The sequence below is a fragment of the Alteromonas lipotrueae genome (assembly GCF_019249215.1).
GTDB classification, from domain to species: Bacteria; Pseudomonadota; Gammaproteobacteria; order Enterobacterales; family Alteromonadaceae; genus Alteromonas; species Alteromonas lipotrueae.
The window spans coordinates 1-56364 of the sequence record NZ_JAESDI010000022.1; the positions used below are offsets into that span (position 1 = coordinate 1).

The following is a 56364-nucleotide window of genomic DNA, read 5'->3' on the forward strand; positions in this document are numbered from 1 at the left end:
GTACTATAAGAGTGCAACCTTGATAAATTTATTTACCAAACGGTAAATATAATTTCTCTCTGATTTTGTACTGATTGTTCACTCATTATTATGTATCGCTACTATTGCTGAGACGCCTAAAGCAAAGGGCGTGATTATTCTTTTGTCTAATGCGCTGTTCTTTTTTTATGCGCTTAGTTAATGCCGATAACACGATAAAAATTGACCGAATGGTAAATTCTTATATTTTGGACTTTCAACATTTATGCCAGAGGCCGTTGCACCGGTTTTTAATGGCCAACGAAGTTCGCTGATTTGCGAACTTCATCGGTTTAAACGCTAGCTTTATGATTAATTGCTTGGGAAAGAAAATTGACTGCCTTCACGCAAATTAGTTGAAGGCCAGCGTTGTGTAATGGCTTTTCTACGCGTGTAGAAACGCACAGAGTCCGGCCCGTAGGCATGTAAATCGCCAAACAATGAGCGCTTCCAACCACCAAAGCTGTGGTAAGACACAGGCACGGGTAACGGTACGTTCACACCCACCATGCCCACTTGAACCTGATCGATAAAGAAACGCGCGGCTTCACCATCACGGGTGAATATACAGGTACCATTGCCGTATTCGTGCTCGTTAATTAGCTCAAGTGCGGTTTGCATATCAGGTACACGTAGCATCACAAGTACAGGGCCAAAAATCTCTTTTTGGTAAATTTCCATGTGAGGTTTTACCTTGTCGAACAAGGTAGCTCCTAAGAAATAGCCTTCTTCAAAACCTTCTACACTAAGCTTTCTACCATCGCTGACTAAATCCGCTTCTTGGCTAACACCGGAGTCGATGAATCCACTTACAGTATCGAAATGTTGAGCACTGATTAACGGCCCCATGTCATTGCTGTTGTCGTTACCCGCCCCCACTTTTAAGGTTTCGATTTGTGCTGATAGCCTATCACGCAGGGTATCGCCCATTTCATCACCTACTGCCAGCACTACCGATAACGCCATACAGCGTTCGCCGCATGAGCCAAACGCAGCGCCCATTAGCGCATTAACAACGTTATCTACTTCCGCATCTGGCATAACAATGGCGTGGTTTTTCGCGCCACCTAAGGCTTGGCAACGCTTACCGTTAGCACTGGCTTTTTGATAAATAGCTTCGGCAACAGGTGTTGAACCTACAAAACTTACCGCTTGAATCGTTGGGTCTTCAAGCAGTTGATCTACAGCAGCTTTGTCGCCGTTTACAACGTTTAGCACACCCGGCGGCAAGCCTGCTTCAGCCGCAAGCGCTGCAATGTATAAAGCGCTAGATGGGTCTTTTTCAGATGGCTTTAACACAAAGGTGTTGCCACACATGATAGCGCTGGGCCACATCCATAAAGGCACCATGGCCGGAAAGTTAAATGGCGTAATACCTGTCACTAAACCTAGGGGCTGGAATTCACTCCACGCGTCAATGCCTGGGCCCACGTCTTTGCTGTGCTCACCTTTCAGCAATTGAGGCATGCCACAAGCAAACTCAACGTTTTCAATACCGCGCTGCAACTCACCTTTCGCATCGTGTAGCACTTTGCCGTGCTCTTCACTAATCAGTTCACAAATTTTGTCGCTGTGCTGCTCTAGCAATACTTTTAAGCGAAACATAACCTGTGCACGCTTTGCTGGTGGCGTGGCACGCCATGCTGGATAAGCCGCTTTTGCTGAATCTATCGCCTTTTGTACTAATGCCGATGAAGCCATTTCTACTTGGCCGCACACCGCGCCAGTAGAAGGATTGTGAATATCAATCAAATTTCCATCTTGCGGCGCTACGTGTTCGCCATGAATGAAGTGTCCTACCAATGAAGTCATATCTGTATCTCTTTTTTGCGTAAGTGGACCAAGACGGTAAAGGCTTACTTGCCCATTAAGGTGTCTTGCATCGCGTTAATTAAGGTGTCGATTTCCGCTTTTTCGGTGGTAAACGGAAGGCCTAACTGAATAGTGTCGCCGCCGTAGCGTACGTAAAACCCTTTCTTCCACATGGCGTCAGCGATTTCATACGGGCGCCTTGCCGGTTCGCTTGGGTAGCTTTCAATGCTAAACCCTGCAGCAAATCCGAAGTTTCGAATATCACTCACGAATGGCATGCCTTTTAAGCTATGCACGGCCTCTTCAAAATACGGACTAAGTTCGGCAACCCGGCTAACAAGCTTTTCTTGTTCTAGAATATCAAGAGCAGCCATGGCTGCAGCGCAAGCAACAGGGTGGCCTGAATAGGTGTAACCGTGTGGTAATTCAATGTTGTAGTCGGCACCGCCTGCGTTAATCACAGTGTCGTAGATAAATTCGCGAGCCAATACCGCGCCCATAGGAACTGCGCCATTGGTGATCTGCTTGGCCACGTTAATCATATCGGGTACTACATCAAACGCATCGGCGCCAAATAAGCTACCTGTGCGGCCAAAGCCGGTAATCACTTCATCGAAAATAAGTAAAATATCGTGCTGGTTACACAGTTCGCGTAAGCGGCGTAAGTAGGCTTTTGGTGGAACGATAACCCCAGCAGAACCACTCATTGGCTCAACAATTACTGCCGCAATGTTCGACGCATCGTGTAATGCCACCATTTCGATAAGCTCATCAGCAAGCTCTTCACCATAGTTCGGTGCGCCTTTGCAGAATTGATTATTCGGCAGCAAGGTATGTGAAAGGTGATCAGACTCCATCGCTGGCCCCCACATTTTTCGGTTTGCACCAATGCCGCCAAAGCTAATGCCGCCCCAACTTGCACCGTGATAGCCTTTCGCGCGACCAATAATACGGGTTTTGGTAGGCTGACCTTGCTGGCGCCAATAGGCACGAGCAATCTTGGTTGATGTATCAGCCGCTTCAGAACCAGAATTGGTGAAAAAGACTTTATTGATGTCGGCCGGCGCCATGTTGGCTAGTCTGTCAGCGAGTTCAAATGCCAAATTGTGGCCGTACTGAAAGGCGGGCGCGTAATCTAGCGTTGTTAGCTGTTTCGCGACTGCTTCGGCAATTTCAGGGCGGTTATGCCCTGCGCCGCATGTCCATAACCCAGATAATCCATCAAAGATTTTGCGACCATTGTCATCAATGAGGTAATTGCCTTGTGCACCGGTAATCATTTTAGGCGATGCTTTAAACTGGCGATTTGCAGTGTAAGGCATCCACAACGCATCCATTTGCGATTGTGATAGCTTGGAGGCCCACTGGGTCATAATTGTTTTCCTATGATATTTGTTCACTTGGTCTACTTTACCCAGCCTCATAAGTTCGATAAATTATAAATATTCAAATCTTACTTTCATAAACATGAAACTATGCGCGCAATTCTTGGAAACCTATCAGACACAGACATTCGCTTATTGAGAGTATTCATAGTGGTGGCGCAGGCTGGCGGCCTTTCTGCTGCCGAGCTAGAACTCAATATTGGGCGTTCTACCATTAGCCGACATTTAAAAGATTTAGAAACTCGGTTGGGTATGGTGCTTTGTCATCGAGGCCGCGGGGGCTTTTCGCTTACCGAAGAAGGAAAGCGAATTTATGAATCGACTCAACGCTTACTGCTGTCCCTACAAGACTTTAGAAATGAAGTTAACGACATGCACCGACATTTGCAGGGCAATGTGGTAGTAGCCATGTTCGATAAAACCGTGTCGAACGATGCGTGCAAGGTGAATGAAGCCATTTACACTTATCAGCAACAGGCGCCTAATGTGAATGTAGAAATTCATGTGGTGCCGGTTAATACCATTGAGCAAGGCATATTGGATGGGCGCTATCATATTGGCATTATTCCTACCCATCGTTCCTCTTCAAGCCTAAATTACCTACCCTTGTTTGGTGAGCAAATGCATCTGTACTGCGGAAGAAAACACCCTTTCTACATTGAGCTTGGCAACATTCCTCGAGAAGAAATATGTGAAGCTAAGTATGCGGGACTAAGCTTTCACAGCCCAAATATGGATAAAAGTATGTCCCTAGGGCTCAACAAAATGGCGGTAGCGAACGATCAGGAGGGCATTGCCACACTGATTTCTTCGGGCTGTTATTTAGGCTTCTTGCCTGATCATTATGCGGAATCTTTCGTAAAAAAAGGCCAGATGCGCGCTATCGAACCTAATAATTTCGCCTATCATTGTGAATTCGCGGCCATCTATCGTAAGTCACCTAAGCCCACCCGTTTGGTTGAGTTATTTTTAGAAGCCCTTGCTAAGGAACATGGGAAGGAAGAACCAATTGCTATTTAGCATAGCGATTACACTGACTTTATGACATTCAAGCGTTGTGCTTTCAATGCTTAGGTAAGCAGTAAAGAGAACGAACAATAAGAACAAGTGGCAAATTTATACTACGTCACATGGAAGCGGTAACAGGAAATAAAAATGACAAAACCTACAAAGACGCAGGCCAATCGTGCAAAAACAGAGGCCGGAATTCTACGCGCCGCAGAAGAGGTATTTGCACAAAAAGGGTTTGCTGGCTCTTCAATGGATGCAGTGGCGCAACAAGCCGGTATCTCTAAACAGCTCATTTTGTATTACTTTCCAGGCAAAGATAAGTTGTACCAAGCCGTACTAGAAAACATGATTGATTTATGGCTTGAGAAAATGCAGTTCAACGACGACCCAGAGGCTTCACCAGCCAGCACCATTCGTCAGTACATTCAGCAGAAAATCGAGTTATCTCGTGATTATCCCAATGGGTCAAAAGTATTCGCCCATGAAATCATTAACGGCGCACCGGTACTGAAAACCTATTTGATAGAAAATTTAAAGCCTGCGTTTGAACGAGACGTAAAAATTATTGAGCGCTGGATAGCCGCTGGCCATATTCGCCCCGTCGATCCTAAGCATCTGTTTTTTACCATATGGGCTGCCACGCAAACCTATGCCGACTTCTCAACGCAAATTCAATTACTGTTAGGCAAGCCGTCTTTAGAACAAGATGATTTTAACGAGGCCACTGAATTTTTATGCAATTTCGTTTTAAGTGCCCTAGATGCACAACACTAGTGCATAAAAATTAATTTATCCCTATTTTTCTGGCGCGCTTCATCTAAAAGGCGCGCCTTTCACTTTCTACTCCCCTTATTTTACCACCAGTAATAAATCAAATTAAACCATTGTTATATATAATCTTTAGTAAAATTAAGCCGAGCAATAAAACCTACCCAACACCCTACTAGCGCACCCAACTTGCTCTATTTTGAGACACACTTCGCACCAAAAAAACCTGTAAATATTTTCTTTACCATTTGGTAAAAACCATGATAAAGATTAAAAAAGCAACAGCCTAAATTGAATATTTAGTCCATTAACCTTACTTGCAGGAGACGCCCATTATGCTATCGCGCCAACACGCCATTGCCCTTGAACATGCTACAGGTGCACAGCTAGATGCACTTTGCGAACAAGCTGCAGGCGTTCGCGATACGCACTGGCCTAATACCCTCACGTACTCACGAAAGATATTTATTCCACTTACAAACATGTGTAGGGATACCTGTGGTTATTGCACGTTTGTAAAACATCCAGATTCGGGGCAAGCCAATATCTTAAACCCAAGTCAGGTGTTAGCTTCCGTGCTAAAAGGTCAGGCGCAAGGGTGTAAAGAAGCCTTGTTTAGCTTGGGTGAAAAACCTGAAAAGCGTTATCGCTACGCGAAAGATTGGTTGGCAACATTGGGCCATACCAGCATGGTGGATTACCTTACCGAAGTATGTGAAATGGTGCTGGATAAAAGCTTGATGATCCCCCATGTGAATGCGGGAACGTTAACCTTTAACGAGCTAAAACAGTTGAAAAACGTAAGCGGCAGCATGGGTATGATGCTCGAATGCACCAGCGACCGTTTGATGAAAAAGGGCCAAGCTCATTATGCCTGTCCAGACAAAATACCGGGTATTAGGCTAAAGACTTTGGAAGACGCAGGAAAGCTAGATATTCCCTTCACCACCGGCATTCTTATTGGCATTGGTGAAACGTGGGAAGAACGTGTTGATAGCTTAATAGCGATAAACACCCTGTTCCAAAAATACGGCCATATTCAAGAAGTCATTATTCAGAATTTTCGCGCGAAAGCCGGTACAGCCATGGCAAATGCGCCAGAGCCTACCCTAGATGATATGTGCCGCACATTGGCCATGGCACGGTTAATTTTGGACCCGGCTATTTCACTGCAAGCGCCGCCTAACCTCGCCCAAGAATACCCTTATTACATAGCCGCAGGCATTAACGATTGGGGCGGTATTTCACCGTTAACGAAAGATTTTATTAACCCTGAACGTAGCTGGCCGCAAATTACAGAATTAGCCACTGCATGCGAGCAACAAGGCTATGCATTGCAAGAGCGTTTAACGGTATATCCAAAGTACCTACAAGCTGGCGAACGTTACGTTACCAAAGCGTTGCATCAAGCTATGCCAGCTTGGCGCAGCGACGGCCTTGCCGTAGAGCAATGTATTGATAACACCACTTTTCAAGGAGTTGCTCATGGGTAACATACTGCAAAATATCACCTCGGTTTCACCTTGCGAACTAACCCCAGCGAGCGACTTCGCCTTACCGTACAGCGATACGCCTATTCAAAATAAGCTAAGCCAACTTCGCCCTGCTATTGCGCATATTTTACAACGGGCTTTAGAAGGCAAAATGCTTAATCACGAAGAAGCAGAAGCCTTGTTTTACTGCCAAGGAACGGAAACAGATGCCTTGTTGCATACCGCTGACATTGTGCGTGAACTGCGCACCGGCAATGATGCATCTTTTGTGATAACTCGTAATATTAACTTTACCAACGTGTGCCATATGGGCTGTCAGTTTTGTAATTTTGGGGTGAATAAAAACGCTGGCGATGCAGAGTTTTTAGCCCCTCATCAAGTGGCAGCAAGAGCCAAAGAGGCCCACGCTCGTGGCGCAACAGAAATTTGTGTTCAAGGTGGTTTGCACCCTGACTTACCTGCCAGTTTTTACGGTGATTTACTTGATACGGTGTCATCTACCGTACCCGATATTCATATTCATGCCTATTCGCCCTTTGAAATTTGGTATGGCGCTATGAAAGGCCGCAAAAGCTATACAGAATTATTAACCGACTTAAAACAGCGGGGCTTGGCTTCTATGCCAGGTACGGCTGCTGAAATTCTAGACACCGAAGTAAGACGCAAGCTAACTAAAAATAAACTCAGCACCGAAAACTGGCTTAAAATCATCGAAACTGCGCATAACGTTGGCTTACCAACCACATCCACCATTATGTATGGTCATATAGACGGGCCATCGCACTGGGCCGCTCATCTTATTTTATTACGTGACATGCAAGCGCGTACTGGCGGCTTTACCGAATTTGTTCCCTTAGGTTTTATTCATAATGACAGCCCCCTTTATAAAAATAACCCTAGCGAAGTAAGAACCGGCCCTACTGCCGATGAGCATTTCAAAATGCACGCCATTGCTCGGTTAGTGTTACAAGGCTATATCGATAACATTCAAGCCTCTTGGGTAAAAATGGGCCCAGATATGGCGTCAAAAGTGCTACGCGCAGGCGCTAACGACTTAGGCGGTACGCTAATGAATGAGAGCATTTCTCGTGCAGCAGGCGCTAGCCATGGCCAGGAAATTGTCCCTAGGGATATGGTGAACTTTATTCAGCGTGCGGGGCTAAACGCCCATCAGCGCAATACCTTGTACCACGTAGTTACCCCCTACGGCCGAGACAAAAAACCAGCTCACCAAGAGGCGCTTGTGGGTTCAGAAGTTGCCAATCCAGTATCTAAAACTGCCAAGCCAGCCATTAGTCCATTTAACGCAGCATCTCACATTCCGGTGAAGGTAAGCGCATGAAGAACATAGTGTTATTCGCAGGCGGCGTAGGCGGTGCAAAAGCCGCAAAGGGCCTGTATCAATCAGACTACAAAAATAACCTAACCATTATTGGCAATGTGGGTGATGACGACGAGTTTCATAATTTATGGGTGTCGCCTGACCTAGACACGCTCACCTACACGTTGGCGAATGAAGTGAATCCGGTAACGGGCTGGGGGCTTAAAAACGACAGCTGCCGCATATTGTCGCGACTTGCTCAGTTTGGATCTAGCACGTGGATGCATTTGGGCGACATGGATATTGCCACCCATATTTTCAGAAGTGCTAAGCGGGCTGAAGGCACTAGCATGACGGCAATTACGCGCCAAATCACTACCCGATTAGGTATTACCGTACCTTTGCTACCTGCTACAGACGACAACCTGCAAACCCGACTCAAGACCGAAAACGGCTGGGTAGACTTTCAAACTTACTTTGTACATCAACGCTGCGAAGCTGATGTAACTGATATAGCGTACAAAGGTGCAGAATTCGCCTCTGCCACACCGGAAGTATTAGCCGCCATAGAAGCTGCAGACATCATTGTTTTTGCCCCTAGCAACCCGTTGCTCAGTATTGCACCTATGCTTGCTATACCACAAATTCGCGATGCACTAGCAGCAAGTGAAGCCACGAAAATTGCGGTATCGCCGCTTATAGCTGGGAAAGCAATTAAGGGCCCAGCGGAAAAACTATTACAGCAAATGAGCTATACGCCTGGCAACAAAGGCATTGCAGAATTTTATCAAAGCTTATGCGATGTATTAGTTATTGATAATCAAGATGATGGCGACATAGACACCATCGAAAGCTTCGGCTTACACGCACATTGCACTTCAACCCTAATGAAATCAGACCAAGACAAAGTCACCCTGATGGAAGAGGTAATTTCGGCGGCCACCGCTTATCAACTGGAGGTGCCTTGTGCATAAACTATGCGTTGTTATTCCAATGAAAGACCCCGCGTTTAGTAAGCAGCGATTGTCACCGCATTTACCTGCTAGTGTGCGTAAAGCCCTAGCAATCAAACTGTTTAAGAAAACCGTTATGTCGTTAAACGGCTCATTTCCACAGTGGCAGAAACTGGTAGTAACGCCGTCACTTTATATCGCCGATTTAGCCACCAGCTTGGGTTGTAAGGTCATATTCGAGCAAAAAGGCAGTAATTTAAATACTGCGCTTGCCCAAGCCACTGAGTGGAGTATGTCTCACGGCTTTACCCACCAGCTTATTTTGCCTGCTGATATCGCTCGGTTGGATGCAACCGAACTAACGTCAATTACCTCACTAGCCTATGGCGATACTTCTGTGGTTATAGGCAATGCCTATGATGGCGGCACGAATGCACTATGCACTACTCCGCCTAACGCTATTGATTTTGCTTTCGGTAAATCATCGTCTTATGAACATCATCAGGCGGCCATGGAAAAAGGCCTAAAGTGCGTGACGGTTCAGCCTAAATACTTGAGTCAAGACATCGACCATCCAGACGACCTTCGGCACGTGAATGACGTTGTCGACTCTTTGATTGCTTGAGGTAGAAAGTATGCAAGCACTTACCATCAACACTATTGAAGGCTTACCGGATATCCGCGAAGGCGACAATCTTGTGGGCTTGATAATTGAGAAGCTTACCGCACAGCGACAGGTTTTATGTGAAGGCGATGTATTGGTTATTGCCCAGAAAATCATATCGAAGGCCGAAGGCGCGGTTTGCCATGTTGACGATATTACCCCAACGCAAGAGGCCATAGACGTGGCTGAAAAGGTGAATAAAGACCCTCGCAAAGTTACGGTTATTTTATCTGAATCTACCCGCTTGGTAAAAGTGCATAAACACCCTGGCGCTAACGAAGGCATTATTCTTACCGAACATCGTTTAGGTCATATTAGTGCTAACGCAGCGGTTGATGAGTCGAACACCGATAACCCAGGCGAGTTAATTTTACTCCCCAAAGATCCCGACGCTAGTGCGCGAGAAATTGCTGAAAGTCTATGCAAATACTATGGCGCACCAGCCCACAGTATTGGCGTGGTGATAAGTGATACCTTTGGCCGCCCTTGGCGATTAGGCCAAACCAATGTGGCCATTGGCGTAGCGAATGTGCCCGCATTAAACCCACTTTATGGTGAATGTGATGCTTGGGGTCGCCCCCTAAAGGTTACAGCGCCTGCCCTTGCCGATGAACTTGCCGCAGCCTCTGGCTTGCTGATGAGCAAACAAGGTAAGTGCCCCGTTATTTTATTCAAAGGGCTTGAATGGGAAAGTAACCCAGACAGTAAAGCCTCAGACCTGTTAAGACCAACCCAAGAGGATTTATTTGCATGAAGATTGCTATTTTAGGCGGCACTGGCCCGCAAGGTTCGGGGCTAGCGAAACGCTTCGCCCTAGCGGGAATAGACGTCGTTATTGGTTCACGAGATGGTGAACGGGCGGCAGAAAAAGCCCAAGCATTACAAGAATCTATTGCAGCGGCAAGTACAGCCACTACGGGTACCATCAGTGGCACAGATACTATTGCAGCCACATCGGCAGCGGATGAATTCGTTATTATTTCAGTTCCTTGGGCTGCGCATCACGCGACCTTAGATGCAATCCGTCCATTGCTTCGCGACAAAATCGTTATCGATATTGTTGTACCGCTGGCAGAGAACAACCCCAAAGCGGTTGCCATGCCGCCAGAAGGCTCTGCCACAGAATCTGCCCAAGCATTGTTAGGCGATGACTATGCCGTGGTAGGCGCGCTACATAATGTATCTGCTGTCACCCTCAATAACCTTGAGCAAAGCATTAACTGCGACATTTTGGTATGCGGTAATCAGCTTGAAGCCAAAAATAAAGTCATAGCATTGCTAGATAACTTAGGTGTTCAAAGTTACAACGCTGGCCTAGCAGAAAGTGCCCGCTGTATTGAAGCCATCACCCCCATTTTGATTCGCTTAAACATATCCAAAGCAGTGCCATTTAGCCATGCAGGTATTCGTATCTGCCCACCCGATCATTAAAACGGCTACGTAAAAACAAGGTAAGCAGCTAGTGATTAGCTGCCAAATAAATTAAGCAAAGAAAATTAAGTAAAGACACGCATTAAACAAAATAGAAAAAGCAGAGGAAGAACACATGGAATTTGGTATTACGTTTAAAGGTTTTGTTAGCCCAGATCGTGCCCGTAAATTAGTAAAAATGGCCGAAGAAGCCGGTTTCGATTATTGCTGGTTTTACGATTCACACATTCTTTGGCGCGAGTCATTCGTAGCAATGGCTATGTGTATGGAGCACACCACCAAAATGCGCTTTGGCCCGTGTGTGACTAACCCTAACGTACGTGACTGGTCGGTAGCGGCAAGCTTGTATGCCAGCTTGGCGTTGCAAAGTAATGGTCGTTTCGACATTGGTTTAGGCCGTGGCGATTCTTCCATGCGCGTAATGGGTAAAAAGCCTGCTAACCTGGCCCGCTTAACCGAATTTACTCACAAAGTGAAAGCTATGGTGCGCGGTGAAGAGGTGATGTACGGCGAATGCGAAAAGCCGGTTAAATTCCCTTGGGCTACAGGCTATGAACTGCCAGTTTGGGTGGGCGCTTATGGCCCGAAAGCCCTAGCTGTAGCTGGCGAGCATGGCGATGGTGTTATTCTTCAAATCGGCGACCCAGATTTAGTGCAATGGTTTGGCCAACAGTGCCAAGATGCAGGCAACAAAGTAGAACGCGATATGAGCGACTTCAAAGTTCAAGCTGCTGCACCTGCTTACTTTGGTGACATGGAAACCTGTATTGAAAAAACCAAATGGTTCCCTGCCATGGTAGGTAATCACGTGGCTGATATTGTAGAAAAATACGGTACAGATTCAGGCTTAGTACCAAAAAGCTTAACCGATTATATAGAACAACGTCGTGGCTACGATTATTCAAAACATGGTCAAAGCGATAACCCTTACCTAGACTTTATTACCGACGACATCGTAAAAAGCTTCTGTGTATTAGGTGAAGCTGAAGATCACATTACTAAAATTCAGGCGCTTAAAAATGCCGGAACCACGCAATTTAATATCTATTTAGACAACGGTGATGAAGAAAATATTATCACCCGTTACGGCAAAGAAGTTATCCCTGCCTTCCGCTAAATTTGATGACTAGCCAAGGGCGAGTTTCACGTAAATTATTGTCATTTAATTTGCGCGCAACTCTGCCCTACGCTATCGCGTTTCCTTATACCCATATCAATAAACCCTTTACCCTAAATCAGTTTCAACTCCCCAAAAATCAAGTTTTACCTATATATATTAGAAACTTAACCACTAACCAGCCAATTTCACCAACATCATCACATTGTTAATATACTGTAAACTTAGGAAAGTAAGTGCCACTTAGTTTCATAAACATGAAACATGACTTCGACACATGAATATTTACCCCTTGGTAAAACCCCTTTAGTTTCGTTAGAACAAAAGTTAATCAAATAAAAAACAAAAAAATACTTCTATGTAGTTTGTAGATGTAACAACAACAAGAAGGGAACACATCATGAAATCGAAACAAACGCTGTGCGCTTTAGCAATAGGATTAGCACTTCAATCTTCATACACTGCAGCAGCAGATTCGGTGGTACTTGAAAAAATTACGGTTACTTCGCAAAAGCGTGAGCAATACATAAACGACGTAAGTATTGCGGTAACGGCATTTAGTGGCGAGCAGATGGAGTCACTAGGTTTTGAAAGCAGCACTGATCTTATTGCATTTACGCCGGGTGTATCCCTAGCCGGTGATATTGGTGGTCAACGTGCCATCTTTAACATTCGTGGTGTTGTACAAAACGATTACGCCGATATTGCTGAAGCTCCTGTTGCGGTATACGTAGATGGCGGGTACTTAGCCAGTACACAAGCGCAAACATTCGGTTTATTCGATATAGCCCGTGTTGAAATATTAAAAGGCCCACAGGGCACCCTTTTTGGCCGTAACGCCACTGGCGGTATGGTAAATACCATTACAGCGAAGCCTACCGAAGAAGTGGATGGTTACGCTGAACTCACCTTCGCTAGCTTCGAACAAAAACGCTTTGAAGGGGCGGTATCTGGCGCATTAAGCGATAAAGTATCGGGCCGTATCTCTGTGATGGCGAACCATATGGGCAACATCCTTGAGAACGTGTACGAAGATGAAGCGGCCCCCGACACCCGCGCCGGAAGTATTGGCGGCGGCGAAGACGGTTATAACGACGATACCAAAGCATTTCGTGCACAGTTAAACTTCGACTTAAGCGCTAATTCTAACCTTTTGGTTAGTGCAAATTGGGCAGATACCACCAAAAGTGAAGGCCCTTATCAGGTAGTTAATACCACAGAAGTTAAAGACGCTGCTGGTAATGTTATTGATGTTATTTACGCCGCTGACGATCCACTAGGCTGTGACACTATTCAAGCTGGCGCGTGTGTAGACGGAAACTTTAACGGCGATCCGTTGCGCCCAGTTCAAGGCGGCGATTTTAACGGTAATATCGACCCTGATGGTAGCGGTGAAAAAGTAAATAAAGACTTCGCCTTTGACGATCAAAACAAAATTAAGTCACGCGGCCTAGCAGCAACCTATGAATATGATTTTGACGATTTCACCATTACCTCGGTGACCGACTGGAAAAACTTTACCCGTGTTATCGGCCTAGATTCAGATCAAACCGCCTCACCAGAATTGATTTTCCAATCAGACGGCGACATTACCCAGTTCAGTGAAGAGTTGCGCGTAAGCGGCAACACTATGAACAGCAAATGGGTGGCAGGTTTTTATTACTTAAGCATTGAAACCGACTACCTGCAAGGCCTAGCTGCAAGCCCAACGGGCGGTTATTTAGCCGGCGAAGAGCAAAACACGTTAGCCACCATTGATACCGACTCCTACTCTGTATTCGGGCAAATTGACTACGATTTAACCGACGAACTCGTGCTGGTATCGGGTTTACGTTTAGTACGTGAAAATAAGTCGATGGACGGCCAATTGCGTCAAAACGCGAACTTGGTAGACCGTGATATTGAAGTAGATTACGGCATTGATCCATTGGTAGATGTAGCCATGGATAATGATGAAACCATGTGGTCTGCAAAGCTACAGTTAGATTATAAACCAAACTCAGATACGCTTTTATATGCTGGTATTAACCGAGGCGTAAAAGCAGGCAACTTCAACGCGCCTTTAGGCGGTAGTTTTAGCACCTACGACGCCGAAGTACTTCTTGCCTATGAAGCGGGCGCAAAGCTAACCTTAATGGACGGTAAAGCACAGTTAAACAGTAGTATTTTCTACTATGATTACTCTGATTATCAGTCGTTTTCGTGGGTAAATAATGCTGGCGTAGTGTTCAACGAAGACGCACAATTTACCGGTGCTGAAGTTGAGCTACTATTAAACCCTATTGATGCACTAGACATCATGTTCGGCGTGTCTTACACCGATGCTGTGGTAGAAGATTTAGAAGTAGCTTCAGGCGTATTTGTAGACACCACGCCCCCTTACACACCGGAGTGGCAATCATCAGGTTTAGTACGCTACACATGGGATATAGACAGCGGCAGTGTTGCAGCGCTTATTAGTGGCTCGTACCAGTCAGAGTCTTTCCATAATGCCCGTAACTTTACTGCGCATACCATTGAAAGTCACTTTAAAGCCGATGCACGCATTACCTGGACTGACAAAGAAGATTTATGGAGCGTAGCCGCTTACGTAGATAACCTTACCGATTCAGATCACGAATTAATTGGTTTCGACGTATCAGGCTTCTACGGTACTTCGCAAATCTCTTACGCAAAACCACGCACTTACGGCATAACGGTAAGACGTAACTTTTAATTAATAAAAGGTTAGCTGCGGTTAAAGATACAGCACCGCTCAACAAACATCCTGTAAGCAAAAACCCCGTTTAGGGGTTTTTTTATCTTTAATTCACATGAATTTAATTTAATCACACTTAGCCACTCCCGCAGCATGGATGCTGCCAGCAGAGGCCCCATGGATGGGTTTACGCCGTATTTCCCTCACTTCTCTCGCCGAAATTCCCCTTGTGTAAGCAAAGCGTGTTCTCCTTAAAAACCTTCTACAGCTTGGATGCTGTTGTGTGGCTTTCCTCTCACCTTTCCCTAGCAAATTCCACCTTGAATAGGAGTGTTAGTGCGTTCACCTTAGAAATCTTCTGCAGCATGGATGCTGCCAGCAGAGGCCCCCTTTTTCAACCCCTCTAAAATTTCAAGGGTTGCTAGAGGGGAAGCGTGTTTTCCTTAGAAACCTTCTACAGCATGGATGCTGTAGAGAGGCCCTAGGGATGGGTTCACGCCGTGTTTCCCTCACCTCTCTCGCCGGAATTCCCCTTGAGCAAGCGAAAGCGAACTCACCTTAGAAACCTTCTACAGCATGGATGCTGTAGAGAGGCCCATGGATGGGTTCACGCCGTGTTTCTAAGGTGAGTTCGCTTTCGTGCCCCCTCAGGGCTTGTAATTTTATTTTCTTTCGCTTTATACTGATTACAGTTACTTGTCGGAGTGCTCAACTGAATTAACCCAGTGAGCTGAGACCGCGAAAGCGGGATCCGTTGAACCTGATCAGGCTAATACCTGCGAAGGGAACAAGAAAGTACAAAGTGGTAAGTTGTAAATGGTAAAAGTTAAGCCTTGTTGTATGGCATGACTTTATCCTTCGGGATTTTGCCTGCAATACCGGTCATGCTTCTGCGCACTTTGTATTCTCTCCTCCACTCCTGACAAGCATTTTATAACCTAAACTAACAGGCGAAAATGCTATGTCGACTCGACGCGAACAGCGCCAACAGGCGCAAGACTTTATTAATCAATTGGCCGGTGAGGCCTACCCTAATTCTACTCGTCACTACGAAAAAGGCAGCCGCGACGATATTAACGTTGCCATGCGACTAATTCACCAGCACGACAGCTTAATTGGCGGCACCGAAGAAAACCCTATATTTGAAAGTAACCCACCCATTGGGGTTTACGATACTTCCGGCCCTTACGGCGACCCAGACGTTACCATTAACGTGCAAAAAGGGTTGGCGCCGCTACGAGAAAGCTGGATTAAAGCCCGCGAAAACACGTACCAGCTTGAAGGGGTATCGTCGCACTTCGCGAAGCAACGTGAGCAAGATATTGTCACTGAAGATTTTCGCTTCACGCGTACGCTGAAACCACGCAAAGCCCTAGATGGCAAAAATGTGACCCAGTTGCATTACGCTCGCCAAGGTATAATAACGCCCGAAATGGAATATATTGCCATTCGCGAAAACATGGGCCGCGACGCATTAAGAGACAGCCCGCTAAGCAATCAACACAAAGGCGAGCACTTCGGGGCCAACCTGCCTTCAAACATTACCCCTGAGTTTGTTCGCCAAGAAGTGGCAGCTGGTCGCGCGATTATTCCCGCGAACATAAATCACCCTGAACTAGAACCTATGATCATTGGCCGCAATTTTTTGGTCAAAATTAACGCCAACATTGGTAATTCAGCGGTCACCTCGTCTATTGAAGAGGAAGTAGAAAAGCTAGTGTGGTCTACGCGTTGGGGCGCCGATACGCTTATGGATTTATCCACCGGCCGCAACATTCACGAAACCCGCGAATGGCTGCTTCGAAACAGCCCTATTCCGTTAGGCACCGTTCCCATTTATCAGGCGCTTGAGAAAGTAAACGGCGTAGCCGAAGACCTTACGTGGGAGCTATTTAAAGACACCCTTATTGAGCAAGCCGAACAAGGGGTAGATTACTTCACCATTCACGCAGGCGTATTGCTTGAATACGTACCGCTTACCGCAAACCGGGTAACGGGTATTGTGTCCCGCGGTGGCTCGATTATGGCCAAGTGGTGCTTAAGCCATCACAAGCAAAGCTTTTTGTATGAACGATTCCGCGATATTTGTGAAATTTGCGCCGCCTACGATGTGTCGCTTTCTTTAGGTGATGGATTACGCCCAGGCAGTGTGGCTGATGCAAATGATGAAGCCCAGTTCTCTGAACTTCGCACCTTAGGTGAGCTGACTAAAATAGCCTGGGAATACGATGTTCAGGTTATGATTGAGGGCCCAGGGCATGTGCCAATGCACATGATCAAAGCCAATATGGAAGAGCAGTTAACCCATTGCCATGAAGCGCCTTTTTACACATTAGGCCCCCTTACTACCGATATTGCGCCAGGTTACGACCACTTCACATCTGGAATAGGTGCCGCCATGATAGGTTGGTACGGGTGCGCCATGCTTTGTTACGTTACTCCTAAAGAACATTTGGGTTTACCCAACAAAGAAGATGTTAAGCAGGGGCTAATTACCTACAAAATTGCGGCACATGCTGCCGACTTAGCCAAAGGCCACCCCGGTGCGCAAATTCGCGATAACGCCATGTCGAAAGCCCGTTTTGAGTTTCGTTGGGAAGACCAGTTCAACCTCGCATTAGACCCCCATACCGCCCGTGCTTATCACGATGAAACCCTGCCCAAGGCCTCGGGTAAAGTGGCACATTTTTGTTCTATGTGCGGCCCCAAGTTTTGTTCTATGAAAATTTCTCAAGAAGTGCGAGATGTAGCCAAAGCTAATCAGGAAGCTGCTCAACAAGACAGTGCTCTTCAAGAAAAAGCACTGCAAGAAAAAGGCATGCAAGACATGGCTACCGCCTTTAATAACTCTGGAGCTGTGCTATATCACGGTGCCGATACCAAGGTGCAGCTGCCGTGATAGAAACAAAAAGAGGCTTATTTAAAGCAACACAAGCCATGAGCGAGGAACCCGTTGTATGGGCTATTGGTGGCATAGATACAAGTGGAGGCGCGGGTATAACCCGCGACGCCATTACCCTTGCTGATATAAATGTGCATGCATGCGTATTAACCACCCAGGTCGCAAACCAATCACATTCGATAATGCGAAGCGCATCCGCGCTAAGTATCGCTACACTCAATGAACAATGGCAAGCACTCGAGAGCGACCTTCCACCTAGGGCAATAAAGATTGGCGCTATTGCAAACTCTGCTCAAGCCCTATTTTTGTGTGAGCATGTAGTAAAAATAAAACAGTATAAAACCTCTAACTGTTTTGTCGTTTGGGATCCTGTATTGGTAAGTTCCTCAGGAGGCATATTAAGTGAACTTAGCCAACACAGCATTGATGCGCTTATTGCAGCTGTAAATATTGTTACCCCTAACGTAAAAGAGTTGTCACAGTTAACCGGCTTGCCTGTGCACTGTGAAGAGTCTCTATTAGCCGCGGCACAAGCGCTTATTGCCCGTGGGGCTCAAGCTGTTTACGTTAAAGGAGGCCACGCCCACTGGCAAAGTACAGCAATTGATACTTTCGTGTCAGCGCAGGCGATTCGAATTTTCCAACAACCCCGAGACAACATGGGTAACCTTAGAGGCACAGGTTGCATGTTTTCCAGTGCATTAGCCGGTTTTGTGGCAAGTGATTATGATATTCAAGATGCGCTAACCCTTGCTAATGCATACCTGCATAAAGTGCGTAACGCGTCGGTATTTTCAAGCAGTTCTGTCTGTTCTGCCGACCAAATTCATTGCGCAGGTTTAGTTGGCTTTCCTTTAACGCCGGTACACTATCCTTCTGTCCGCTATGGTGAAAATGACCCTATTTCGCACAAAACCCCGATGCAATTCCCTAAATTAACCAACACGTCACTAGGGATATACCCAGTGGTTAGCGATGTATCGCAATTGGAGGTACTGGTAAAAGCAGGCGCCGTGATTATTCAATTGAGAATAAAATTTGGCACTGAAGATTTCAAGTCGATACAAATAGCGAAGGCTGTAGAGATAGTAAAGAACACACCCTGTCAGTTATTTATTAACGATGACTGGGAATTAGCCATCAAGCATGGTGCCTACGGCGTACATTTGGGGCAAGAAGATCTCGAAATGGCGAATTTACAGGCCATTTCCCGTGCAGGGCTTAGGTTGGGTGTTTCTACCCACGGTTACTGTGAGCTTCAACGCATTAAAAGGCTAAGCCCCTCTTACATTGCACTTGGTCATATCTTTCCCACCACCACAAAAGACATGCCGTCGAAACCACAAGGGCTCGATCGCCTTTCACGTTACGTTCGGCTTTGTGCAGATATTCCTACGGTGGCCATTGGGGGTATTAATTCGTCACGAATTAACACGGTAGCCAGTACTGGCGTGTCGGGTATTGCCGTTGTGCGTGCCGTTACACAAGCAGCGGACCCCGCTGCGGCATTTCACGACTTGTTAAGGCGGATGAATGATGCCGAAGATAATGGCGAAGACATGGTAGACAGAATTACCGAGCCTGGCGCATTAGTTCAACACGGCCTTAGCTATGAATAGTGCACACCTTTCTGCCGATGACATCAGCCGTTACAGTCGCCAGTTGCTGCTTGATGACATTGACGAAGAAGGGCAAGCTCGCCTGAAACAAGCATACGCTGTTGTTATCGGGCTTGGAGGGCTAGGTACCTTAGTTGCGCGTTACTTGGTGGGTGCAGGTATTGGCAAAGTGTTGCTGGTAGATAACGACACTGTTGATAAGAGTAACATCCATCGGCAAGTGCTGTTTAACCAAGAACATATTGGCCAATACAAAACAAAAGCCAGCTATGCCCAGTTGCGCCTAGTAAACCCCCACACCCAGATTGAACTAGCCGAAATTCACGCAAATAGCAGTAACTTACCGTTGCTGATAACCGGTGCCCAGTGCGTGCTGGATTGCAGTGACAACATCACTACCCGAAAAGCCATTAATGCCGCTTGTGTTAACCAGCGCAAAGTACTTTTTATTGCTGCCGCCAGCCAGTACAGCTGGCAAGCGATAAACCTGCAATTGAGTGAAAAAAACAGTGGCTGCTACGCATGCCTACTTGCGCACACAAGGGTACAAGAAGACTGCATCAGTCAAGGTATTTTAGGCCCTGTGGTAGGCATGGCAGCATGCTTTCAAGCCACACAAGCATTGCTGTACATGGCGAATCCGAATACAAATATTACGTGGGGGCAATACCACATTATGAATGTGACCACTGCGCAGTTTCAGTCTTTTTCACTTCCGGCCTTTGTTCACTGCGAGGTATGCCAATGCCCTTAATAAGTATTTCGATAAATGGTGCACAGGTGAACTGCGCACCAAACACCTCGGTGTTAGCTTTTCTAACAACTCAAGGCATAAATCAAGACGGCACGGCCGTGGCTAAAAACGGCGATATTCTGGCCAAGCCGCTTTGGGATGAAGTCCACTTACAAAACAACGATAAGCTTGATGTTTTCACGCTTGTAGCAGGAGGGTAAATGCTTACCTTAGCAAATCAGACATTTTCATCTCGCCTATTAATGGGTACAGGTAAATTCAGCTCGCCAAGCATCATGAAACGCAGCGTGAAAAGTGCCAAAAGCACTATGGTAACGTTAGCCATGAAGCGACTTTCTGCGCATATTGAGCATGATAATTCCTTAGCACTGTTAAGAGAATTAGACGTTACACTATTACCGAACACCTCTGGCGCCAAAAACGCACAGGAAGCCATTTTTGCTGCTGAGTTAGTCTATGAAGTGCTCGGTTCTCCATGGATAAAGTTAGAAATACACCCTGACCAACAGCACCTTTTACCAGACCCTATCGAAACCCTACGTGCCGCCGAAGTATTAGTGAAAAAAGGCTTCAATGTATTGCCGTATTGCCATGCCGACCCTGTGCTTTGTCGGCGGTTGGAAGAAGTGGGATGCGCAGCGGTTATGCCATTAGGCGCCCCTATTGGCACCAATCAAGGGTTACAAACCGCGCCTTTTTTGCGCATTATTATTGAACAAGCGAATGTGCCCGTTATTGTTGATGCGGGTATTGGCAAACCTAGCGAAGCCATGGCGGCCATGGAAATGGGTGCCGATGCCGTGTTGGTGAATACTGCCATTGCTACCGCCATTCATCCTGTTGCCATGGCGAGCGCCTTTTCTAAAGCCGTTGAAATAGGGCGTAAAGCCTACGAAGCGGGCATGCCCGACACACAGCAAGATGCCAAACCTTCCAGCCCCTTAACGCAATTTTTGGTGCAGGAGTAATTTGGTCATGCGTATTGCAAGCACACTCATGTCGCAAGATTTATCGAATATAGCGCTTTCTATTCAAAGTAAAACCAACAAGCACGTAGAGCAAGCGTTAGGTAAAACCAGCCGCAATTTAGATGATTTTATGGCGCTAATATCGCCTGCTGCCACGCCTTATGTAGAGGAGATGGCCGCGCAGTCACAAATGCTAACCCGCGCCCGATTCGGCAATACCATGGGGTTATTTGTACCGCTATATCTTGCCAACTTGTGTGCGAACGAATGTACTTACTGCGGCTTCACCATGAGTAACAAAATAAAGCGTACGGTGCTGAATTTGAGCCAAATAGAAACCGAGATAGACGCTATTACCGATATGGGGTTTTCACAAGTATTGCTGGTAACAGGCGAGCACGAGCAAAAGGTAGGCATGTCTTATTTTAGTGAAGTGCTACCGGCAATCAGGGCTAAAGTGAGCAACGTAATGATGGAAGTGCAACCGTTGCCACAAAAAGACTATGAAACCTTAAAGACCCTAGGGGTGGATGCGGTACTGGTTTACCAAGAAACCTATCATCCTCAAGCGTACGCGCGATACCATACCCGAGGCAAAAAGCAGGATTTCTTATGGCGTTTACAGACCAGCGATCGTATTGGCGCAGCAGGTATCGATAAAATAGGCATTGGTGCCTTATTAGGGTTAGGTGATTGGCGTACCGATAGTGTAATGACAGCCCTGCACGGGCAGCTTGTTCAGCAGCATTACTGGCGAAGTCGGGTGGCTATTTCTTTCCCGCGATTACGACAGTGCGAAGGCAACACCAACGATTCCGCTAATTTATTAACCCAACAATTTCCTAACGAAACGCAGTTACTGCAATTGATTTGTGCTCACCGCTTGTTTAACCCACAAGCTGAACTATCACTCTCAACCCGTGAATCGGCGCGTTTTCGCGATGGTGTGTTACCACTTGGTATAACGTCTATGTCAGCAGGGTCACAAACGCAACCAGGCGGTTATAGTGCGCCTTCAGAAGCGCTTAACCAGTTTGATATAGATGACACCCGCGCCGTAAATTTGGTAGCCGCCGCCATTGAAGCAAAAGGATTACAGCCGGTATGGAAAGATTGGATGGCTTTTAGTTAGCCATTCAATAAATATCTTTTTTTAGTCACACACTTTCGCCTGTTTCAGTGTACCTCAAGGTTGCACTGTTCAGGGTAACAGCATGCAGTGCGATGCCAAGCGAGGCACTCCCAGAGCTGCTCCTCACAGTAAGCGCCCTTCTGGTGGTCGACCTCCTGGTGACGCATCTTAGTAGAAAAAGTGCATTAGATTTTCTAACGTGAAAATTTAATAAATGTTTTTTGCGTTATGGCCATTTTGGCTCTACAATCCGCGCAAATTTTAGCCAAACCATTTGTACCACTAAATACCTGTTTGGCTTTCTTCGCAGCCGTTGTTAACGGCGAATGCAATCTTAGCTTTTTTAAAACATAGCCGCCTAAAGTAGGACAAGTCGTTGGACACTGTAGAATTTATTCAAATTCGGAGATTTATTGTAAAGCTTGGCAAAATGCTGCATAAATACGGCACGCCTGCTTTCCGACTAGAAGCTTACTTATTAGAAGTTGCCAGCTACTTAGGCGTGCACGCTTCATTTATCTCCACGCCCACTTCATTAACTTTTGTTATTTGGAGTGACAGACATGAAGACGAATACAACCATGCCTCACGCCTACTTCCAGGCGACTTAGACATGAACGCGTTATCGCTTACCGACGAGCTTGCAGGCTCATTACTAAACGGTGAGCTTACCCTAGCAGCAGCCGATAAACGCCTTGATGAAATTGATGCTATGGGTAGCCCGTATGGTAAGTGGCTAACTGGCGGCGCGTTCGGTATGGCTACCAGCGCATTTGCTATGCTAATGGGTGCGAGTTGGGCTGAAATCGGTTGGTCGGGTTTGTTAGGCTTGCTTGCCTACGTGTGGACATTATGGTCGCAGCGTTCTAAGCGGGTTAATTTAATGCTAGAACCGGCTACCGCTTTCATTGCTGCCCTACTCGCGTGTGCTATTGGTACTTACATCGACCCAGGGATTAACATTCCTCTTATTGTACTTTCCTCGGTGATAGTATTTGTTCCCGGGCTTGCCCTTACCATGGGGCTAGCCGAGCTTTCGTCCCGCAATATGGTATCGGGCACTGCTCGCACCATGGATGCAGTAATGCAGTTGTTTAAGCTTTATTTCGGTGCTTTTTTAGGCGTATCGGCAGGCTTTAGTTTATTTGGCGAGAACGTATACCAACCGGCTGAGTCTTTGCCTTATTGGGCGACGTGGTTATCGGTGTTTTTGTTATGTTTAGCGCTAGTGGCTATTTTTCGCACCCGGGTTAAACATATTCCATGGGCCATGGCGGCGGCCTTTATTGCTTACAGTGCCACGGCGTGGAGCTCTGATTACATGAGCCCCGGATTAGGCGCATTCGTGGGTGCCTTCGCCCTAGGACTTTTTGCCAATGCTTTCACACGCATTGCAAATCAGCCTGCTACCATTGTGGCTATGCATGGGCTAATTGTATTGGTGCCGGGGTCTAAAACTTATATTGGGTTGAACTCGTTTATTTCGGGGCAAGATTTTGTGCAGGCCGATCACTTAGGCCAAGAAGTGTTCTTGATCTTTATGTCGCTAGTAGCAGGGCTTATTTTTGCCAACGTTGTGATGCCGACTAAAAAAGCGCTTTAGCTTATGGTAGCTGAGCACGACTGCTTGAATTTTCGCTTCGTGTCCATGCTCTTAAAATGATCATATAAAAATAACAGTGTTATAAATAACGCTGTTATTTTCTTTTATTTCAATAGCTTCATTAGCGCCTTTCCTAAACGCACATTCAGCGCTCCCGCAGCAACGGCTTCAGCGGAATTTTCCATAAATTTTGCACTTAACGAACCACCAATTTGATTGGCGACTTCGTCAGTCGCTAAATCGAACACGCCCTGCGCAGCAATATTTTGTGCTAATACGCCGAGTAGTTTCCAATTGCCTATGGTGCCGGGTCGAAGGCCATAAATTTTGGCCATGCGTCTTATGGTACGAAAGCTTATCCACATCACCGCAAAGGTTTGAATTAAGTTATTCGGGCTAATAAACGCCAAGCTTCCTGCGGTAATCGATTCTTTGTTAAGCACTTTCTGCGCTTTTTGTTGCACCGCGTTTAATACCGTATCGTGATACAGCTCAAGCCGCTCTTTGGCAGACATATCATTGTGTAACTGCTTTTGGTAAATAGCGAAACAATGTGCAGCATAAGACGATGAGGTAAAACGGCTACCATGGCGTTTGAGTACCTTATCAACGGTCTCAATGCTGTCTTCACCCGTTAACGACGCGATTGTTTGCCCATCATCAATGGCCCTATTGATTTGCTTATAGCCTCGCCATTCTCGAAAGCTTAAATAGCTAAAACAAGCTACAAACCCGCTAAGCATTGCTGCCAAAGCAATGCTAGCAATAGGGTGCTCGGCCACGCTTGCGGTAAGGGTGGTGTAGGCATCGAAAACAAAGAAGCCAATAATGGAAAGTACACCTAGCCCTAAGGTTAATCCACCAGTGGAAATACGCGCTTTTGCGCTGTCCATTTGCCATTCGTTGGTTTCAGTTTTTGCGGGCATCGCCGTATCGGGTGGCGTAATATCAAGGCGCTGCTGTACCACTTTGGGGCGATAGGCTGGCCCAGCTGCACTTGTTGGTTTCTCGGTATTTTTGTCCATCGAGCGTTGTTCATCCATCGAGTTTTGTTCGTTCATCGCGCTTGGCTTATTCATTGGAAACTCCTTCGGCCAACAAGAACTGGAGTAATCTGTCCAACCCTCTGCCGGATAGTATTCGCGCCATATAATCTTGTGGCACTTGGGTGTTCAATACAGGAAAGTGTGCATCTGCTTCCATGGCTTTAAGAGAAGCAGGTATAGGTTCAAATGCCGCTTCTACGTAGCCATTCTCGGCATCTTGATAACGCAGTGCGTTCGGCGAGCTACCTTCATCAGTCACCTGTATTGCCGATACTAAAAAGTGCTCAAACTGAATGGGTTTATCAACAAAACGGGCTCTGGCCCCTTCGGTAACCTGCTTAAGTAACGATAGCAAGTTTTCACGTTCAGACACCGGTATTAAATCAGCTTTTGTGGCCACAAAAGCCACTCTTCCAATAGCTTCTTTGCGCATAACATTGCGGGCAAACCACCCTGTTTGGCCGTACACAAAGGTGTCGGCCAAATGACTGAGTGTTTCTTTTAACTGATACAAATGCTGGCGGCTGTGATTTAACCCCTCGAATAAATCCACCAAAATAATTTGTTTGTCCGTTTCCCGGAACACAGACTGCTTTAACGGCGTTAACCAGTCTTTTTGAAACGCAGTAAAATGGCTTTCAAATGCTTTGTACCAAGGGTGAGATACATCGCTGGTAATGCTTGATGGTAACGGCGCAAAACCGAGCTGCTGCCAATCAAAATCACTTGAATCTAATAAGAAACTGCCAGGTTGTAGTAGGGATATACCATTTTTTTTCGCTATCACTAAATAGTGTCGATAGGCACTCACAAGGTCATTAATATTATCTTGAGTAGGTGATTGCTCGAAATCAAAGGCATTCACAACGGCCTTCCATTCATTCGCAAAATGCTGCTGGGGGCCGCTGCTTAATTGTGCCCATGCAGAATCAGACCACTGGGCATAAGTTTTACCTAGCATGGGGATATCGGTTATCCACTCCCCTGGGTAGTCGATAAACTCAAAAACAATATCGGTATGGGGTAGCACGTGGCGCTTAATACTGGTGGTTTGTGTTAACCGCACGATAAGTTTAAAGCCATAAGCTTCTTCTGTAGCGGCAGGCCAGCGGCCTTCAGCCAGTGCAGCCATGTTCTCTTCAAGAGGAAAGGGCTTGTTCCCGTCTATGGGTTCAATCCGCATGAACTCAACCTGTGAAGGCGGAAGGTATCGCAACAAAGGCATACAAGCATAACCCTCTTCGCTACGACTTTTCAGCATGGTCATTAAGCTGGTAAACAACATGGATTTGCCACTTCGGCTTAAGCCGGTAATGGTAAACCTATGGGTTTCTTTACTGAAGATATCAGACAGGGTTTCCCCTGATGCAGACGCGGCTGAGCGCACCTTATCAAGTAAAGAAGACAAACTGTTTTGCATGAGCCACCCGTTTCCTTTTAGTTGCACTTAAACATACGTGCTTCTACATAATGTGGTCATTAATTGATGTAAGACAAGCATATTGCACGTTTTGTTACAACTTTCATGGTTTAGCCAATATCACGGTTGACCCAACCACAGTGCGCTGGCATATAAGAGTTTATCCGCACTGTATAGTGCGATTTAGTTTTCCCTACTTGATATTAGTCAGCTTAAATTAATTGGTTGGCATTAGCTAAGTAGTCATATTTTGCTGAATATAATCGTAAAAAGGATCATCAAATGAGCAAGTCGTACCCTGATATCACTAAACGCATTTCGGATAATCTTAAGTCTCTTCGTGCTGGCATACCCGACACTATGCAAGGGTTTTCAGCCATGGCGAAAGCCGCGACTCAAGACGGCGCGCTAGATAAAAAGACCAAAGAGCTGATTGCATTGGCCATTGGTATTTCAACACGGTGCGACGGCTGTATTGGCTTTCACGTAAAAGCACTGGTCGATTTAGGGGTAACGAAAGAAGAGTTAGAAGAAACCCTAGGAATGGCCATTTATATGGGTGGCGGCCCCTCGCTGATGTACGCTGCTGATGCCATGTTAGCCTACGAGCAATTTACCAAGGAGTAATATGCTTTAGCCGAATATCGCAAACTGAAGCATTTACGAAATGGGCTGGCACGACAATCCCTTTCGCACTTCACTGTCGTAAAATGCACTAGTGCTTAGCGGTTTTGCCAAACAGCTTTCGATTTATACGGTTTTTGGCTGAATGCCAGTGATTCTTGGGCAGGGTAGGCGCGTTCTCGATAACGTGATCAAAAGGAATATCAGCCAACTGTACCGGTGCAACATGGGCGCAAAAAATAGTTTCTATAGACGACTGCGCAATACGTTGTAGCGACTTTCGATATTGATTTGGGTGGCATAAGGGGTAAGGTGGTACTAACTCACCTTTTACTTTTACCAATAAATCGGCCACGTACGCTTGCCGCGTAGGTTCGTGCATAATGGTAAGATCGTGGTCAGTGTGCCCCGGAGAATAAAGTACCTTCCACTCGTTAAAAAAGGGCAGATTTTGCTCGTCTTCCAGCAAGATATCAGCCCGCAATACAGGGTTATACCAAATAGACTCACGCTGCTTACCTATGCGGTTTGCTACCCACCACGTCAGGCCCAAATCAATGGCGTGGGCTGCTCTGCCCATTAAGCCAGCATACCAGCTTTTTGCTTTTGGGTGCGCGGCAATAGACGCCCCGGTTAACGCCTTAATTCTTGCAGCGCCACCAGCATGATCAGGGTGCATGTGCGTTACCACAATCAATTTTAGGTCGCTTAAAGGCCGATGTAAGGTCTCAGTAATAAACTGGCTCACCGTTTCTACATCGGCGCGACTACACCCATCTAATAGCAGTAAGCCATGCTCGTGCTCTGCTAGATAGATGTGTTGAATGTAGCCCGAAAGGGTATGGATCTTCATTTAGATTCTCATGGCGTTGAGTTGAACGCTGTCGTTAATACTACGTGGATTGTGGGTGTGACTTATTTTTGTAGCAAAACACGCCAACAATTCGTACTGAAATACTAACAAACATTACACATAACAACCAGATCAAGCAAACAACTGTAATACCAGAGCCTTAAGCCACATTAACCCTGGCTCGCCTTCTTGATGCTGATGCCAGTACAGATGTGTTTCCAATGCGGGTAAGTTGAAGGGCAGTGCCGCGATACTTAAGTTTTCGTCAGCAAGGGCGCTGGCAATAGAGCCTGGTAAGGTTAACAGCGCGTTGGTGTTCGCGGTAACCTCTGCCGCAGCCCGATAATTTTGACAACGCCATAGCGAAGGGCGGCTGACTCCAAGTTGCTGTAGGGCAATCTCCTCTACCGAGGCCCCTTTTATTCGATTCGACACCGTAATATGCCGCGCATTTAAATAAGCCGCTGCACTTAGGCTATCACGCAAAGCATGCTGTGTATTCACTAGTACGGCGTAGTTATCACGGGTTAGCAAACAATGTTCAACTGGCGGTGAAATGGGCCGGCCAATGTCTACCACTAAATGTAAATTGCGATTACTTAGGTCGGCTACCATGGTGTCGCGATTTAATCGCGCACTCACAATTTCGACATTAGGGGCGTGAACTTCAAGCTTGGCTAGTAGTGCCGGTAAAACACTAAGCTCTAGCGACTCTTGCATAGCAATAACGAAGCGCTGATGGCTGTGAGCAGGATTAAATTCGGTAAATTCACTTAGTGCGCGGCGAATATTAGCTAACGCTTCTAGAATTTGAGGTGCTAACCGTTCGCAGGCGGCCGTAGGCAGCATATGGTTTTTTTCACGAGCAAATAGTGGGTCGCCAAGAATTTCGCGAAACCGTCGCATGGCGTGGCTAACCGCTGATGGCGTGATATGCAGCGACTCTGCGGCATGGGTCATGTTACGCTGCTGCCACAAGGCTTCAAACACTTTCAGTAAGTTTAAGTCGAGCTTTTCAAATTGCCGCTTATCTTGCATTAAGGCTTTCCCTTTAATACCTAAACCGCCCCACAACAAACTACGCTGAAAAACAGTGCTAAAGCCACCTATTGAAACCGGCTCTCAACATCACAACGCAGTGAATAGCATTCACAATACTATCGGACTAGATTTCATTTCATTCATTCTAGTAACTAAACTACGCTATAGCTATCAAATTTATTACCCACTGCTTTTAAGCTACTAGCCATTTGTTAAGCACCCGAGGATAGTCATGGATTTTTCGCATAACGATAAAACAAACGCCCTACTCGAAAAACTTGATGCATTTATTGCTGAACATATCGAGCCCATTGAAAATGAAGTTTATGATTTTCATCATAAAGAGAACCACCACGGTGATTGGAAAAAGTGGAAGCTACACCCTGGCACCGAGGCACTAAAACAAAAAGCCCGCGAGGCAGGATTGGCTAATTTATTTTTGCCCGATGCTGAGCTTGGTAAAGGACTAACCACGCTAGAATATGCGCCTATGGCTGAGCGTATGGGCAGATTTCTTTTCGCCCCTGAAATATTCAACTGTAACGCGCCAGATACGGGAAACATGGAAGTGCTTTATCACTTTGGTAACGATGCCCAAAAAGCCAAGTGGCTTACCCCATTGCTAGCAGGTGAAATACGTTCCGTGTTTGGCATGACAGAGCCTGATGTTGCCTCCTCTGACGCCACCAACATGGCAGCAACTATTATTGAAGATGGCGATGATGTAGTGATCAACGGCAAAAAGTGGTGGTCTACCGGTTTGGGGCATCCCAACGCTGCTTTCACTATATTCATGGGTTTATCTAACCCTGAAAACGACAAGCACAGCCGCCATAGTATGGTGATTGTGCCACTTGATACACCGGGAATTACTATAACCCGTATGCTCGATGCCTACGGCGATTACGATGCTCCTTACGGTCATGGTGAAATGCATTTTGATAATGTACGGGTAAGCAAAGAAAACCTGGTAATGGGTTTAGGCAAAGGCTTTGCTATAGCTCAAGGGCGCTTAGGGCCTGGCCGTATTCACCATTGTATGCGCGCTATCGGCATGGCTGAAAAATCACTTGAACTTGCCCTTAAGCGTGGGCACGAACGTGTCGCGTTTGGTAAGCCTATTATCCGCTTAGGCGGTAATTTAGAGCGTGTTGCTGAAGCTCGAATGGCCATAGAGCAAGCAAGGCTATTAACCCTTCACGCAGCATGGAAGATAGATAACCTTGGGGTGAAGCACGCCATGACAGAAATATCTGCCATTAAAGTGGTGGTGCCAAACATGCTGCAATCGGTCGTAGACATGGCACTGCAAATTCATGGTGGTGCTGGCATGTGTAGCGACTTCCCATTAGCACGCTTTGCCGCAGGCGCTCGTGCACTACGATTAGCCGATGGCCCTGATGAAGTGCATAAAGGCATGGTATCGCGCATAGAACTTAGAAAGTATCAATAGAACAGCCTTGAGCTAATAGACAGCCTTGAGCGGGTAAACAGCCCTGAGCGAACAGAAAGCCCTGAGCGGATAGACAGCCTTGAGCGGATAGAAAGCCTTGAGCGAACAGAAAGCCTTGAGCGTTTATAAATAGCCTTGAGCATTAAACAAAAAAGAGGCCTACTTTTCTAAGTAGGCCTCTTTTTCTTATTCACTCTTCAGTGTCCAGTGTCCAGTGTCCAAAAGAATGCTATTTACGCTACTCGCTGTCTTCATTCAAACGACTATGAATGAACTCAAGTTTGGCAAAACTTTTGTTTAACTCAGGGTTCGTCATGACTAACGCCGCCACGTGCTCATAGCTTTCTTCGCGGGTTTGCTTGGTTAAAAATCGAATCATGTCATCGCTAGGTAACCTATTTAAATCAATCCCTGTGCCAGTAGACATGGCTTGAATATACATTGCTCGCGCAGTTTTAACATACCGGGGCTCACAGGTTTTTCTGGCAATTTTACTGCCTATAGGCCGATGGTAAGAACAGAGCACGTCAAACTTCGCCACTTCATTTATTTCGTGATACATATCCAAGAAATCAAATTTAGCTTTATCGAATTCACGCTGTAATTGCGGCTTTGTTTTTTGTCCAAGCACTTCAAACTGCTCATACTGTCGAGTTTTATCATGCTGCGCAAACACTGCACTACTAAACAGTAAGGTAACGACTGTGAACAAACCTGTTAGGTACTTCACGGGGGCGCTAGATACAGCGGGAATGGTGTATGCCTTCATCATGTATTCCTTTATTGATGCGTTAAACTTAACCTAGCATATGTGCAATTTATAGGCAAAAACAATGATTACTGTGCCTTCTACTACCGCTTGGGCTCGCGCCTTTCTTGGCAATACCTTCTTTTTTAGGCCATGCTACCCACGGTGCTTTTGAATCTGCGTAGGGCAATATAATACAGTACGCCCCCAATGAGCGTTAAGGCGATAAGTTGGGGGTACACCACACTCAGTCCCGCCCCTCGGTATAGCACCCCTTGCGACGCCATAACAAAGTGCGTGTTTGGCGCAAGCAACATAATGTACTGAATCATTTCAGGCATACTTTCTCTTGGTGTTACACCACCAGACAGCAACTGAAGCGGTAATAATACTAGAATAAGCAAAAGCCCAAACTGAGGCATAGAGCGGGCAATGGTTGCCATGAATATGCCTAAACTACTCACCGCAAACAGGTGAATGGCCACCGCTAGCATAAATAACCACACGTCGCCATTAATGGGAATACCCAGCACGTATTGAATCACTAAATACACAGACATAAGTGTAGCAAGCCATACCACCAGCAAGGTGGCAGCAATTTTCGATAACATAATTTCACTGCTTGATACCGGCATTGCCAATAAGTGCTCTACTGTACCCCGCTCTTTTTCTCGAATGAGCGCCGCGCCCGATAAAATAATGGCAATCATGGTCACCGCATTAATTAGCTCCATAACCGAGCCAAACCAAAAACTTTCCAGTGCAGGGTTAAACCTTGCGCGCATCACTAAACCCACAGGATAACGGGTTTCGTATTTGTAGCCAGCAACAAAAGCAGACACCTCTTCACCAATAATTTCTGTAATGTAACCATTACCCGTAAAGGCTTGGCTAATGCGCGTGGCATCTACGTTAACTTGCACATCAGGCACTAAGCCTTTCATTACGTCTTTTTCAAAAGACGGTGGTATCGTCACCACAAAGGTGTATTTTCCCGTGTCTAAACTGGGGTTAACCTCTTGCTCGGTAATAATCTCTGGGGTTAAAAAATACGGTGGCACAAAGCCGTCTATTACCCGATGAGAAAGCTGCGAACGGTCGTGATCCACAAACGCGATAGGCGCATTATGCAGCGACTCAGGCACAGCGGTAGCCGCTGTGTAAATGTTTAAGGTGAAAACATAAAATATGAGCACCAACATTACAGGGTCGCGCCACAAGCTCCACAGTTCTTTTACGCTAAGATGCAATACATTCTTCAGCTTCATGACTTAGCGTTCCTGTTTCTTAAGTAGTACGACTGACAACCACAACGTAATTGGAATACCAATAGCAATGACATAAACCGCAAAATCTAATGTGCCGAAACCCAATCCTTTGCTAAATATTCCCCTACTAGCCAACAAGAAATAGCTTACAGGATGTATCTCACCAATTATCTTCCCGGCTCCTTCTAAAGCGGAAACGGGCGTGATCATACCGGCAAATTGCACTGCTGGTACCATAGTACTTATGGTAGTCAGCAAAATTGCGGCAATTTGGCTATTGGTAAATACAGACGCCAATAAGCCAAAGCTGGTAGAAAATGTCACAAACAGTAAAGCGATAATGGAAAACGCGAAGACATCGCCTTTAAGCGGTACATTAAAAAAGTACACCGCCATGAGCACTAACAAGACAAAGCTGGCAAATGAAGTCGCTATATAAGGCAGCTGCTTACCCAGTAAAAATTCGAGTTTTGTCACTGGGGTAACGTACAAATTAATAATTGAGCCTAGCTCCTTTTCTCTCACTACCGCCAATGAAGTAAGTAACGCTGGAATCATTAACAGCAACATAGGAATAACGGCAGGAACAATAGCCACCAAACTTTTAATATCGGGGTTATATAAATAGCGAGACTGCACACTGATAAGTGATGTAGACGCAGTGGTACTGGTTTGAGCGGCTTGTTCTAGCAACCAGGTAACGTGAATTCCTTCCACATACCCTTCAATCGTTTCCGCCCGTGAAGGCATCGAACCATCTATCCAAGCGCCAATTTCTACATCTTCACCTTTATGTAACTTTTGTCCAAAGTCGGGCGGAATTTCAATCGCGAGCGACAACTCACCACTTTTCATTCGCCGGTCCATATCTTCGTAACTGGTAATGTCGGGTTGAGTTAAGAAATACCGCGAACCAGCGAGGCTATTAGTGTATTGCTCGCTAATCGCCGACTTGTCACGGTCGAACACCGCATACTGTAAGTCTTCTACATCCATGGTTATGCCGTAACCAATAACCACCATCAGCACCATTGAGCCTAAAAACGCCATGGTCAGGCGAATAGGGTCGCGGATTAGTTCCAGCGTTTCTCGAGTGGCGTAACTCAAAAGACGCTGAAGCGACATTTTATAGCGGATTGCTTGCTTTGCAGCCATTGGGGCATGCGCTGGTTTTGACTGAATCTCCTGCTTAGTCTCTTCTTCGGAAGTTTCACCATTCGCTGTGCGTTTTGTATCGTTATTAGCCTGAGCAGCTTCTAAGTAAGCAATAAAAGCATCTTCTAACGTTGTCGCCTTTTTATGCGCAATAATGGTAGCGGGGGAATCAGTGACCAACACTTTTCCCGCATGCATAAGTGAAATACGATCGCACCTAGCCGCTTCATTCATAAAGTGCGTGGAAATAAAAATAGTGACGCCGTCTGCTCTGGCTAAGGTGATCAGCAAGCGCCAAAAGTTGTCTCTGGCCACGGGGTCGACCCCAGATGTGGGCTCATCCAGTATGAGCACTTCAGGTTTATGTACCATCGCGACCGCCAGCGACAATCGTTGCCGTAGCCCCAACGGCAGAGATGCAGGTAGGGCGTCTTTGTGCTGGCTCAATGAAAAGCGTGCTAGCATCTCTGCTACACGCTGCTCACGCTGCGCGTCTGGCACCATAAATAAGCGTGCATGTAACACTAAATTTTGTTCTACCGAAAGCTCGTTATAGAGAGAAAACCCTTGTGACATATAACCCACGCGATAGCGCGTGGCGATATCATTAGGATCGAGCACACTGCCCAACATCCATGCTTCACCAGAGGTTTGTGGTAGAAGGCCCGTCAGCATTTTCATGGTGGTAGATTTACCGCAGCCGTTCGATCCCAGAAAACCGAATATCTCCCCTTTTTTGATAGAAAAGCTCACGTTATCTACTGCGGTAAAATCACCAAATTTCATGGTGAGGCGCTTGGCTTCTATTGCAATAGGAGCATTCGCATTATCATCAATAGGGGTAATCACCACCGGTAAATGTGAACGCCTTATCTTTTCAGGCAACAAGGCAATAAAGGCCGATTCTAGGTTAGTGGCGTTTGTTTTCGCCAATAGTTCGTCTGGCGTCCCTGTAGCCAGAACCTTTCCATCGTTCATGGCAATTAAATGCTCAAATTGTTGCGCTTCATCCATGTAAGCCGTGGCAACCAGAACGGTTAAGTCGGACTGCTCTTTATAAGAGCCACCTTTGCGAATATCGGCAATTAGTCGCCAAAACTGACTACGAGCTAGGGGGTCTACGCCGGTAGTAGGCTCGTCTAAAATTAACAGTTTAGGATCATGAATAAGGGCGCAGCACAAACCCAACTTCTGTTTCATCCCACCAGATAGCTTGCCCGCAGGACGAGACAGGAAAGGATATAACCCCGTACGCTTAGTGAGGTTATCGATGCGTTTACGGCGCTCGGCACGCCCATGGCCAAATAGCTTAGCAAAAAATTGTAAGTTTTCTTCCACCGACAACGTGGGGTACAAATTCTTCCCCAACCCCTGAGGCATGTACGCAATGTCAGCGCAGATAGCTTCACGATGAGAGCGTTCGCTAATATCACCGTTAAGCACATTTAGCTTACCTTGCTGCAATACTCGCTCACCAGCAATAAGCGATAACAAGGTAGACTTTCCGACGCCATCAGGACCAATGAAACCCACGGTGGCACCCCGAGGAATTCGAAGTGATATATCTGCGATTGCGGTAGTTGATTTGTAATGAACCGTCAGACCTTCACAGGTAATGACGTCACTCATAGCGCAACCAACTCAGGCATATCACTAGGCCATGCAGCACTGTCATCTAGCTTTACCCATACCACGCCAGGCAACCCTGTTTTCACTTTCTCGATATACTTTTGCAGCAGATCTTTAGGGATTTGTGCTTTTACCCTAAACATCAATTTTTCTCTTTCACTTTCGGTTTCTACCGAACGAGGCGTAAATTGTGCAACATCTGCTACATAAGAAATATTGGCGGGAATTGATACGTCAGGTGCAGCATCTAAAACAATTCGCGCATCTGAACCAATGGACAATCGGCCAACTTGCGTTGCAGGCAAATAAAAGGTCATATAAACGTTGGTCAAATCGACTAGACTAAGCACTCTTCCTCCGGCAGCAACCACTTCGCCTGGCTGAACAACCCGATATTGAATACGCCCGTTGCGTGGTGCTTTTAATAGCATATCGTCGATTTCAGATTCTATTTGCGCGATGGTGGCATCGCTCGCCGTAACCGCAGCTTTAGCGGACAAATACTGAGACTTTGAAGCTTCAATGGTCGCATCTGCTGCCGCTAATCTGGCCGATGCAGCATTAACCGCAGCCTTGGCACTTTCTACGGTAGTAAGGTTATCTTCAGCCAATTGCTTAGACACTGCGCCGGTTTTTGATAATTCGTTGGTTCGACGGGCATGGGCTTGTGCGGCTTTTAACTCTGCTTCTGTTTGTATTAGCGCCGCCTGCAGCGCAACTTTTTCGCTTTCACGTTGCGCAATAGCCATATCTGCTGCGGCAACTGCACTTTGCGCCTGAACTCGCTGGGCATTAGCTTGGCGAAGTTGGCCGCGAATAGTCGTGGTATCTAGTTTAGCAACCAACATTCCCGCTTCTACTTGCTCGCCTTCATCCACAAAAATTTCTTCGACTCGACCAGCCACTTTCGCAGAAATGCCAATTTCGATGGCTTCAATACGACCATTACTTGAGGCCACGCCCTCTGGTTCGGTGCTACCGAAGAAAGCTCGAAAGCCAAGCACGACTAATACAATCAACAGAAAAACTAAAACAAAAGGCGTCTTTTTTACTGTTTTCACGGCGTGTATCCTTTGTGAATAAATTCGTTGCAAGAATGAGGGAAGCGCTGCTGTACGGGGAAACGCACAAACATCCATGATGAATTATTGTACGTTTTTGGCTAACTACATCTTTGTTCTACATCAACAAACAGTCACGTTAGATATTTATTTTCATGAATGGAAGAAGAAAGAAGAATAAGGCTACGTAAAAAAGATTGGCAAAATAGATGAAAATCACCTTTCACCTATTTTGCATTATTCGTGGAGATGTTTTTAGGTATTGGGCCGGTTGTTACAGTGTGTTGATGATTGAAGAAAAATCAAGCGCACCATTTTCCTGGGCTTTTTCACAATACTCACGATATAACTGCGATGCTTTTTCCCCCATAGGGACATTCGCCCCAACAGCAGCAGCGCCCTGCATTGCCAAGGTTAAATCTTTCAGCATAAGCGCTGCGGCAAAACCACCCGCAAAATCATTATCGGCGGGGCTAACGGGACCCACCCCTTTTACGGGGCAGTAACTGGTCATCGACCATGTTTGCCCTGATGCATTCGAGGCAATATCGAAAAATACCTGCGGGTCTAAATCTAGCTTTTCTGCCAGCTGAAACGCTTCACAGGTAGCAATCATGCTGGCACCTAGCAGCATATTATTGCAAATTTTAGCAGACTGCCCTGCCCCACATTCTCCCGCATGAATAATTTTCTTACCCATGGCTGAAAGTACTTTTTCTGCCTGTTGGAACGCAGCGTCTTCCCCCCCCACCATAAAGGTAAGGGTGCCGTCGCCTGCAGCCTTGGTGCCGCCAGATACTGGCGCGTCTACCATAAGCAAGCCCTGCACTTTTGCCATGCCGCCCACTTCCTTGGCAGTTTCCACATCAATGGTTGAACAATCTAATAGCAAGGTGCCCGGCCTTGCATTTGGTAGCACGGTTTCTTCGTATATGCCCTTAACGTGTTTGCCAGCAGGTAACATGGTTACCACAGCATCACAGCGCTCTACTGCTTGCTTGGCTGACTCGGCTAATTCGCATCCGTTCTCTTTTGCCATGACCATAGCATCACTACTTAAATCAAACGCCAAAACGCTAAACCCGTTTTTTACTAGGTTTTTAGCCATGCCCGAGCCCATATTACCCAGGCCAATAAACGCTATATTTTTAGTCATTATTCATTCCCCTTTAATGTGGTTGGTAACGGCTTATTCCATAGTAGGAATAACAAACGCATTGTCGTTGGTATCTGAACCATCTGGCCATCGCTGGGTAACGGTTTTCACTTTGGTCCAAAATTTTACCCCTTCCATACCGTGCTGGTTCGTATCGCCAAAGGCTGAACGCTTCCAGCCACCGAAGGTGTGGTAAGCCACAGGTACTGGAATGGGCACATTAATGCCTACCATACCCACATTCACACGTTGCGCAAACTCTCTGGCGGCATGGCCGTTTCGGGTGTAAATAGCCACACCATTGCCGTATTGGTGATCGCTTGCTAGCGATACTGCGTGGTTAAAGTCGGTGGCGCGAACAATTTGAAGCACAGGCCCGAAGATTTCTTCCTGATAAGAACGCATATCGGCAGTTACATTGTCGAACAATGTGGGTCCAATAAAATAGCCGTTAGTTTGCTGAGGTATTTGCGACGTGCGACCATCGTAAATAAGGTTAGCGCCTTCTGAAATGGCTAGTTCAATGTATTCCTCAACCCGTAATTTATGGGCAGAGGTTACCACAGGGCCGTAGTGGGCCGACTCATCTTCAGAGTGACTTACTTTTATGGCTTTAATGGCAGGGATAAGCTTGTCGATAAGCTTTTCTGCGGTGCCCTCACCTACGGGCACTACCACAGGCAATGCCATGCATCGCTCGCCCGCAGACCCATACGCAGCGCCCACTAAATCAGCCACCACCTGATCTAAATCAGCGTCTGGCATCACTATGCCGTGGTTCTTAGCGCCGCCCATGGCTTGAATACGTTTGCCGGCTCGTGCACCACGCTCATAAACATAATTGGCAATGTCAGATGAACCCACAAAGCTGGCTGCCTTTACGTCTTGGTGATCAAGCAAGGCATCTACCGCCACTTTGTCACCATGCACTACGTTCAATACACCTTTAGGTAACCCTGCTTGCAACATGAGTTTGGCTAGCTCAACAGGCACCGATGGGTCGCGCTCTGAAGGTTTTAATATAAAGGCATTTCCACAGGCAATGGCCACCCCGAACATCCACATAGGTATCATGGCTGGAAAGTTAAACGGCGTGATCCCCGCCACTACGCCTAAAGGCTGGCGCATGGAATACACATCAATACCCGGCCCTGCGCTATCGGTGTATTCTCCTTTTTGTGCATGAGGAATGCCGCAAGCAAACTCAATAACCTCTAGCCCCCGTTGAATGTCACCTTGGGCGTCGGATAGCACTTTACCGTGTTCGCTCGAAAGCAACTGGGCAAGCCTGTCTTTGTCTTGCTCAACAAGGCGTTTAAATTCAAACATAACCCGTGCACGGCGCTGAGGGTTTGTGGCTGCCCATTCACGCTGGGCTTTTTGGGCTACTTCAACAGCATGATTTACCGTTTCCACGGTAGCCAGCGTAACGTGCGCTTGAACCTTTCCTGTGTTAGGGGCGAACACATCGGCGTGACGCTCGCCTTCAGCAGTATAATCTTTGCCTTCAATAAAATGCGTTATGGTTCTCATGGCCTACCTCAACAACTTAAAAATAAAAACAGATTATTTACAATTTTGAAACCTTGCGTTAAAAACTGCAAGTCAATATAGTTACAGCATAGTGCTGCATTTTTGCAGCAAGTTAAAAAGGTAATCACGTGAACTGGGATGACTTAAGACTGTTTCTTGGCCTCGCCAGAAATGGAAAAATTAGCATTGCTGCCAGAAACTTACACCTTGATGCCACCACGCTCATTAGGCGTGTAAAAAGGCTGGAGACTGCCCTTAATTGCAATTTGTTCGAGCTAAGCAATAAAGGCTATTTACTTACCGATCACGGTAAGCGCTTAGTCAATTACATAGAACATGCAGAGAGGTACATTTTAGAAGCAAAAAATGACTTAACCGATGAGCGCCAAGAGCTTTCCGGCACGGTAAGGGTTAGTGCTTCTGAAGGGTTTGGTTCTTGGGTGTTAGCTCCAGCATTGGCAGAGTTTAAGCAGCGCTACCCCGCTATTTGCGTGGAGTTAGTGGCAAACAGCGGCTTTTTAAATATCAATAAACGGGAAGCCGATATTGCCATTTTGCTTGAAAAGCCCACGAAAGGCTTGCTGTACACTAAAAGGCTTACCGACTACCGCTTAAATTTATACATGCATGAAGACCTAGTAGCAGCGCATGGTGCCCCAACGTCTATCGAGCAACTAAGCCCTTTTAACCTAGTAAGTTACGTGCCCGATTTAATTTATGCGCCACAGCTTAATTTCATTGAAGAATCGCTGCTTTCACCGCTTCACGCCCTTAAAAGCACCAGTATTAATGCGCAATTTCAAATGCTACGAAACAAAGCAGGTGTAGGTATTCTGCCTCATTTTATTGCCAAGAATGCCCATGAACTACAACCGATACTGCAAGATAAAATAAACATTACCCGCACCTTTTGGCTAGCAACTCATCGCGATGTAAGGCACTTAGCCAGAGTGAATGTATTTTTAGATTGGTTGAACGACACCGTGCAAAAATACGCTGACATCTTTTGATGTAGTCACAGGTTTGCCATGTTATTGCTCTCGCTAAGTTACACCCACATAAAAAAAGCGCCCGAAGGCGCTTTTTAGTGTTCTTTCTATTACATTTTAGAATGCGTAAGTTAGGCTCACAGAACCATTCACTGGTGCACCATAAAAGCCTATGGTGTGTAGGCTGGTAATGTATTTTTCGTCAAAAATATTGTTGATGTTTGCACGCAAGGTAAGGTCGTTAGTTACCGCGTAGGTTGCATAGGCATTTGCTAAAAAGTAGCTGCCTTGATCTACGTTATAATCGGTGTTGCTGATTTCAGATTGCCATCTTCCGCCTAAGCCAACTGTTAACGCTGGTACTGCAGGTAGTTCATAACCTAACTGGAAAGTCACTACATCACGTGGAGCCCATAGGTTCGCATCATTGCCCGCTTCATCTTCCACATCAATTGCGGTATACGATGCTTGAACACGCAATGCATCAGTAATTTGACCAACAACTTCCACCTCAAACCCTTCAGACTCTACCGTAACACCTTCGTAGTAGTACTGCTGGTTTTCTGGGTTAATACCCGCAAAAGCAGCAAGATTTTCTTGGTCTGCGGTGAAGTATGCGAAGGTCGTTAATAGTGCGTCGTCTAACCACTGCGCTTTCACACCGGCTTCAAAGTTTTTGCCCTTGGTTGGCGCAACAAATTGCCCCGATAAGTCGTATTGCTCTTGCGGTTGGTATACATCTGAATAACTTACATAAGTATTGATGTTTTCAGTTACCGCATAAGTAGCACCTATGTAAGGGCTGGCTTCACTTTCATTATTGTCGATAGTGGTGCCCGCATTGTTACCACTGCGCTCAAAATCAATTGCGTTGAAGCCCGCAATAACAAACAATTCATTGGTGACGCTTATTTTGGTAGAGCCAAAATAGCGGGTAAGATCTTGTTCAATATCAGAATACAGCACCGCGTCAAACCAGTCTGGTTCGGCAATGGCATCAAATGCATATGGGAACGCTGGCGTTGCGCCATAGGCAGGCGTATTGGCATAGTCGAAACCGTATTGATACATGGTGTCGGAACTAGAGGCATGACTTACACCAATGTTCACTTCATGTTGACGGCCGAAGAGCTCGAAAGTACCAAAGGTACGCGCTTCTACTAAGTTTGAATCTATGTCTGAATCATAACGACCGGGCCAGCCTACTAAACCTAAGCCCGTGTCTTTATCGATAGTACCGTAAGCATAAAACAACTTATCTTGTTCTTCGTAGCCGCGATAGTTGTAGCTTACTTTCACTTGCCAGTCGTTATCGAAAATATAGTCGAATTCAACGAAGGCATTGGTGTTTTCTGTGTCCCACATTGCCCATTCTTGCGCTGTGGTATCACTCACATCCCACTCAGCTTGTGTACCGTCTGTGTAATTAAATACTAACCCGCCCCAATTGTTTCCATCGGTGTTGGCATCTTGGTAAGAGTAGCCCAACGTAATGGTGGCGTTATCGGTAAGTTGCCCATCTACTACGCCATATAAAAAGGTGCGATCGTTCTCTAAGCCATCTAAGTAAGATTCTTTATCTTCTATAGCACCTACAAAACGTGCAGCCCAACGGCCATCTTCGGTTAGCAAAGTAGAATAATCCGCCTGCAAGCGTTTAAAATCAAACGACCCTGCACTCACTGTCACTTCACCGCCTTCTTCATTGGTGGGGCGTTTACGTACATAGTTTAATGTACCCGATGAATTACCTACACCGGTTAGCAGGCCATTGGCACCACGAATAACTTCAATTTTTTCATAACCGTAGGCTTCAAGCGCACCGGTGACAATTCCCCAGTCGTTAGGTAATCCTACGCCATCAATTTGCGTGTTTTTAATTTCAAAACCACGGGCTGTGTAGTTTGTACGGTTAGTTTCCCACTCTTCTACGTTAATACCCGGTGCAAGTTTAAGTGCATCGTTAACATTGTAGGCACCAAACGACTGCATTAGCGCTTCAGAGATAAGGCTAATTGACTGAGGTGTTTCGCTTAGCTCCATTGTTAAGCCAGTCGCACCGCGACTTACGCGGTTTTGACGTACACCAACAATGTGAATTTTCTCAACCTGCGACTCTTCTACAATTGCAGTATCTGTTTGAGTTTCTTGAGCGTTAATTGAGAAAGCGAGCGCTACAGGGGTAAGCGCAAAGAGTGTGGTCAGTTTCATTGTGTTCTCTACAGTGATTTTGGTTTAGTTTTTAGTCGCAGAGGATTATACGGAAGTAGAGAAGGATCACAAATGATAATTATTAGCATTTACAATAATACTAATAATTACCTGTTAATAAAAATTGATCAGATTTTTGCTTTCTTCAGAATATAAATAGGGCAAGTTGGTTGGCCAAAGAATTTAGCGCCTTCAGCCATCACTGAAAAGAAAAAATACTAACTATCGGGAAGTCTCGATTTTACTTGGGTAATAAGATCCTGTTTCACCACAGGTTTAACAATATGACCTTGCATACCTGCATCGATACAACGCTTTCTGTCGGCTTCCATGGCGTTAGCTGTCATGGCTAAAATAGGGATATTATCCCAGGTAGAATTTGCGCGAATGTGCTCAGCTGCTTCTACACCACCCATAATAGGCATTTGCATATCCATTAATATTAAGTGAGGTTTGAACCCACTCAGAAGAAGATCTAAACACTCTTGCCCATTCTCGGCAAATTTAACAACGGCACCCGCGCTTTTGAGCATAGCGCCAGCAACTTGTTGATTAATTGGGTTGTCTTCCACTACCAAGATTAAGGTTTTAGCCAAGAGTTTTTCGTTATCTTCAACCTCGGGCTTTTCAGCTAATTCATCGATAGATTGGTTGCACGAAATAACCGTATCGTACAATGTAGATGGTGTGAATGGCTTATATAAAAGGCCGTCGTATAGCACCAAGCTATTTTTATCAAGACTCTCTCTGTTGTGCGAGACCACAACCAAATGGGTAATTTCTTTTTGTTCTTGTTGCCAACTTGCCAGTGCTTCTTTACTGATAACAGTTAAGATTGCTTCATCAATGATAATGACCCTAGGTAGGCTATTCGACGCTTTATGAGTAGTTAAGTCTTCAACACTTTTTGCCACATAGGACGGCCACCCAAGTACAGAACATTGGCGCTGAATGCCGGTTTCTACATTTACATTTTGCGTAAGCACTATGGCCTGATAAGACATAACATCTTGCTCACTTAAGCTGTCTTCTTGCGCTACCGATGCTTTTTTAAGCAACACATTAAAATGGAATTTACTGCCTTTACCCTGCTGGCTTACTACACCAATCTTACCGTGCATCATTTCCACTAACTGCTTGGCAATGCTTAGCCCTAGGCCTGTACCACCGAACTTAGAGTTGGTGTCGCGGCTAGCCTGAGTAAACGCCCCAAATACTTGGTTGGCTTGCTTTTCAGTCATGCCAATACCCGTATCTTGAACCTCAAACCCTAGCTGAATGGTATCTTCGTTTTCGTTTAGTAGCTCAACGCTTAAATTCACTTCCCCACGAGAGGTAAACTTAATGGCGTTACTAATTAAGTTGCTGATAATTTGATTGAGCCTAACGGCATCGCCCACAACATGTTTAGGACATTTAGGATCAACATCAATCCACAGCTCGATATGTTTACCGTAAGCGGCACGCCCCATCATCTTACCCACTTGATTAAGTAAACTATCCAACCGGAATGGGGCTTCAACCATATCGAGCTTACCGGCTTCAATTTTGGAAAAATCGAGCACGTCATCAATAATTCGGCTTAATAAAGAAAAGCTAGTGATAGCTTGCTCTATATTATCGTTGATTTTTTTGTAGTTACGCTCACCCAACGTAATTTGCAGTAGGCCGTACACACCGTTCATAGGCGTTCTAATTTCATGTGACATTCTGGCGAGAAAAATGGCTTTAGATTTTTCGGCATTAGTGGCCTTATTTTTTGCCTTTATGGCAAGCTCTTTTTCCAAGTTCAATTGATTAAGCAGTCGTATTAATAGGTACGCCAGGCCTAATAAAAACAAAGCCGCCACCGCAAAGCCCAAAGCAATAAAATGCTTGGTTCGCTCCAAATACGCTATTGCCTCAGTTGGCCTTTCCATAACTAACCAGTAGTAAGCATCTTCAATATCTGTGTTGTCAGTATTCCTTTTACCAATAGGAATAATGCCGTGTTTAAATCGACTGGTAAAACTCCTATCTGGCATGTCATCTTCGCCGCCATTAAAGCGTTTTTCAAAGCCAGGAAATTGCATACTTACTTGGTTCTTGGGCCTGTCGAGCAGCCAACCCCACGCGGCGTTATTCGGAGAAGCTAAAAAGAATCCATCTGGATTAATTAACCAATGCGCACTCTCGGTTTGCAGCTCTTTTAAGCGAGAGAATACATCACGTAAATCAAAGTTCAGTACGATTAAACCTAAAACCTCGCCATCAACGCGATATTTAGCAACACTTCTAATAGTAGGCCGATAAGGGAGTTCTATTACCCCCCGCTCTTTATTTAAATCTAAGGGCGATATGTAATAGTCTTTTGATGACTCAACAGCTTCAATAAAATAATACCGATCGGCTTTGTTTTGCAGGTCTTGGGTGTCTCGCCAGATAAGGCTTCCGGATGGTTTTTCAGCACGTAGTTGTTCATTACCATCAAGCGCAATATAGCGAATTTGCTGTAAACTTGGGTACGCATCGAAAAGCGCTGACCAATGTGCAGTAAGGTAGCCCTTAGCATTCTGTTCAACTAGCGCATCGGTAATTAAGGTACTTTTGCTTTCTTGAATAGCAATGGAACGCGCATCCAATATAACGTGGTTGATTTGACTCTGAAAATTTTGATGCAGTACATCGAATTGTTGGTCGATAGCGTCGTTACTAAAACGCTTAGTTTCAATCCACAAAATATTGGCTAATACTGCCAAGATGCCAATAAATAATACGCAGAATATAGAAATGAAGAGTGCTGATTTAGAAACTTTATTGACCACAATGCATCCTTTCGGGTTACTGCAACGGCTACATAATTATACGAAAGTATAACACCTAAGTCGTACCTTACCGCGAATAAGCTAGCGTTGGCTATTCAGGGCTATTTTAACGTTGAGACTAAAGCACTTAACGGCCCTAAATCAGACTCAAAATACTTCCATTGCTGCATTCCGCTTTGATAAATAGGCTGACGAACTTGCTCAGCTCTTGCGGTTCTTACTGAGCGTTTGGTGTTGTAGATATCTAAGCAACGCGCTTCAAAAAGTAGCCCGCAAAAATCAAGTATCCTTTGTACTTGCTTGTTAAACTCAGTGACCACATCTTTTAAATTTTATCTGGTAGCACTGTGTTCCAGTACTCCAGCGGCTCAACATAATTATTGTAGTACTTTTCAATATCTTCAAGGTTATAACTAAATTCCTGCCCTTTTACAAACAACGGCTTAAAGATACTAAATCCACATGACATGGGGTTGCGGCGTGCATCTATGTTGTAGCGCTTGGGCTAATCAAAGTCCCCGCCCGTTTAACCTGTGCGCCACTCCAGCAACATAGAGCCTGCTTGAGGTAAAGTTGCGCTGTAACTCATATACACTAATAATTTGACTCGTTAACAAGCAACTAGCAGAGTATAGAGATGCTTACATTAAGCGAAACCTTGTCACTATGATGAATTTAGCGTTCTCTTACCTACCTCTTATTTTGCTAATTACCTTAATGGTAAAAAAGAACCCTATGCCATCTAGCAAAGCCCTACCTTTAAGCGCTTTGGTAGCTTATATTGTGGTGCTGCTGGTATTCAAACAAGACGCAAGATTAGTGAATGCCAATGTAATAAGTGGCGCATTACTGGCACTTACCCCGCTTTCTATTATCGCCGGCGCGATATTCCTTTTTAAATGCATGGAAATTACCGGCGCTTTAGCTATTTTACGTAAATCGCTAGACGGCGTAAGCGAAAACCCCGTAGCCCAGCTAATGATTGTAGGCTGGGCGTTTATGTTTCTAATTGAAGGCGCCAGTGGTTTTGGAACACCGGCCGCTATTGCCGCCCCCATACTTTACAGCCTTGGTTTTCCCGCCTTACGAGTGGCACTGTTCTGTTTAGTGCTAAATACCATTCCCGTTACTTTTGGAGCCATGGGCACACCTGTATGGTTTGGGTTATCGCTGTTGCAGCTTCCCCAAGAAAGCGTGCGGGAAATAGCACAGCAAGCAGCCCTTATTAACACCATAGCCGCACCTGTTATTGTGATATTGGCATTGCGATTAGTAGTAAGCGATGCCGCCGACATTAAAAAGAACCTGCTTTTTATTCTACTTTCCACCTGCGCATGCACCCTGCCCTATTTGGGGCTAAGCTATTTTGGTGTGGAATTCCCTTCGTTGCTGGGCGGGCTAATTGGCTTAATCATTACCCTGCTGCTAGCGAAATATAAAATAGGAATTGAGGCAGTAAATCGACCAACAGCTAATCGAACAGTATCCACCGAACAAGCCCCAGCGAAAACAGTACCACTAAAAACACTAATAAAAGCCGCGTTCCCGCTATGGGGCACCGTGTTGCTTTTAGTCTTAACTCGCCTGCCGGAACTAGGGTTAAAAGCGCTTTTACAAGCCACCGAACCCGCCTTACACATTAGCCTAGGTTTTTTAGGCACTTTCCACATAAGCACAAGCTTAGTGGCCAGCTTAACCGACATCTTAAATACCGCGGTAACCTGGAAACATAGCGTTTTGTATATTCCATCTATTATTCCTTTTGCGGTAACCGGCAGCGTAACCTTGTGGCTATTTCGCCAACAAGCAGAACCAAATACGTTAAAAACAGCAGGCCAACAAACTCTTGCCCGCATGCGCACGCCTTTTTTCGCCATGCTAGGTGCACTTATCTTTGTGAACATGATGATGCTAGGCGACAGTTCTGGTCAAAACAGCGCGGCAGTAGCAAAAATCGGTCATCACTTGGCACAAATTACCGGCGAAAACTGGACCTTCTTCGCGCCGCTATTAGGTGCATTAGGTTCATTCTTTTCAGGGTCGGCCACTATCTCTAATTTAACCTTCGCTGGTATTCAAACCACCATTGCAGAGCAACTGTCATTACCCTTAACCACCATACTGGCACTACAAAGTGTAGGCGCCGCCATGGGCAACATGGTGTGCATCAATAACATAGTGGCAGTAACCGCTATTCTTGGTTTGCAAAACCGCGACGGCGACATTTTAAAAAGTACAGTGGTGGTCATGGTCGTATTTTCGTTTATCGCTGGTTGTTTAGGCGTTTTGTTGGTCAACCTTTTCGCGACATAGACTTTAGTGAACCCTTTTCGCGAGCGAGCTTTTCCTCACTGTTATGCGAAATAGTAAGGAAACTCAGTTATTCTAAGATGAGTACAACCAAAGGGCACTAAAACTAGATTTTGTGGTTCGCTTTTCGAGGCTACCGGACTATGAGGTAGTGGCGCCGCAATACAACCCAACATTTGCCATTGAGGTAACTGTTTCGCATCTATCGTTAGTGTGACCGGAAAGTGCTCATTGCTGAAAGGGATTTCAGTATCAACCGCGCTCTCAAATAACGATATTTCTCCGTCGTACTTCAATGCAAAATTCCAAGCAGATTTCGCCCTAAACTCGTAGTCACAATGGGGGTACTCCCGAAGTGGTTTATCTTGGTTCACTTGTTTTTGTTCATAGTCTATAGGTAACGAAAAAACTAAAGGACCGCGCTCCAAGCTGATAGCATTATAAAGCCGCTTTTGTCGAGACACTGGCATTTCTAGTACAACGGTTATTGCGACCTGTCTATGCCAAGTTCTTTTAAGCCTAAAGTAACTTCCACTTTCGGTAGACTCTATGCTGTCGCCATCAAGTGAAATAGTCACTCGAGGGCACCATTGCGGAATACGAATATAAAGTGGAAATGAGTTGGCTTTTTCAGACCCTATAATAAAGGTTAAATGATTATTAAAGGGGTAATCGGTAATAAGCTCAAGCGTGGTTTCCACGCCTTGGATTTGGGTTGTTAACTTGGACGGCGCATAAATGGTTGCCACTACACCACCATCGGTGCTTGTCATCCATTGGCTAGCAAGTAGTTTTGGCCAGCCTTGATGATAGTTTGAAGTACAGCAACCAAAATGAGGGGCTAATCCGTAGATATTGGCATCAGGATCGTTGGTAGACCAAGGCATGTTTTCATCAATAGTACACGCTATTTGATTAGTTTGCTGATCGTATTGGTGAGCCCACATATCGCGAGTAAAGGCCGCCGGGAGTGCATTATAGGCAATTTTTTCCAACCTATCTGAATACTTAACATCACCAAATATTTGAACCAAATGCTCCAGTGAATACATATATTCTACGATTGCACATAACTCAGTTCCACGGGTAGGCTCTTTTCCCGCCAAGCATTCATCGCCGGTAAAAGTCCCTACAGCCGTTCCATGGTGTTCATCGAGTAGCGCAATCATATTATCTACGGCTAATTTTTCGTCCGGCGACTTGGTTACTCTGCTCAGCAACCCATATGCCTTGACTGCCATCGCGTTGTTGACGATGTGGCTCATAAAATTCCAACCACCTTTTGTCGTTGCAGAGGTCATTGGCCAGCGTGAAAAAAACGATTTCCAGCCAAAACCTTGTGCTTCTAACTTGGTGGTTAAGGCGAGCAACCAGGCTTCTGGTTTACGCTGATAAAGCCATAAAATACTAATGAAAGCCTCAAACCAACGGGCTTGCCCCCAATCGAATAAAGGCGTCCAGTTAATTGAGCAATCTACTTTTCGCAAGCAGCGGTAAACAGCACCTTCTACTCTCTCGTCGCTGGTTATTTCATAATATTGCACTAACACCTTTAGGGCTAAAAATTGCGCCCATATATCGTATTGTTGTTTGGATTCTGGGTTTGTAACGTTCGGATCCGTGGGCCCAAGCCAACCATCCTCATGTTGATGACAGAGGATGTAGTCCAAATACCCTTGAACTTTGGCAATTAACTTATCGTCTTCTAGTAGATAAGCCAGTGGCATTATTCCATCTAACCAATATGGCGCTCTCTCCCACCCTTCTGCTTCCCCTCCAAACCACGCGCTGTCCCGCACGTCCGGCCAAAATTCGTCTAAATGCCCAGTCAATCCTTCAGCTTGAATCTCCAATTGTCGGCGAACCCAACCGGTAGGCTTAATGGCAGTAAGCGCTAGGGGTTTGAAGGTTAATGCTTTTATTGATGTCATTTTACTTCCGTATAGTATTCAAGCGAAAGGCTTCCACCCCTTACTCTGAAATAGTTAAACCGTTGCGAGCTTCTGTTTACGTTGCAGATCTGTTGGCGAAAGTAGCGGCGTCTGACTTTTTGTCACGCCGAAACATAATGACGAATAGCCCAGCAACGATTGCACTATAAAGTGCAAAGCAGTTCATGATGCCTTGCCAATCTTTTACCCCGTTTTCGGTGAAAAAGGCGTCGATAATGTAGCCACTTGCGAAACTACCAATGATAGTCCCCAAACCTATTACTACGACTTGAAATAAGCCCTGTGCACTGGAGCGCATAGAGGGATCTGTTTCTTTTTCAATAAACAAAGAACCTGACAAATTGAAGAAGTCGAATGCCATCCCCCACACAATCATTGAGCCAATTAGCAGAAATAGGCCATCTACTGGGTTTCCATAGGCAAGCATCAACCAGCGAAACACCCAAGCGACCATGCTGATTATCATCACTGTGCGAATGCCCCACTTTTTGAGGGCAAAGGGTACAATCAAAATAAAGAGCATTTCTGAAAATTGCCCAAGCGATACCACAATGGCCGGAAACTTTAATAAGGGTGAACTTGCGTATTCAGCAATATCTTTGAAATGGTGAATATAGGCACCAGCATAGGCATTGCTCAGCTGCATGCACACGCCCAATAACATAGAGAAAATAAGAAAAACTGCCATTCGGTACTCTTTGAACAGCGTAAAGGCATCAAAGCCCAACAAATTACCCAGTGTGGTACGCGATTTTTGATTTAGCGGCGTACACTTTGGCATGGTAAGAGCGATACCTGCGACAATTAGCGAAGCCCCCGCTGATATATAAAATTGCCATGCCGAGGTTTCTAATCCAGATAAACTGGTTATCCACATGCCAGCCGCAAACCCCGCAGTCCCCCAAACTCGAAGCGGTGGATACTCTCTGATTATATCCATGCTCGCATCATCCATGGTTCGATACGAAATTGAGAATATCAATGATATCGTGGGCATATAAAAGCACATATTTAGCAACATAACCCAAAAGAGTATGGCTGGATCATCGACCATAGGAATAAATAGCATGGTTACCGCACAACCTATGTGCAGCATACTGTATAACCTTTCAGCGTTAATCCAGCGGTCGGCGATTGCCCCTATCGTTGCAGGCATAAATAGCGCTGCTATTCCAATAGTTGAAAAAACAGCACCGAACTCTGAAGCAGTCCATCCCTTCGTGTTAAACGCATAGGCTCCAATAGTAATAAGCCAAGAGCCCCACGCCACAAATTGCAAGAATTGCATTTGCCCAATTTTGAGTTTTAATCCCATTGCGTATTCCTAAACACAGTTAATGTACTAATGGTTTCACGCCAGATGAACATTCTTAAATTAACGTTTGACGGTAGTTAGCTAAGAACTAAGCAACCAACTTCTCTTCTAATAAGTTAACGAATATCAACGCCCAAGCAGGCACATAGGTGATCCATATCTCATTTTGCAACCAAGCACTTTGGCTGATCGCGGGGTCGGGATAAAACAGTACAAATGCCACCCCCATATCGGACAGCAGCATAAGGAAACCAGCAATGGCAAACCGCGTAGCCACTTTGTTGTTGTAATAGCCTCGGTGCAAACAACACAGGGCATTCCAAGCCATGAAACTGACAACAAGAGAAAACACAATCGCCAATATAAACATAACCCCCTGAATATTAGGCAGTAAAATGGACAAAACTGGCAGTATAACTAGCAACACAGGAATAGCCTTGAGCATATCGCTTTTCTGTAGGGCGAAATTTTTGGCAAATAGCAAAGAAAGGGTTGCGTAGGCACACATAAACGCAAGCATGCCCAGTGGATTGCTAATATGATCATAGTCAGGCAAAAATATGCCTGAAATGACTAAAAACACATCTCCCAAACCAATAAAGAGGATTGCGTATCCAATCGTTTGATGATCTTTTGATTTCTTTTTAACCATCAAAGATGCAAGAACCAAGGACATTATTACGGTGAAAAGTACAACGCCAATTATTGGGTTCTTAATTTCTAGGGGATGCTGTAAATATAATATCCCACATAGATCGACTAAAAATATTGTTAGAATTATTTTTTGAATTTGACTCAAAATTTCATCTCCGCCTAAACATACGTAGCATCAAAAGTGCGCAATAATTAAAAGCATAAAAATATAAAAAGTGAAAAAATCACTTCCTGACAAAACCATTCACCAGACTAATCTCTCACCAATTTAATCTATAAATCGCCGATCAAATTACAAAACAAAATTTTGAAATGCAAATACGATAAAAAGCTGAGAAGACAGAAAAAAAAACACCAAGAAAAACATAAACCACTGTTTAACAAAATAATTTAAAGAATCAACATGGATGCAATCCTTCCAAACGTAAAATTATCCACGGTTTTTTTGGTCTCTGCGGTCAAACAGTGTCGCTTTAGGGACAATGTAAACGAGATGTTATTACTTTATATTTTAACCATCAGCGTCCAGACACGACCCAAAAAAATTTAAGACTATGAATTTATTAAATTTTTAAATTATTTTAGTAGACCAAGAGGTAGTCGAAGCGTTTGTAATAACGCCTCTTTAACGCCTAATGCAGACAACAACACCGAGTGTAATGAGAGCAAAATGAAAAGCATTCATTTTTAGGCAGAACCTTGAATAGGGTGACTAGGTTTAATTAATAAAAAAGAAATTTATTTAAATTTATAAAAATATATTCGCATTAAAAAAGAATAAAAAAATAAATATTTAATGCTAGAGAAAAGTATTAAGAACTATAGGGGAAATAATATGTTTAGGAAGAAAAAAGTAGCTCATGCGATTGTTTCAGCATTTGTACTAGCTTCACTATCAGCAGGCGCCCAAGACACGGAAACCACTGAGAAAGAAATAGAAGTGATCAATGTTACTGCCCAAAAGCGGGTTCAAAATATTCTCAAGGTGCCAGTTACGGTTGGCACTGTGTCAGCGGGTTTAATCAAAGAAACGGGTTCTACATTATTAGCTGATATTGATAAATTCATTCCTGGATTTGATTTTAGTGATGAAGGTTTTACCCAAGCTGGGGTTAGTATGCGTGGTATTAGTAGCCCAAGCATTAGTGCTGGGGGTGACCCGTCATCCGCTACTTTTTATGATGATACTTACATGCCTAGAGCAGCCCAAAATGTATTGTTTTCTGATATGGCTAGGGTTGAAGTATTAAAAGGCCCACAAGGTACTTTATTTGGCCGAAATGCGGCTATGGGGGTAGTGAATATGGTACCCAACGCCCCCCACGACGAATTCGAAGGCTTTGTACGCGCGTTGTTTGGCACCGACAAATTACAGCGCTATGAAGGTATGATTAACGTCCCCATTACCGACAATGTTTATGTACGCGCTAATTTCTTGTCTAACCGGCAAGATGGCTTTATGGAGAACATCTATCAAGCTAGTTGGAATGAAAATAACAAAAATTGGGGCATTGGCGAAAAAGGCCACGATGCTGCCCGAGTGGCAGTATTGTGGGATATCTCCGCGACCACCAATTTCCTTATTGCCTATGAGTGGGATAAATTAGACCAAGGCGCCGAAATAAATTTTGGGTTCAATGAATACGCCTATAACGGTGGCCTCACACCGTTTGGCAACAAAACCGAAAATGATGTAAGAGCAGGCGGTGAATCTCGCGACATGACTGCAACTATTGTTAAATTCAATCATGAATTTAACAATCAGCTTTCCATGAAATATGTTGCAAGTTACCGAGAGTGGTTAACTAACAACGCACAAGAAGAAGATGGCACTGCCGATATTACCCGCTATTTTGATACGGTAAATGTTGAAGATTCTGATATTTTCTATACCGAAATGCAGATTAATTTTATAAATAGCAAAATTAATGCAGTAGCGGGCTTCTCATATTCTAAAGAAAATGTAGGGCAAACAACCAAGCTAAATGCGACGACCAATTCTGTCAGCCGTATGATTACCGGCGAATTAAACAACGTCATTCGCGATGGTGTAGCCCAGCAAATTGCTGGCATGATTGGCGGCAACACTGATGCCCATGCTGCTGGTGCATTTGGTCCAGGTGTCACTTTTGATGCCGCTGTTGACTCCTTCTACACCGCTAGTGGCTTCCCCATGGATCATATATGGAATGCTGATGAATGGGCAGGCGCGCTGAATGCTATGGGTGTAGCGGGTGACATTATGACAGCCATTGGTATGCCCGACGTTCCCCTCACCGGTGATATTGTTAATGCCACGGGTGATTTAACCTACGATATTGTTTCGCAACAAATGGGGATTGCAGAAATATTTGGCCCAAGTGCTTCCGGTATTTTTTGGGAAGAGCGGGTGTACAACACAGGTGACTTCACCAACTGGGGTATCTATGGTGACATAGATTACTCAATTACTGATAAGTGGCATGTAATTGTAGGTGCGCGTTACTCTACTGATAAAAAGGACTTTACCTGGTATATACCCGAAACCAGTTTTAACCAAGTTCGCCCAGGTGTAAGCAACCTTATTTTCCCAATGGCTGATCTAACGGCCTCTGATGAATGGTCTCAAACGACTGGTCGCCTAGTTACCAGTTATGAATTGACCGAAAACGATATGTTCTTTGCGTCCTACTCTACAGGATATAAATCCGGTGGTTTTGACTCGTTAACGCCCAATCCTGAAGCGTTTGAACCAGAAGAAACCTCAAACATAGAGTTTGGCTATAAAGGCATTTTATGGCAGCAAGTTATCGCCAATGTCAGTGCCTACTATATGGAGTTAGATAACTTCCAAACTACCGTTGATACTAAACCTCCGGGATATACACAGGCTATTCCCACAGTATTAAATGATAATAGACAGATTACCGGCGTGGAACTGGATTTACGCTGGCACCTAAACCCCAGTATTACTCTAGGGTTAGTTAGCGAAATACGCAGTATGGATACAGATTCACCAGCATTCTACAACGGTGAAGGGACATTTATCGACGCAGCCACCACATCCACAGATTCAGCGGTAAATTACACCCTAACATTTGACTGGATGCCTGATTTTGGCGTAGGTAACACAAACTTACATGTGGACTACCAGTTTGTTGAAAATATCAATAGCGAACAACCGGGTCTCGAGGAGTATAAAAAAGCTATCGACGCATACTTTTATGACACGAAAGACTTAAATGCGCGTTTATCTTGGTATAACGAAAGCGACACGCTGGAAATTGGTTTATGGGGTAAAAATTTACTGAACAAACGGTACGTAATGGGGGTAGGTGGATTAACGGCGAGCGTTTTTAATACGCCTACTGGCGAGATTACAAGAGGGCGAGAGCTAGGCATTGATATTAAATATATGTTCTAACCCATACGGATCCCAAACCTAAAAAGTTTTATTGGAGGCCTTGTTCGTCACTGTGTGGGGCTTCCATTTTTTATTATTGCCATAGGTGTTTGACGGAAAGACTGTGGAGTAAGCCCCGTCCATCGTTTAAATGCACGTTGAAATGCACTTTGTTCCGAATATCCTAGCATTAGCGAAATATACAACAACTTGTGATCGGTTTGGCTCAAGTACGATGTTGCTAGACTAATACGAATGTCTTCCAACAGATTGGTTAAATTGGTGCCTTCCTTTTGAAATTTTCGCTGAACTTGTCTCGGGCTAATCGACAAATGGTTGGCTATATCGGTTAGCTCAGGTACTCGCTCAGGTAGGGTTTCAACGATAAACTGAGTAATAATTTCTAAAGATACATTGGAACGTAGTGAAGCGAGCTGATTCTCAGCGTGGCAGCATAAAACGTTCATCACTTCTTCATTGTACGACTTTATCGGAATGTTCAGCGAAGATTCGTTAATAATTACGCCGTTGAAATTCGCATTGAAGAAGACAGGGCAACCAAAGAAGGCTTCATATTCACCAACATCAGCCAATGGTGAATGGTTAAAATGCACCGATATCGGTTTATCATCAGATTGATAGTGGGTAAACGCAAAGGTTATCCATGCAGATATTACGTGCTCAATATTATTTGAGCTTGCTTCCATACCCGAGAGCCAACGCAGAATTATCCTATCGCCATCTTTTTCATGATATGCCCTTCCTGAGTTACCTAACAAACACTGGTATCGCTTCTGATATTCTAAAACCTTCCACAAGTTGGGGCTTGCCGTTACGATATGACCAAACAGACCCCAAATACTAATATCGAACGTTTTCCCGAACTTAAACCCAATATTCTTTATACCAAGTTCCCGAGCTCCATATGAAAGTAGCTTTTCATATTCGTGACTTGCATAGTGCCTAGACGACTGATTGATTTCATCGGCATCCGTATCAATTAACTCCAACAGTTTTGTTCTTTCGATGCCTTTAGATGCTAAAAAATTAATAACGGCCCGAATAAAGTAATAGGGAAAATTGATGGTAAACAACGTCAGTTTATTATTCATTTTCTAGTTTAAAGGCTCTATGTGATTAATAATTATTGTTTTAAAACAGCTATTTGACACTTTCACCATTTAGCTATATTTGTTGTCAATAAGCAAGGTTACTTTACGCTAGCTGTATAAAAATGTATCTCGTTCAGTCAATAAGGTAAATAGGAAGATAACGGCCCATGATACTGGCGAGAACTCGGGCTTTTCTTCATGCTCGCCCAGTTTTATTCGGCCGACGTCGCCAAACAATGTTCACCTGACCTCGATAGCTTTATTACTAAGCTTTTTCAATATGCACCGCTAATTACGGTTATAATAGCGGTTAAACCGTTTTCGAATTCGATAGACCAACCTGAGTAGAATATGGCCCATAAAGTACGTTATAAATTTAATGGTGTGGCAAAAGAAATAAATTTTTCTTACAGCCGATATCAAAATATGCATGAAGCCGTGGCCGATGCTGAAGGAATAGACCTTACCCAGTTTTTGCAAACTGAGCAGCAACTTGCCTCAATCAGTAAAGACAAAAAAACTGTAAGAAATTTTAGAGATGCCGAATTTATAAAAATGGGATTTTCTGATTTGTACTTCTTAAAAAATGGCCAAGAATGATGGCGCTACACTTTACAACGCACAACAATACTGAAACGACTTATGGGCATTAGTACGCGCAGAACTAAACCGAAAAGAAATTAAGGTTTACGGCTTTCGCATTACTGGTCATACACGACCCTTTTTTTATAGATGCCATTATGCGTTAAAGCTTTAAACGGGCATTTTATTCAAATAGTCCCGTGAAAGTTAATATTCAATTATCTCCCACTCAAGCATGTGTTTAAGGAAACCCCAAATACCCTGCAGGGTATAATTTGACATATATACCATTAAGGGTATATTTAACTTAATATACCTTATAAGGGATATCGCAACAGTTATACCTTGAAGGGGGTTAATAGTGGAGAAACATAATGAAGCTTAATAACTCAAAAGAACTGGCTGATTATATAAAGC

At 45.1% G+C, this 56364-nt stretch carries 42 protein-coding genes and 1 riboswitch; of the genes, 23 read left to right on the forward strand and 19 right to left on the reverse strand.

The window, feature by feature from the left end; translation table 11 throughout:
* Positions 1-330: 330 nt before the first annotated feature.
* Positions 331-1830 carry a CoA-acylating methylmalonate-semialdehyde dehydrogenase gene (locus JKP82_RS19300; RefSeq protein ID WP_218398319.1) on the reverse strand — a complete coding sequence of 500 codons (1500 nt, stop codon included), beginning with the start codon at positions 1828-1830 and terminating at the stop codon, positions 331-333.
* 44 nt (positions 1831-1874) lie between these two features.
* Positions 1875-3203 (reverse strand): omega-aminotransferase AptA, encoded by a 1329-nt coding sequence (gene aptA / locus JKP82_RS19305; RefSeq protein WP_218398321.1) that lies wholly within the window; start codon positions 3201-3203, stop codon positions 1875-1877.
* 102 nt (positions 3204-3305) lie between these two features.
* Here aptA and JKP82_RS19310 point away from each other — a divergent pair, with 102 nt between their 5' ends.
* From JKP82_RS19310 to JKP82_RS19390, 17 genes are all read left to right on the forward strand, one after another.
* The gene (locus JKP82_RS19310) at positions 3306-4235 is read left to right on the forward strand and encodes a LysR family transcriptional regulator (RefSeq protein ID WP_159527947.1); all 930 of its coding nucleotides are present in this window, start codon (positions 3306-3308) and stop codon (positions 4233-4235) included.
* 135 nt (positions 4236-4370) lie between these two features.
* Positions 4371-5000 (forward strand): TetR family transcriptional regulator C-terminal domain-containing protein, encoded by a 630-nt coding sequence (locus tag JKP82_RS19315; RefSeq protein ID WP_126872678.1) that lies wholly within the window; start codon positions 4371-4373, stop codon positions 4998-5000.
* Between the two features lie 329 nt (positions 5001-5329).
* The gene (gene cofG, locus JKP82_RS19320) at positions 5330-6487 is read left to right on the forward strand and encodes a 7,8-didemethyl-8-hydroxy-5-deazariboflavin synthase CofG (RefSeq protein ID WP_159527946.1); all 1158 of its coding nucleotides are present in this window, start codon (positions 5330-5332) and stop codon (positions 6485-6487) included.
* Complete coding sequence (gene cofH, locus JKP82_RS19325) at positions 6480-7829, forward strand: 5-amino-6-(D-ribitylamino)uracil--L-tyrosine 4-hydroxyphenyl transferase CofH (protein ID WP_218398323.1); 1350 nt, start codon at positions 6480-6482, stop codon at positions 7827-7829. Before cofG ends, cofH begins: the two co-directional genes overlap by 8 nt.
* Complete coding sequence (gene cofD / locus JKP82_RS19330) at positions 7826-8782, forward strand: 2-phospho-L-lactate transferase (RefSeq protein ID WP_159527944.1); 957 nt, start codon at positions 7826-7828, stop codon at positions 8780-8782. The genes cofH and cofD overlap by 4 nt, the downstream gene beginning before the upstream one ends.
* The gene (gene cofC / locus JKP82_RS19335; RefSeq protein ID WP_218398325.1) at positions 8775-9386 is read left to right on the forward strand and encodes a 2-phospho-L-lactate guanylyltransferase; all 612 of its coding nucleotides are present in this window, start codon (positions 8775-8777) and stop codon (positions 9384-9386) included. The genes cofD and cofC overlap by 8 nt, the downstream gene beginning before the upstream one ends.
* Before the next feature lie 10 nt (positions 9387-9396).
* Entirely contained in the window at positions 9397-10179 is a 783-nt protein-coding gene (gene cofE, locus JKP82_RS19340) for a coenzyme F420-0:L-glutamate ligase (RefSeq protein ID WP_159527942.1), read from the forward strand.
* The gene (gene npdG / locus JKP82_RS19345; RefSeq protein WP_126872683.1) at positions 10176-10856 is read left to right on the forward strand and encodes an NADPH-dependent F420 reductase; all 681 of its coding nucleotides are present in this window, start codon (positions 10176-10178) and stop codon (positions 10854-10856) included. The genes cofE and npdG overlap by 4 nt, the downstream gene beginning before the upstream one ends.
* A 115-nt stretch (positions 10857-10971) precedes the next feature.
* Positions 10972-11973, forward strand: a complete 1002-nt coding sequence (locus JKP82_RS19350) for a TIGR03842 family LLM class F420-dependent oxidoreductase (RefSeq protein ID WP_013786089.1) — start codon at positions 10972-10974, stop codon at positions 11971-11973.
* A 400-nt stretch (positions 11974-12373) separates the two neighbouring features.
* On the forward strand, positions 12374-14689 hold the full coding sequence (locus tag JKP82_RS19355; protein WP_218398327.1) for a TonB-dependent receptor: 2316 nt from the start codon (positions 12374-12376) through the stop codon (positions 14687-14689).
* A gap of 672 nt (positions 14690-15361) precedes the next feature.
* A riboswitch (TPP riboswitch) is annotated at positions 15362-15475 on the forward strand.
* A gap of 157 nt (positions 15476-15632) precedes the next feature.
* Positions 15633-17570, forward strand: a complete 1938-nt coding sequence (gene thiC / locus JKP82_RS19360; protein ID WP_258544441.1) for a phosphomethylpyrimidine synthase ThiC — start codon at positions 15633-15635, stop codon at positions 17568-17570.
* Positions 17567-19192, forward strand: a complete 1626-nt coding sequence (gene thiE, locus JKP82_RS19365) for a thiamine phosphate synthase (protein ID WP_309475349.1) — start codon at positions 17567-17569, stop codon at positions 19190-19192. Before thiC ends, thiE begins: the two co-directional genes overlap by 4 nt.
* Positions 19185-19946, forward strand: coding sequence for a HesA/MoeB/ThiF family protein (locus JKP82_RS19370; protein ID WP_218398329.1), 762 nt, complete (start codon positions 19185-19187; stop codon positions 19944-19946). The genes thiE and JKP82_RS19370 overlap by 8 nt, the downstream gene beginning before the upstream one ends.
* Positions 19937-20146 carry a sulfur carrier protein ThiS gene (gene thiS, locus JKP82_RS19375; protein ID WP_159527937.1) on the forward strand — a complete coding sequence of 70 codons (210 nt, stop codon included), beginning with the start codon at positions 19937-19939 and terminating at the stop codon, positions 20144-20146. The genes JKP82_RS19370 and thiS overlap by 10 nt, the downstream gene beginning before the upstream one ends.
* On the forward strand, positions 20147-20914 hold the full coding sequence (locus JKP82_RS19380; RefSeq protein ID WP_159527936.1) for a thiazole synthase: 768 nt from the start codon (positions 20147-20149) through the stop codon (positions 20912-20914). It begins immediately after the preceding gene.
* A gap of 7 nt (positions 20915-20921) precedes the next feature.
* Entirely contained in the window at positions 20922-22046 is a 1125-nt protein-coding gene (gene thiH / locus JKP82_RS19385; protein ID WP_218398331.1) for a 2-iminoacetate synthase ThiH, read from the forward strand.
* A 376-nt stretch (positions 22047-22422) separates the two neighbouring features.
* A complete protein-coding gene (locus JKP82_RS19390; protein WP_218398333.1) occupies positions 22423-23649 on the forward strand; it encodes a threonine/serine exporter family protein in 1227 nt (408 codons plus the stop codon).
* A 104-nt stretch (positions 23650-23753) separates the two neighbouring features.
* Here the strand turns inward: JKP82_RS19390 and JKP82_RS19395 are convergent, their stop codons facing one another.
* Together JKP82_RS19395 and JKP82_RS19400 are read right to left on the reverse strand one after the other, a co-directional pair.
* The gene (locus JKP82_RS19395; protein ID WP_218398335.1) at positions 23754-24728 is read right to left on the reverse strand and encodes a DUF697 domain-containing protein; all 975 of its coding nucleotides are present in this window, start codon (positions 24726-24728) and stop codon (positions 23754-23756) included.
* Positions 24721-26115: a YcjX family protein gene (locus JKP82_RS19400; RefSeq protein ID WP_218398337.1), complete on the reverse strand. Its 1395-nt coding sequence runs from the start codon at positions 26113-26115 to the stop codon at positions 24721-24723. The genes JKP82_RS19395 and JKP82_RS19400 overlap by 8 nt, the downstream gene beginning before the upstream one ends.
* Positions 26116-26397: 282 nt before the next feature.
* Here JKP82_RS19400 and JKP82_RS19405 point away from each other — a divergent pair, with 282 nt between their 5' ends.
* On the forward strand, positions 26398-26742 hold the full coding sequence (locus tag JKP82_RS19405) for a carboxymuconolactone decarboxylase family protein (protein ID WP_218398339.1): 345 nt from the start codon (positions 26398-26400) through the stop codon (positions 26740-26742).
* 88 nt (positions 26743-26830) lie between these two features.
* On the opposite strand, the gene JKP82_RS19410 is transcribed toward JKP82_RS19405, so the two are convergent.
* Both JKP82_RS19410 and JKP82_RS19415 read right to left on the reverse strand, forming a co-directional pair.
* On the reverse strand, positions 26831-27592 hold the full coding sequence (locus tag JKP82_RS19410) for an MBL fold metallo-hydrolase (protein ID WP_159527930.1): 762 nt from the start codon (positions 27590-27592) through the stop codon (positions 26831-26833).
* Positions 27593-27724: 132 nt separating this feature from the next.
* Positions 27725-28630: a LysR family transcriptional regulator gene (locus JKP82_RS19415; protein ID WP_218398341.1), complete on the reverse strand. Its 906-nt coding sequence runs from the start codon at positions 28628-28630 to the stop codon at positions 27725-27727.
* 235 nt (positions 28631-28865) lie between these two features.
* Here JKP82_RS19415 and JKP82_RS19420 point away from each other — a divergent pair, with 235 nt between their 5' ends.
* Entirely contained in the window at positions 28866-30086 is a 1221-nt protein-coding gene (locus JKP82_RS19420) for an acyl-CoA dehydrogenase family protein (protein ID WP_013786107.1), read from the forward strand.
* Between the two features lie 238 nt (positions 30087-30324).
* Here JKP82_RS19420 and JKP82_RS19425 read toward each other — a convergent pair whose 3' ends face one another.
* The 6 genes from JKP82_RS19425 to JKP82_RS19450 form a co-directional block, all read right to left on the reverse strand.
* The gene (locus tag JKP82_RS19425; protein WP_232374675.1) at positions 30325-30858 is read right to left on the reverse strand and encodes a hypothetical protein; all 534 of its coding nucleotides are present in this window, start codon (positions 30856-30858) and stop codon (positions 30325-30327) included.
* A gap of 122 nt (positions 30859-30980) precedes the next feature.
* Positions 30981-32102, reverse strand: a complete 1122-nt coding sequence (locus tag JKP82_RS19430) for an ABC transporter permease (RefSeq protein ID WP_159527929.1) — start codon at positions 32100-32102, stop codon at positions 30981-30983.
* 3 nt (positions 32103-32105) lie between these two features.
* Positions 32106-34886: a ribosome-associated ATPase/putative transporter RbbA gene (gene rbbA / locus JKP82_RS19435; protein WP_218398342.1), complete on the reverse strand. Its 2781-nt coding sequence runs from the start codon at positions 34884-34886 to the stop codon at positions 32106-32108.
* Positions 34883-35947 carry an HlyD family secretion protein gene (locus JKP82_RS19440; RefSeq protein ID WP_159527927.1) on the reverse strand — a complete coding sequence of 355 codons (1065 nt, stop codon included), beginning with the start codon at positions 35945-35947 and terminating at the stop codon, positions 34883-34885. Before JKP82_RS19440 ends, rbbA begins: the two co-directional genes overlap by 4 nt.
* A gap of 274 nt (positions 35948-36221) precedes the next feature.
* The gene (gene mmsB / locus JKP82_RS19445; protein ID WP_218398344.1) at positions 36222-37103 is read right to left on the reverse strand and encodes a 3-hydroxyisobutyrate dehydrogenase; all 882 of its coding nucleotides are present in this window, start codon (positions 37101-37103) and stop codon (positions 36222-36224) included.
* A gap of 33 nt (positions 37104-37136) precedes the next feature.
* On the reverse strand, positions 37137-38636 hold the full coding sequence (locus tag JKP82_RS19450) for a CoA-acylating methylmalonate-semialdehyde dehydrogenase (protein WP_218398346.1): 1500 nt from the start codon (positions 38634-38636) through the stop codon (positions 37137-37139).
* Between the two features lie 128 nt (positions 38637-38764).
* On the opposite strand from JKP82_RS19450, the gene JKP82_RS19455 reads away from it, so the two are divergent.
* Entirely contained in the window at positions 38765-39646 is an 882-nt protein-coding gene (locus JKP82_RS19455) for a LysR family transcriptional regulator (RefSeq protein WP_218398348.1), read from the forward strand.
* A gap of 96 nt (positions 39647-39742) precedes the next feature.
* Here JKP82_RS19455 and JKP82_RS19460 read toward each other — a convergent pair whose 3' ends face one another.
* From JKP82_RS19460 to JKP82_RS19470, 3 genes are all read right to left on the reverse strand, one after another.
* Entirely contained in the window at positions 39743-41836 is a 2094-nt protein-coding gene (locus tag JKP82_RS19460) for a TonB-dependent siderophore receptor (protein WP_218398350.1), read from the reverse strand.
* Between the two features lie 218 nt (positions 41837-42054).
* Positions 42055-44640: a hybrid sensor histidine kinase/response regulator gene (locus JKP82_RS19465; RefSeq protein WP_218398352.1), complete on the reverse strand. Its 2586-nt coding sequence runs from the start codon at positions 44638-44640 to the stop codon at positions 42055-42057.
* Between the two features lie 101 nt (positions 44641-44741).
* The gene (locus JKP82_RS19470) at positions 44742-44960 is read right to left on the reverse strand and encodes a hypothetical protein (protein WP_201510819.1); all 219 of its coding nucleotides are present in this window, start codon (positions 44958-44960) and stop codon (positions 44742-44744) included.
* A gap of 346 nt (positions 44961-45306) precedes the next feature.
* Here JKP82_RS19470 and JKP82_RS19475 point away from each other — a divergent pair, with 346 nt between their 5' ends.
* Positions 45307-46953: an L-lactate permease gene (locus JKP82_RS19475; RefSeq protein ID WP_218398354.1), complete on the forward strand. Its 1647-nt coding sequence runs from the start codon at positions 45307-45309 to the stop codon at positions 46951-46953.
* A gap of 41 nt (positions 46954-46994) precedes the next feature.
* Here JKP82_RS19475 and JKP82_RS19480 read toward each other — a convergent pair whose 3' ends face one another.
* From JKP82_RS19480 to JKP82_RS19490, 3 genes are all read right to left on the reverse strand, one after another.
* Complete coding sequence (locus tag JKP82_RS19480; RefSeq protein ID WP_218398356.1) at positions 46995-48881, reverse strand: beta-L-arabinofuranosidase domain-containing protein; 1887 nt, start codon at positions 48879-48881, stop codon at positions 46995-46997.
* Positions 48882-48957: 76 nt separating this feature from the next.
* Entirely contained in the window at positions 48958-50217 is a 1260-nt protein-coding gene (locus JKP82_RS19485; RefSeq protein WP_218398358.1) for an MFS transporter, read from the reverse strand.
* An 88-nt stretch (positions 50218-50305) separates the two neighbouring features.
* Positions 50306-51016, reverse strand: coding sequence for a lysoplasmalogenase family protein (locus tag JKP82_RS19490; RefSeq protein ID WP_159527918.1), 711 nt, complete (start codon positions 51014-51016; stop codon positions 50306-50308).
* A 690-nt stretch (positions 51017-51706) separates the two neighbouring features.
* Between JKP82_RS19490 and JKP82_RS19495 the strand changes: the two genes are divergently transcribed.
* On the forward strand, positions 51707-54274 hold the full coding sequence (locus JKP82_RS19495) for a TonB-dependent receptor (RefSeq protein WP_246604515.1): 2568 nt from the start codon (positions 51707-51709) through the stop codon (positions 54272-54274).
* 47 nt (positions 54275-54321) lie between these two features.
* Here JKP82_RS19495 and JKP82_RS19500 read toward each other — a convergent pair whose 3' ends face one another.
* The gene (locus JKP82_RS19500; RefSeq protein ID WP_159527916.1) at positions 54322-55365 is read right to left on the reverse strand and encodes an AraC family transcriptional regulator; all 1044 of its coding nucleotides are present in this window, start codon (positions 55363-55365) and stop codon (positions 54322-54324) included.
* 351 nt (positions 55366-55716) lie between these two features.
* On the opposite strand from JKP82_RS19500, the gene JKP82_RS19505 reads away from it, so the two are divergent.
* Positions 55717-55965, forward strand: a complete 249-nt coding sequence (locus JKP82_RS19505; RefSeq protein ID WP_013786123.1) for a DUF2960 family protein — start codon at positions 55717-55719, stop codon at positions 55963-55965.
* Positions 55966-56364 lie beyond the last annotated feature (399 nt).

What these genes read in the sequence shown, in the direction of transcription:
- JKP82_RS19300 (WP_218398319.1), bottom strand. Translation starts at nt 1,830, where the DNA reads ATGACTTCATTGGTAGGACACTTCATTCATGGCGAACACGTAGCGCCG.
- aptA (WP_218398321.1), bottom strand. Translation starts at nt 3,203, where the DNA reads ATGACCCAGTGGGCCTCCAAGCTATCACAATCGCAAATGGATGCGTTG.
- JKP82_RS19310 (WP_159527947.1), top strand. Translation starts at nt 3,306, where the DNA reads ATGCGCGCAATTCTTGGAAACCTATCAGACACAGACATTCGCTTATTG.
- JKP82_RS19315 (WP_126872678.1), top strand. Translation starts at nt 4,371, where the DNA reads ATGACAAAACCTACAAAGACGCAGGCCAATCGTGCAAAAACAGAGGCC.
- cofG (WP_159527946.1), top strand. Translation starts at nt 5,330, where the DNA reads ATGCTATCGCGCCAACACGCCATTGCCCTTGAACATGCTACAGGTGCA.
- cofH (WP_218398323.1), top strand. Translation starts at nt 6,480, where the DNA reads ATGGGTAACATACTGCAAAATATCACCTCGGTTTCACCTTGCGAACTA.
- cofD (WP_159527944.1), top strand. Translation starts at nt 7,826, where the DNA reads ATGAAGAACATAGTGTTATTCGCAGGCGGCGTAGGCGGTGCAAAAGCC.
- cofE (WP_159527942.1), top strand. Translation starts at nt 9,397, where the DNA reads ATGCAAGCACTTACCATCAACACTATTGAAGGCTTACCGGATATCCGC.
- npdG (WP_126872683.1), top strand. Translation starts at nt 10,176, where the DNA reads ATGAAGATTGCTATTTTAGGCGGCACTGGCCCGCAAGGTTCGGGGCTA.
- JKP82_RS19350 (WP_013786089.1), top strand. Translation starts at nt 10,972, where the DNA reads ATGGAATTTGGTATTACGTTTAAAGGTTTTGTTAGCCCAGATCGTGCC.
- JKP82_RS19355 (WP_218398327.1), top strand. Translation starts at nt 12,374, where the DNA reads ATGAAATCGAAACAAACGCTGTGCGCTTTAGCAATAGGATTAGCACTT.
- thiC (WP_258544441.1), top strand. Translation starts at nt 15,633, where the DNA reads ATGTCGACTCGACGCGAACAGCGCCAACAGGCGCAAGACTTTATTAAT.
- JKP82_RS19370 (WP_218398329.1), top strand. Translation starts at nt 19,185, where the DNA reads ATGAATAGTGCACACCTTTCTGCCGATGACATCAGCCGTTACAGTCGC.
- thiS (WP_159527937.1), top strand. Translation starts at nt 19,937, where the DNA reads ATGCCCTTAATAAGTATTTCGATAAATGGTGCACAGGTGAACTGCGCA.
- JKP82_RS19380 (WP_159527936.1), top strand. Translation starts at nt 20,147, where the DNA reads ATGCTTACCTTAGCAAATCAGACATTTTCATCTCGCCTATTAATGGGT.
- thiH (WP_218398331.1), top strand. Translation starts at nt 20,922, where the DNA reads ATGCGTATTGCAAGCACACTCATGTCGCAAGATTTATCGAATATAGCG.
- JKP82_RS19395 (WP_218398335.1), bottom strand. Translation starts at nt 24,728, where the DNA reads ATGAATAAGCCAAGCGCGATGAACGAACAAAACTCGATGGATGAACAA.
- JKP82_RS19400 (WP_218398337.1), bottom strand. Translation starts at nt 26,115, where the DNA reads ATGCAAAACAGTTTGTCTTCTTTACTTGATAAGGTGCGCTCAGCCGCG.
- JKP82_RS19405 (WP_218398339.1), top strand. Translation starts at nt 26,398, where the DNA reads ATGAGCAAGTCGTACCCTGATATCACTAAACGCATTTCGGATAATCTT.
- JKP82_RS19410 (WP_159527930.1), bottom strand. Translation starts at nt 27,592, where the DNA reads ATGAAGATCCATACCCTTTCGGGCTACATTCAACACATCTATCTAGCA.
- JKP82_RS19415 (WP_218398341.1), bottom strand. Translation starts at nt 28,630, where the DNA reads ATGCAAGATAAGCGGCAATTTGAAAAGCTCGACTTAAACTTACTGAAA.
- JKP82_RS19420 (WP_013786107.1), top strand. Translation starts at nt 28,866, where the DNA reads ATGGATTTTTCGCATAACGATAAAACAAACGCCCTACTCGAAAAACTT.
- JKP82_RS19425 (WP_232374675.1), bottom strand. Translation starts at nt 30,858, where the DNA reads ATGATGAAGGCATACACCATTCCCGCTGTATCTAGCGCCCCCGTGAAG.
- JKP82_RS19430 (WP_159527929.1), bottom strand. Translation starts at nt 32,102, where the DNA reads ATGAAGCTGAAGAATGTATTGCATCTTAGCGTAAAAGAACTGTGGAGC.
- rbbA (WP_218398342.1), bottom strand. Translation starts at nt 34,886, where the DNA reads ATGAGTGACGTCATTACCTGTGAAGGTCTGACGGTTCATTACAAATCA.
- mmsB (WP_218398344.1), bottom strand. Translation starts at nt 37,103, where the DNA reads ATGACTAAAAATATAGCGTTTATTGGCCTGGGTAATATGGGCTCGGGC.
- JKP82_RS19450 (WP_218398346.1), bottom strand. Translation starts at nt 38,636, where the DNA reads ATGAGAACCATAACGCATTTTATTGAAGGCAAAGATTATACTGCTGAA.
- JKP82_RS19460 (WP_218398350.1), bottom strand. Translation starts at nt 41,836, where the DNA reads ATGAAACTGACCACACTCTTTGCGCTTACCCCTGTAGCGCTCGCTTTC.
- JKP82_RS19475 (WP_218398354.1), top strand. Translation starts at nt 45,307, where the DNA reads ATGATGAATTTAGCGTTCTCTTACCTACCTCTTATTTTGCTAATTACC.
- JKP82_RS19480 (WP_218398356.1), bottom strand. Translation starts at nt 48,881, where the DNA reads ATGACATCAATAAAAGCATTAACCTTCAAACCCCTAGCGCTTACTGCC.
- JKP82_RS19485 (WP_218398358.1), bottom strand. Translation starts at nt 50,217, where the DNA reads ATGGGATTAAAACTCAAAATTGGGCAAATGCAATTCTTGCAATTTGTG.
- JKP82_RS19495 (WP_246604515.1), top strand. Translation starts at nt 51,707, where the DNA reads ATGTTTAGGAAGAAAAAAGTAGCTCATGCGATTGTTTCAGCATTTGTA.
- JKP82_RS19500 (WP_159527916.1), bottom strand. Translation starts at nt 55,365, where the DNA reads ATGAATAATAAACTGACGTTGTTTACCATCAATTTTCCCTATTACTTT.
- JKP82_RS19505 (WP_013786123.1), top strand. Translation starts at nt 55,717, where the DNA reads ATGGCCCATAAAGTACGTTATAAATTTAATGGTGTGGCAAAAGAAATA.